Raw genomic sequence first — 55220 nt, 5'->3', positions numbered from 1 at the left:
GAAATGGGCTGGATCGCGGTTGTTGTAGTCGGCAAGGTTCAACTCGGGCTGCTGATGCAGGCGAGAGAACTCCCCTGTAATCAGGTCGTGAGCCGAAATGATGGTGTCCTTTTGGGTCAGCTCGCGCTTGATCCGGCTGGCGACGGCCGCGGCCGTCAGGTCTTGGTGAGTTTGTGGCTCGACCGTCGCGATGACTTCAGGGTCGTCGGACGATGCACGGTTGGGGAAGAACGGTCGGGCGGAGACCTTTACACCCGACTGGTCAGGGTCGTGAGTCTCGGGCAATGGCGCGTTCTCGACCCTCTTCACACGCAGGCGAGCAAGTTCGCACACGCGCGCCAAACTCATGGGTCCCGACAAGCCGGGGTCACCGTTCTCAAGGGTGTCAAGCAAAGCCGAGCCAAATACCGTGTACTCGCTTCCGATTCGGGCAGGATTACGTTTGCTTGCAGCGCACAGCATTGCCACACCTGTGCTGGGCTCTTCGTCGAGCAGCTGATCAATCTTTGCCGATTCGGCTTGCTCCACATCACCGCCTTGAAAGGCTTCCAATGCAGCGGCGGCGAAGCACGAATCAAGCACGAACAGGCGCGCACTGCTTCCGGCGGCGTCTCTTAACGTGCGCTGAAGGTCTCTGACGCGAAGGCTCGTGACTTCGAGCAGGTTCGGGCGGGTGTCGCGTATCAGTAGGCAATACTCGCGGTGCGGGGGCAGGGCGAATACTCCGTGCCCGATGTAGGTGAACAGCACCGCGGCGTTCGCCCCATCTACAGCGCCCATCCGAGTGAACTGGTCTCTCAGAAACCCACCAATTAGCTCTAACTGGTCCGCTGGCGGCCGCTCGTCATCGAACAGGTTGAGAAGGCGATCGTCAGCAAGGCTCAGCCCTGTATCGCTGACAAGATAGCTACATAACCGCCCCGCCGTGGCGGCGAAAGCTGTGCTCGAAGCGAACTGCTCCCCAAGCCGCGGCCACTCGCTCGCGCCACACACCACGGCGAGGGTGCGTTGAGGGTCGAGCGGAGGAGTGGTTGTCGGCATTGCGCGTTCTGTTCGCTACGGACTAATCGTCTTTCAAGAAGTCTTCGATTATCCCCCGCTGGTCCTTACTGACTTGACCGTGAACCTCAACTTCACGCGCGCGACCCTTGCTGTCTTTGCGGCTCAGCTTCAGCCGCGCCTCCGCTCGTGATTGCAACCAATCCGAGAGAACCTTGGCCACGGCGGCGATGCCCGAGGGGCCTAAGACAATCAGCAGAGTCAGCCCCAAATCCTGGGTCGCCGAGTCCCTGACCCGCTCAAAGGTCGCACCCGCCAACTTATCAGCAACGAACTCCTGCAAGTCGCTGATCAGCTCATCGGCGGTCGCGGCGTCGACTCCCTCAACGGTGCATTCGAGAGAAGTGTCTGTCACCCGAAACCCCTAACATCCCAAACCGGCCGCGTAGCTCATCGAATGGATCTATCTAAGCAGCTAGCTGTATAGACCTGCGGTAATCCCCTGGCCTGCACGGAGAGACCCCGCGTTTCCAGCTCCGGCGCGAGAGCATCGGCGTAGGCGGGCCGCCCGATGTGCGTGAAGCGGTGGCGTGCATCCGTCCTACTTCTTGCCTTGGCGTTTACCCGTGGATTTGCGCTGTGCCAAGTCGCTTGCCGCAACGCTCTTTTGCGCCTTTGTCGCGGACTTGTTCCTTAGCTGCTTGGCGGCGAGACTCGCGTCCTTCTTGCTTGTCGCCATCTCTCTTCCCTCCTTCCGAATCGGACTCCATCTCGAAGGTACGCGTAAGACGTGACATCGACGCCTAGCGATCTCGGAGGCGACATGTCACGAGCTCGCGGACGCGCAGTGCTGCCTCGTAGGGGTCTTCGTGTTCCCAGATCCGGAGGCTGACCCAGCCAGCTTCGTTGAGCCGCTGGTCCGTATCGCGAATGGGGCTTTCGTCCAAATGGTCGCTCAGGACTGATCGCGCACAGGACTGCGTTTCCCAGGGAAACAAGCTGGTCGCACAGCGACGTGGTCGGATGCCCCACTTTGGCGTGATCACTATTGAGCCTCGGCCCGCTATGTTGCGCATTCTGGCCGATGGTTCGGGCGCTGTTGACTTCGTGTATCACCTCGACCTGTCTGCTCTCGCTGCCTCCATCGCCGCCGTAGCGGAGCGGAGGAGGAACCCGGCTAGCTGGTCTCCGGGCCAAACGTTCAACCGCTTGATGAGGCAGAAGCGTCTTCGGGACTTCGACGACTTGGTACACGAATTGATGAGAGTTTGCCGAAATAGAGCGACCTGACTGCAACGGCCCAGAGGAGTGCTACGTGTCCCAAACACCCAAGGGCTTCCCAAATCGGCGTTGTGCCAGGTGTGCCAGTTGTGCCATGCCCGCCAAGACGCCTCATTAGCTGAGTTGTAAACATTCTGTATGCACATGTCCCCGAAACGCCCACAACGGCACAAACGAAAAAGCGGTCGAAACACCAGGCCAGAGGGTGTTTCTGCAATCGAGCCAATGCATACCAACGCTGCCAAACCGTCAGTTAAACGGACTTAAAATCCGCCCAGTGTCGGTTCGAGTCCGACTGGGGGCACGGGAGTTCTCTCAGGTAGAGGCGGTTCTCGTCTCGAACGCATGAGCGGTCAGCTTGCGTCGGGGGGTCTGCGTCAGCGCCGCGTCAGCAAGCAGTTGACTTGAACCCGGCAGGCCGTCACCGGAAGAGAGAAGTGTTGGTCAGTTCGAGCAGGGCGGCGCCCAGGGAGTCGTAGTAATCCGCCGCTTCCTCATCGGTCACCTGCGGATCACTGTGAACGATGTGGTTGCGTTGGTTCCGCAAGTCATCTAAGCGTTCGCACAGCCCTATCGTGATGACACCCTTCGCGGTCAGATTCTTGGTGAGCGCGGCGACGGAATCTGGTAACGGCTCATCCGGGTAGGTGCGCGCGAATGACCGCTTGAGCAAACCCTCGAGGTGGTTGAACATCAGCAGGACTGCCGCCTTGGCATCAGCCCCAGCCAGCTCAGGGTATGAGTATCGCTTGCTCACTCGTCCAGGCTAGATCGACGCGGCTCTAGTGGCCGGTGCGTGTCGTCGCGAAAACAGTGGTGAGTTTGTCGGACCGTTGTTGCGATCGTGTAAGGCTGCCCACAGGAAGGGGCCGCACACGATGTGACAGTAAGAGGAAAGGCATGGACGTGCCCACCCCGATTAGTCCAGCCACGATCGTTTGATCGATCGAAGCGTTGTACCCCAGCGCGTTTGGCTACGCCGGTGAATTCCGACTTAGGTCAGTGGTGGACTGTGATGTCGGTTGGCGGGGCCGAGAGCTGTTCGTATCGGTGGAAAGTGACGTCGCCGTCATGATGGGTCAGTCTGTCTGGCTGGCACGCAGACCGTCAACCACGATCTTCATCGTTCGCCGGACGGCGTCGGGGTAGGACTCGTCGGGGCGCGCGTAGATCTGCAGGGTCATCAGGTGGGCGATGTCGCGCGGATCGACGTCGACGCGTAGATCTCCATCGGCCTGCGCTTGTGTGGTAATCGCTATAACCTGCTCGGCGACGCGGCCTCGGATCGCGGTGAGTTGCGGATCGCGGTGGAGTTCGTCGTAGAGCAGGGTGGGCTCGAGGGCGGAAGCTAATGCGCCCAACCGCAATTCGGCGCATTCACCCAGCAAACGGCACAGCGTGGACCAGGCTCGGGTTTCCTCCCGGCGAGCCATCTCGGCCATCTCGGCCAGATCCGACAGATACGCATGCCCCGTCGCGGTGATCAATGTCGTGCGATCGGGAAACCGACGGTACAGGGTGCCCACACCGACACCGGCACGGTCGGCGATCTCCTTCATCGGTGCGTCGACGCCCTGCTCGCGAAAGACGATTTTCGCGGCCGCCAGGATCTGATCACGGTTGCTCCGCGCATCGGATCGCACCTGCTCACCTCGGACATGTGGACGAATCTCTTCCGGTTAGCCTACCGTGGATGCAAGCGGACGACATTCGTCCACTTCATCTGAGGGAGGCGCCATGAGCATGAGTGTGCTGATCTCCGGCGCCGGGGTCGCCGGATCGACCTTGGCGTACTGGCTCACGCGGCACGGATTTCGGGTCACGGTCGTGGAATGGGCGAGCGGGCAGCGATCCAGCGGGAACCCGGTGGACATCAAAGGGTCCGCGGTTGCCGTCGTCGAACAGATGGGGATCATGCCGCAGTTGCGAGCTGTGGCAACTCGGGTGAACCGGCTCGTATTCGTCGACGCCGACGGACACGAGCGAGCCAGTGTGAGCATGAAGGCATTCCAGGGTTCCGCCGGTGACCGAGAGGTGGAGATCGCGCGCGCCGACCTCGCAGCCATCCTGCTGTCGGCCGCCCACGGGTCCGCGGAGATGCGCTGGGGTGATTCGATCACCGGGCTGGCGCAGGACAGGGGCGGAGTGGATGTCACGTTCGACCGGGCCGAGCCCGAACACTTCGATCTGGTGGTGGGGGCCGACGGACTGCATTCGACGGTTCGTCGCCTGACTTTCGGCCCAGAGGCGGGATTCGTCCGGCACATGGGCATGTACGTAGCAGTGGCGCGCTGGAGCGGGGAGAACGCGGCCACCTTGCCCGTCGACCGGACGATCGGCGACGAACAGATCGTGTTCAACACTCCCGGCCGTGTGTTCGCGGTGCGTCCAGGGTCAGGAAAACCCGGGGCGGCGTTCATCTTCCGCCACCGAGGCGTGCCCGGTTTCGACCAACGCGATCTCGACAGTCACAAGCGGCTCGTCACCGAGGCGTACGCCGGCCGGCTGGGCGGTTTCGCTGGATTCCTCGACCGATTACACACTGCCGACGATCTGTACTTCGATTCGGTGAGCCGAGTTCGGTTGCCACACTGGTCGACCGGCCGGGTCACCTTGGTCGGTGATGCAGCATCGTGCCTATCGCTGTTCGGCGACGGCTCCACACTCGCTGTGGCTGGTGCATACACATTGGCCGAGGAACTTGCTCGTACACCCGGCGATCCAGCGGCCGCACTGTGCCGCTACGAGCGGCGGCATCGGCTGATGACAAGACGGCGACAGCGCGGAGTATTCACGGCCTCGGTGTTGCTGCTGGTACCCCGCACACGGGCCGGTATCGCCGTGCGTAATACCGCTGTTCGGTTCATGCGCAGCTAACCGCCGAAGACGATGTTCGGAACTGACGGGCGTGCGTTCCATCGGCCGCTGGCGATCAGCGTGGCCGGGCTCATGCTTGCCGGCGTCGGGCTGGCCGTCACCGCGTTGGTCCTCGCCGCCGCGCACCGCGAGACAGGTCAAGCACTGGCCTATATCTCGGTCGCGGTCGGCTTGACCGGCGTCGCGGTGATGGTGCTGCGCGGCACGCGTTGGGTGATCCGGGTCATCATCGTCGTGCTCGCCGGGCAGGTCGGCGCGATCGCGGGAACTACATGGGAGCTCAGCCACGGTATCGATGCCCGCAAAGCCAGCCAGTTGCACCGACTCGGGTTCGATCCAACAGCGGGCGTGGTCATCAACCTGATCTATTCCAGTATCGCCTTCACACTGTTCTGCTGGTTCGCCACCCGCTGGCTCGCAGCGCGGCGACACCGACCTGCGTCCTCACGTCAGACATAGGCAACCGACGAAACATGCCCCATCGACGAGCCGCTCAACGACCTCGATCCACAGTTCTTGACAATTGCTCGGCCTCGGAGCGCATTACAGCTAACCCAAACGGGACTCCGGCGTCCAACTTAAAATCCGCCCAGTGTCGGTTCGAGTCCGACTGGGGGCACGGGGGCGCGGCTGTCCGAGAAAAGCGGTCACGTAGAGCTTCGGCCGCTCGAACGGCTTGATCATCTAACCCCGTGGAGAACCTTCAGGCGCAGTAAGTTGGTCGCGATCGTTGTCCGTACGCCGTGCGGAGGGAGGCAACGCCGACGTGGTTGAGGATCCGCGTGTTGACTCCGTCTCCCGCCAATACGATCGATGGGAATATCCACCTCCGGTCACCGACCTTGAAGCGTGGACCAAAAACCACTGGGATTGGTTCGACCCGTACTGGGCGCATCGGGTCTTCTGGCCAAACCTGGAGTACAGACCGGACCTCGACATTCTGATCGCGGGTTGCGGCACGTATCAGGCGGCAGTCTTTGCGTTCATGAACCCTGCCGCAAAGGTAGTAGGGATCGATGTCAGCCGGTCTGCACTTGAGCACGAGCGGTATCTGAAAGACAAGCACGGGTTGCAGAACTTGGAACTGCGACTGCTTCCGATCGAAGAGACGTCAGCGCTCGGAAGCGACTTCGATCTCATCGTCTCTAGCGGCGTATTGCACCATATGGCCGATCCCGCGGAAGGACTGAAAGCGCTCGGTGAGTGCCTGCGCACCGACGGAGCGCTCGGCGTCATGCTCTACGCGAAATATGGCCGATTCGGAGTCGAGGCACTCGAATCAGTCTTTCGCGAGTTGGGCCTGGGGCAGGACGAGCCCTCCGTTCAACTGGTTAAAGAGGCGATCGAGTTGCTGCCGGAGGACCACCCGGTCCGGAGCTACTTCAAGCGGGCGAGCGACCTGCTGACCGACGGCGCCCTGGTCGATACGTTCTTGCACAGTCGTCAGCGCAGCTACACCGTCGAGGAGAGTCTTGACCTGGTCAGCGCGGCCGGACTGACATTTCAAGGATGGTTTCATAAGACGCCGTACTATCCGCACGACCTGCTGACGCGGGAAAGCGGATTTACCTTGCTCCTGAACCGACTACCTGAGGTCAAACTCTGGTCCGTGATGGAACGCCTGCAACCGGGAAACGCCACCCACTTCTTCATCGCCTGCCGGCCCGAACGTCCGAAAGTGCATTACACGATCGACTTCTCGACGGTTGAAGCTCTCGACTATGTTCCGCTGTCGCGTACGGCGTGCCTGCTGTCCGGCGACGAGATTCTCAAACCGGGTGGAAAATTGCGGCTCAACTGCGAGCAACTGCCCTTTGTCCGGCACGTCGATGGCGCTCGCACCATTCGAGAGATCGTCGAGTCGGTGGCACAACGCCGCGAGGTCACCCAGACAGACAAAGCGGACCTGCAGGACTTCGGGCTCAACATGTTCCGATCGCTGTGGCGCCTTGACGTTCTGGCGATGGCGCTGAACACGGGCACGGCCGGCGTGTGAAAAATCGGCGCCCGGGTATGCCAACGGCCGTATGACTACTGCACGAACACAACCGGATCAGCGCGAACTGGATGGCGCCCGGCGCATCGTCGACGCTATCGCTGAGGCGTTCGCAGCCAAGATCGTCGGGCAGCGCAACCTGAGGGAGTCGCTCCTGATAGGTCTGCTCGCGGGCGGCCACATCCTGCTCGAAAGCGTGCCCGGGCTGGCTAAGACCACCGCCGCCAAGGTGCTCGCCGAGTCGATTCACGGCCGCTTCCACCGCATCCAGTGCACGCCCGACCTGCTGCCCAGCGACATCATCGGCACGCAGATCTACGACTCGGCGACCAACTCGTTCGTCACCCAGTTGGGTCCGGTGCACGCCAACATCCTGTTGCTCGACGAGATCAACCGGTCAAGTGCGAAGACCCAGAGCGCGATGCTCGAGGCGATGGAGGAGCGGCAGACCACGATAGCCGGGCGAGAGCACCCCATCCCGGATCCGTTTCTGGTCATCGCCACGCAGAACCCTATCGACCAGGAAGGCACCTATCCGCTGTCCGAGGCGCAGACCGATCGCTTCATGCTCAAAGAGATCGTGCGCTACCCCAACCCGGAGGAGGAGGTGGAAGTGATGTCGCGCATCGACGCAGGCGTCTATGACAAGGGGCGACCCACCCCGCCGGTCGTCAGCGTCGACGACGTGCTGCGCCTGCAGGACCTCGTGCGCCACGTCCACATGGATCGCGCGCTGATGCTCTACGCCAGCCAACTGGTCGACGCGACCCGCCGCCCCGCGCAGGCGTTCCCCAAGCAGATCGCGCGTCTGGTCGAATACGGTGCCAGCCCACGCGCGACGATTGCGTTTTGCAAGGCGGCACGGGCGCAGGCGGTGCTCTCTGGGCGTGCACACGTGCTGCCCGAAGACATTGCGAAGCTCGCGCACCGGGTGTTGCGGCACCGGCTCATCCTCGGGTTCGAAGCGGCCAGCGCCGATATCACTCCCGAGGTCGTGGTCGACGCCGCGCTGCGGGCCGTTCGCGTGCCCTGAGGTCATCTTGGGCAAACACCTCAACCGGGCAAAGGCGCACTTCGGCACCGACACTCGCGGCCTGCTCGAGGGCGGTCGCTACGCGCTTTTGCATACGCGCAGCATGGAATTCGACGACCTACGTCCGTACGTTCCCGGCGACGACGTGCGGGACATCGACTGGAAGGCCTCTGCGCGCTCGGGCAGCGTACTGATCAAGCGGTTCGTCTCCGAGAAGCACCACAAAATCCTGCTCGTCGCCGACGCCGGTCGCAACATGTCGGCGCTCGCCCCGAGCGGGGAATGCAAGCGCGACGTCGCGGCGCACGTCATGGGCGCCGTCGGGTTGATCGGCCTACGACGCTCCGATCAGATCGGCATGGTCTACGGCGACCGCCGCGGCTCGGTGAACGTCCCCCAGCGTCGGGGCGAGACGCACATCGAGGGACTACTGCACCGCTGGTACCAGCACACCATGACCGACGCCGGCGCCAGCGACGTCACCACCCAACTCGATTACGTCGCAACGCATTACCGACACACCATGCTGATCATCGTGGTATCCGACGAACCCGACCTGGGTCAGCGCGGGGACGAGCGACTCAGCGCAGTGCTCACCAGACTGAGGGGGCGCCACGACATCATGTGGGCGATGGTGTCGGACATGCCCGCGGTGGGTCCCGACAACACCGACGGGTACGACGTCGCCACCGGTCGTTTCGTCCTGAACGGAGCCGACCTCGGCCCGCGGGTGGTCGCCGCCTACCGCCGAGCCGAGCAGGCCCGCCGCGCTCGCCTTGCTACGTTCCTGACCGGTCACTCGATACCGCACGCGACCATCGCGGGCAGCGATCACATCCGGCGTGAGCTCGTCGGCCTGACGGAGGTGGCCGCCCGTGCCGGATGAACTGCTGCCCCATCTGTTCGGTCCGCAGTCGTACTCATCCTGGTGGCTGGTGTGGGCCGTGCTGTTGTTGGTCGCCCTAACCGTTTGGCATGCAAGCGTTTTCGTGTGGACACTGCCTGCACACCGGCTGCGGCGATTGCCGCTCGTGCGGCGGCTGCACGCCCAACTCATCCGCAACCGCTTCGCCCGCCGCGTGCAGCACATTGCTGACCAGTACCGCGCCGGGCGGATGTCGGCTCCGCAGGCGTGTGCGGCGATCAGCCGGACCCTACGGAGCTTTCTGCATCAGGCGACCGGCGCGCCGGCCCAGTACCTGCACGTCGACGACTTGGCCGGCAACCACCTGGCCGCGGCCGCATCGCTGCTAACCCGGCTCGGCGACGCGCAGTTCAACGCCGAGGCGCGGGCCGACGTCGCCGACGTGAATATCGAAGCGCAGGAGTTGATCCGCTCGTGGACCTGAAGTGGTGGTCGGTAGCGGCCGTCGGATCAGCCTGCTTCGTCGCCACCGTTGCGCTGGCGGCGTTGCTTCCCATGACCGCCGCCCGCCGGCGGCTGCGCCCGCTGGCGAACGTCGCACGGTTGACCCGGTTGCCCGAGTACGCAAAAGCGGCCCGACTGCGTTCACTCTCGATGGCCGTGACACTGGTGGTTCTGACGGTCATGTTCGCCGCCGCCACTTGGGCGGCGGCCCGCCCGACCGGGGCCGACCAGGGTTTCGACGCCGCCCACCCCGAAGACATCATGCTGTGTGTCGGGCAGCCGGTGACCGATACCGCGACAGCGGAACTGCTCGACTTCTTCGCGCGGCAGGCCAGCACGTCCTACACAAGCCAACGCATCGGCCTGACGTCGGTCAACCGGCGGGTGGTACCGCTGACGCGCGACCTGCAGTACGCCGCAGCGCTATTCGGTGAGTACGCCCACGCACAGGTGCCGCGGTCTGCGTCTTTCGCGCCACCGGTGCCTTACAGTGACTACGCCGCCAGCGTGGATGACGTTTTGGCACTGTGCATCTCGGGGTTTCCCGCCTTCGGTGAACGCAGCACGCACCGGCGCTCGGTGATCTACCTCGGTCCGTCAGATCTTCGTGCTGGCGGTGACTGTCGTGACGCACTGTTCACCGACGGTGGTGTGCGGGACTTAGCCGAACGCGCTGGGGCCCAACTCAATGTGGTCGACACGGCCCCGTCACCCGCGAGCGGGTCGCTGATCGCGCTTGCCGGGCAGACCGGCGGGCGGTACCTAGCACCGGGTCCGGGATCATTGGCCCCGGGACTCAACGAGATACGGGCGCACAGCCCACCGGCGCGGCTGGCCGACGGCACCGTCGTGACAGCGGACTCAGGGGATGCGCCGGTGGTACCGCTGGCGATCGCGTTGGTGTCGGCGACGGTGCTGTGTGTGGCCCTGATGGTGTTACGCCGATGACGTTCCAGCCTGTGCTGCCCTGGGCGATTCTCGCCGTCGTTGCCGCCGCGCTGAGCGTGGCGCGTCTGGAGGCGCTGCGCCAGGTGTTCTTGTCGGCGGGGCGCCGCCGCGGCCGCGCGGTGCTGCGATGGAGCGGCGTGACACTCGCGGTGCTACTGCTCATCGCTGCGACAACCCGTCCGGGAATCCGCAACGATGACAATCGTTGGGGGACAATATCGTCGCGGCAGAGCGTAGCGGGCAAAAATCTCAACGTGTTCCTCATCGTCGATCGGTCGGTCGACTCGGGTCTCGAGGACTACGGCATCTCCGGGAACGCTGGCAACCCTGGTACCCCCGCCGCCGGTGAACCACGGATCGCGGGGATCCGCGACGACATCTCAGCCTTGATCAACCAGTACCCCGCGGCACGGTACGCGCTCGTCGCCTTCGCCTCGCAGGCCTCGCTGGACTGGCCGCTGTCCGAGGACGTTTGGAGTCTGCGCCCCACCATCGCGGCTCTCAACTCCTACCAGCCGGGTGCCGACGCCGCATTCGACGTCGACGCCGGCGCGGCGGGAAACGTGTTGCGATACCAGCTGATCCAGGCGGCGCAACAATATCCGGGTTCGCGGAACATTGTGCTGTACTTCGGTTCTGGTGCGCTCGGGTCGCGAGCGCCGAGGCGCGACTTCGACCTCACGCAGGCCTCGGTGGACGGGGGAGCCGTGCTGGGCTACGGCCCCGCCGACGTGATCGACGAAGCAACATTACGAAGAGTCGCAGGACAGCTCGGCGTGCCATACCTACACCGGGATCCCGGTCAGCCGTTCCACCCGGCCCTGCCGGACGCGCCGAACCGCACGGGCGTCGGGGCGGAGGCCGTCGAACGGACCGAGTTGTACTGGCTGCCCGCGCTGCTCGCGGCGGGGCTGCTGCTCACCGAGATCTACCTTTCGGTCCGCGAGTTCCGGCGCGGCCGCATCGCCCGGCGGGACTTGACGTGACGCTCAGGCCGGCACGGCTGCGGCTCCGACGACGGCTGCTGATCTACTCGGCGCCCCTGACCGTCGCCGCGCTGCTGGTCGCCTTCAAACTGATTTCGGTTGTACTGGCGGGGAATTCCGCGGTCTCCGACTTCGCAGGTGGTGACGCGAACGCGGTGCGGGTCGATGCGGCGGTCCTCGGCGTGGCCAACGTGGTGGAACCGGCGAAGGCACTGTTCGCCGCGGGTGCCGCCGCCGTGCTCGAGGGCCGGCTCGAGGATGCCGATAGTCGCTTCACCGCCGCGCTTGCCCACACCGATGCTTCGCACTCCTGCCCGGTGCGGGTCAACCTGGAATTCGTGCGCGAAACTCAGGGCGACCGGGCCGCGGCGGCAGGCGACAAGGCACGCGCGCTTGAGCGTTACGCGAGCGCGCTGTCCGTCGTTGACGACGCGCCGCCGGCCTGTTTCTTGGGCAACAGCGATCCGGACGCGCAGCGGCGGGCCCTTCGCCACGACGCCGCGAACCGGTTGGCAGCCAAGAGAATTGCGTTGAACACCCCGCCGCCCGAGGTGCCACCGCCACCACCGCCGCCACCGCCACCGGCGGCGCCGCCCCCGCCGCCGCCGTCCGCCGCCGTCACGCCCGATGGCCAGGAGATCCCGGAGCGCCGGCTGGACCCGACCGCTGGCGATCCACTCGATAAGTTGCGGCAGGTACTGCAGGACGCGGCTGGCGCGGCTGGTGCGGCGCCGCCGGGGGGCTCCCCGTAAGGGGTGCGCACTGTCGCTTCGTGGCGACGGGTTTTGCTAGGGATCGGCTGGCGCAACGAGTTGCGCCATCAGCGCCGGCAGGTCAGCGTAGATCCAACCACGTCGCGCCTTGCCGTCCTCGAATTCCCACAGGCTCAGCCCGCGTACTCGATGCGCTTGCCCGTCGCTGCAAACCCGAACGAGTCCGCGCTGTGCGTGCCGCGGATGCGCCAGCGGCATACCACGCGGTCGTCCGTAGCGAACTGGTCGTCAACCTCGACCACAAAGTCGGGCATCGCGTGGTACGCGGTCTGCATCATGGCCCGGTAGGCCTCGATATCGACCACGGGTTGCGCGCCGGGGTTGGACCACCTCGATGTCGGCGCGCAGGTAATCCTCGTGATGGGACAGGTCCTGGCGGTTTTCGTCCTCTTGCCAGCGTGTGTGCAGTGCCCGATTCTCTGTCGCGCCCATGATCCATCCTCTCGGTGTCCCACACTGCAGAATCCTTCCGTCGTGCAGCATATTTCGGAAGGACAGCCGGGGAAATGTGGACCTAAAATCTGTTTCAAGTCCGTCGGCCCTACACTGACCCACCGTGGGCATGCTGTTTGGTTTCGCACCGTGGATCGTTTACTGGGTACTCGTCGGCAACGTCCCGTTCGTCACTGCCGTGTTGGTCGCGTTGGCCATCGCCGTGGCGGCGCTGGCGATCGGTCGTGCCCTCGGCAAGCCCGGCCATACGCTTGAAACCGGTTCTGTTGCAATACTTTTAGTGCTGGCGGTGCTGGCATTTACGCTCGGTGATTCGTTCTTGGAGCGGTGGATACAGCCACTGGGCGCGGCCGGCATCTTTGTTGTGGCGCTTGTCGGCGCGCTGACCGGTAAGCCGTTCGTGCGTGAATTCGCCGCCGCGGAGCAGCCGCCCGATGTGGTCAAGACCGAGCTGTTCGGCCGGATGACGGTGGTGCTGACCTGGGTCTGGATCGCCGCGTTCGCAGGCATGGCGGTGTCGTCGGCCATTCCGCCCGTTGTGCAGCGCAACGCGACGCTTCTGGACACCAAGACCCCGCTGTCGTTCGTCTGCTACTGGGTCATCCCATTTGCGTTGCTGGGTGCGGCGGCGCTCGCCTCGCGGTACCTGTCGGACCGGATGCTCGCCGGCATCGAGGACGTCGCGCGGGAAACCTCGTTCGTCGCCTACGACGAGGCCACCATCGACGAGCTGTATTACCTTGCCCAGGAACACGCCAATCGCGAGGTCGGGCCCGGTAAGGAGGCTTATAACGTCAAGGTCGGCGGGATGGGAACCCCGCTGACCGGCGACGAGTCGCGCAAGTCGTGGCCCTCGACCTACAAGGTGCGCGACAAGAAGCACTAGCCCCCGGCGGGCACCAGCGCGACGCCGCAGACGGTACTCGCGGGTGGCAAGCTGACAGGGTGAACGCGATCAGCCGTGCCGCGAATGAAGTTGTCGCGCAGAGGCGGGCACATCGGGTGGTGTGCCCTCGCCGAGCTGGTTGTAGGGATATCTGGGCGGCCCGGGTCAGCGCACCCCTGGCCGCCTATCGGGGTCAGTAGGCGAGGCCGAGCATGAGTGCCGAGCAGGAGTACCCGCAGCTGGCCGCCGCGCGTGGGCGAATCGAGCCCGCACCGCGTCGGGTCCGTGGCTATCTCGGACCCGAGCTGGTTTTCGACACCACCGCCGCGCGCTACGTGTGGGAGTTCCCGTACTACCCGCAGTACTACATTCCGCTGACCGACGTTCGCGCGGAGTTCCTGCGCGACGAGGACCATCCACAGAAAGTGCAGTTGGGCCCGTCGCGGCTGCACTCCCTGGTTGGCGGTGGCCAGACTCACCCGTCGGCCGCGCGGGTATTCGACGCCGACGGTGACGGCCCCGTCGCGGGCACCGTGCGATTCGACTGGGATTCGCTGCGCTGGTTCGAGGAAGACGAGCCGATCTACGGGCACCCACGCAACCCGTATACGCGGGTGGACGCGTTGCGTTCGCACCGCCACGTTCGGGTGGAGCTTGACGGCCTGCCACTGGCCGACGCCCGGTCCGCGGTCCTGTTGTTTGAAACCGGTTTGCCGACGAGGTATTACATCGACCCGACCGATATCGCGTTCGAGCACCTGGAACCCAGCCCCACGCAGTCGCTGTGCCCGTACAAGGGCGTGACGTCGGATTACTGGTCGGTGCGGGTGGGCGACACGGTGCATCAAGACCTGGCGTGGACGTATCACTATCCGCTACCCGCCGTCGCGGCGATCGCCAACCTGATCGCGTTCTACAACGAGAAGGTCGACATCATCATCGACAGCACGCGACTGGACCGGCCGCGCACCAAGTTCAGCTGAGTCATCCGATGGGACGAAAACAACACAAACCAGCTAAGTGTTGCGATTCCTTTGTGCCGCTCGATATGCCTCGCCGAGGCCGCACTGCCGGAGTGTGATATTTCACTCTTTCGTTCGGCGAGTCTAAGAACATTCTTATATGAGCGTCCGCTGAGCGTTGGAGCCGTGGCTTAGCCAGCATGGATTTATTAGCACGTCAAGTGCGACGCCCTGGTTTGCCGGTGAGCGCGTGTCCGCCCACGTGATATTCGCGGACTTTGCGCAGCATCCTTTTATAACGTGACATGGGTAACACGGCTCTAATTAAATTATTTTTGGCCAGAATTCGGGCCGCTAGAATCCTTTGCAAAAGCGTTTCTAAGCCGTCATAACGGCACCTGAATCCGGTGCTTAATTGCGGATTGATCCGGGGCAGCGAGTCTGGCGCGCGGTTGTCGTGTCGCTCGCCGCCCGCGCCGACGAACACAGCAAAGGCAGTGACCAGCATGAGCCTCGAGACAGATGTCCCAGATGCCCTCGTCGAGATTCCGGTGCATAGGGGTCCGATTAGCGGCATCGTCGTCAGCGCCGATGGCAGCCGACTGTTAGTGACCAATTACGGCGACGACAGCGTGGCGGTCATCGACACCGAGACCTGCCGAGTCCTCGAGGTCGTCGCCCAAGTCACCGAGCCGTTCGCGATAGCAATGGGCCCCGACCGCGCGTACGTCAGCACCGTTTCGAACGCATACGACTCCATCGAGGTCATCGACGCCGCGACCAACACGGTCGTCGCTACCCATCCGCTGGCGCTCAGTGTCAGCGACCTGACCGTGAGTTCGGACGGCAAGTACGTCTACGCCGGCCAAAATGGCGTCTGGCGCGCTGACATCGCCGTCCTGGACACGACGACGAACCGGATCGACGTGATCGACGTGGCGGAAACGGCGGGCACCACCATCGAGTGTGTGCGCCTCAGCCCCGACGGGGGGCGGTTGTATGTCGGCACCAACGGGCCGGCCGGCGGTCGGCTGCTCGTCATCGCAACCGGTGCCCAGGCCGATGACGGACGTTCGAGTTGGCGCCGGAAGAAGAGCTCCACCCGCTCCGGTGCGCGCCGCATCCTCGGAACCGTCGACATCGGTTCCGCGATCCGCGACGTCGCGATCAGCCACGACGGCGTCATGGCCTATGTCGCGAGTTGCGGCCCCGACTTCGGTGCGGTGGTCGACTTCGTCGACACCCGCACGACCAAGATCACCGGCACGCGCAAGATCGCCGAGATCGGCGGCCTGGTCACGCAGTTGGCCCTCAGCGGCGACGGCGACCGTGCCTACTTGGTTAGCGAGGACCGCGTCACGGCGTTGTGCACGCTGACCCAGGATGTCGTCGGCATCATGCGGGCCACGCAGCCGTCGTGCGTGGTCGAAAGCCCCGACGGTGCTCACCTATACATCGCCGACTACGCCGGCTCGATCACGCTGACACCTGTCATCTCGGCCGGGCAGTCGGAGCTCGACGATCCGGCCGAGTGGACCATGCCCGAGCTGCTGCAGTACGAGCCCGCACTCGCCTGACGGCCTGCGGTTACGCCCGCTACCCGGGGGAACCCGTTTCGCACTGTCCGCACGGCGATAGCATTCGCCCACTGGACATCACGCGCGCGACCCCAAAGGCGGTACATCGATGTACGGGACGATGCAGGACTTCTCGCTCACGATTGCCGCGATCATGCGGCACGGCTGTGGTGTCCACGGGCGACGAACGGTCACCACCGCGACGGGTGACGGTGGCTATCGGCACACCAATTACCGCGACGTCGGTCGGCAGGCCGCGCAGCTGGCGCACGCCCTGCGGCGCCTCGGCGTGACCGGCGACGAGCGGGTCGCCACGTTCATGTGGAACAACACCGAACACCTGGTGACCTACCTCGCGGTCCCGTCGATGGGAGCGGTGCTGCACACCCTGAACATCCGGCTCTTCCCCGAGCAGATCACCCATGTCGCTAACGAGGCCGAAGACCGGATTGTCCTGGTCGACCTGTCATTGGCCAAACTGCTGGCGCCGGTATTAGCCAATCTCGGCACTGTGCACACCGTGATCGCGGTCGGGCAGGGTGACACCGCGCAACTGGAAGAATCCGGGAAGACCGTGCTGCGCTTCGCCGACGTGCTCGACGGCGAGTCGACAGAATTCGACTGGCCGAACATCGACGAAAACTCAGCCGCCGCAATGTGTTACACCAGCGGCACCACCGGCAACCCCAAAGGCGTTGTCTACAGCCACCGTTCGAGCTATCTGCATACCATGGCGGCGTGTACGGCCAACGGGCTCGACGTCGGGTCCAGCGATCGGGTGCTGCCGATCGTGCCGATGTTTCACGCCAATGCGTGGGGCCTGCCCTACGCGGCGCTGATGGCCGGTGCCGACCTGGTGCTGCCCGATTGTCACCTGGATGCGCAGTCGCTGATCCACCTGGTCGAGACGCAGCGGCCCACGGTGGCCGGCGCCGTTCCGACCATCTGGAACGACGTCATGCATCGCCTGGACGAGGATCCCGGCCATGACATGTCGTCGTTGCGCAGGGTCGCGTGCGGCGGGTCGGCCGTGCCCGAGTCACTGATGCGAACCTTCGAGGACAAGCACAACGTCGAGATCCGGCAATTGTGGGGGATGACGGAGACGTCACCCCTGGCCAGCATGGCGTGGCCGCCGCCAGGGACCCCGGAAGACCAGCATTGGGCGTTCCGGGTGACCCAGGGCCAACCGGTGTGTGGCGTCGAGGCGCGCATTGTCAATGACCACGGCCAGGTGCTGCCCAACGACGGCAAAGCCGTGGGTGAGGTGGAGGTTCGCGGGCCCTGGATCACCGGTTCCTACTACCTGGGGCACGACAGTTCGAAGTTCGACTCGGGCTGGTTGCGCACCGGCGACGTCGGCCGCATCGACGAGCACGGTTTCATCACCCTGACCGACCGCGCCAAGGACGTCATCAAATCCGGCGGGGAATGGATCTCTTCGGTCGAGTTGGAGAACTGCCTGATCGGCCATCCCGACGTCGTCGAGGCGGCGGTCGTCGGGGTTCCTGACGAGCGCTGGCAGGAACGTCCACTGGCCGTCGTCGTGGTGCGGCAAGGAGCCAGCGTCGAAGCTGCCGCTCTGCGAAAGTTCCTCGCGGACAAGGTCGCTCGGTGGTGGTTGCCCGAACGTTGGGCGTTTGCGGACGAAGTTCCGCGCACCAGCGTGGGCAAGTACGACAAGAAGACCATCCGGTCGCGGTACGCGGAGGGTGCATACCAGGTCAGCGAGGTTCACAACTGAAGCAATCACGACTTCGGTAAGTTCTGTAAAGCTTTGCAGCGCAAGCCGTTACGTCAAGTGCCAAAGGTTGTCGTCCCGACACCGCTGGGGCTGTAATCGATGTACACCGGTTCCTGCGCGAACGGCTCGTATCCGGTTTCCATCCTGCCGCCCGAGGTGACCGCTGGCCGCGGCCGGCATGCATCTCGCACCTCCCGCTAAGTCATGGCAGCCGTGCCGGCAACCGCCGCGCGGCCGAACGCTAGGGATGGCACCGGGACATAGAGCCCTGCTCCAACGCGGCCCCCGATGGTGGTCGCAGGCGGCGGTACTCGGGCCCTCTTCACGAGCCGATGGACGCGATCATGACGAGTGCATCGTACGGCCGCCCGGTCGGGATCCGCGGGGTCTGCCCCGGGTTCACCTGGACAACTTCGACCGTGCTTAGCTCCGCGCAACCCGACGGGTCATCGGCACCGATCGAGGAGTAGAACGTGTTCATGAGCCTGCGGGTTGTGCAATGGGCAACGGGTGGGGTTGGCGTGGCGGCGATCAGAGGCGTGCTGGAACATCCCGAGCTGGAACTTGTCGGCTGCTGGGTGCATTCGGAAGCCAAGAGCGGCAAGGACGTTGGCGACATTGTCGGCACGCCACCGTTGGGGGTGACGGCGACCAATAGCGTCGACGACATACTCGCACTGGACGCCGACGCTGTGATCTACGCCCCGTTGATGCCCAACGTCGACGAAGTCGCCGCGCTGCTGCGCTCCGGCAAGAACGTCGTGACTCCCCTCGGCTGGTTCTACCCGAGCGAGAAAGAGGGCGCCCCGCTGGAAGTCGCCGCCCAGGCGGGCAATGCGACGCTGCACGGGGCCGGCATCGGGCCGGGCGCGGCCACCGAGCTGTTTCCGTTGCTGCTGTCGGTGATGTCCACCGGTGTGACTTTCGTTCGCGCCGAGGAGTTTTCGGATCTGCGCACGTACGGTGCGCCCGACGTGCTGCGCTATGTGATGGGCTTTGGGGGAACGCCGGACAGCGCACTGACCGGACCGATGCAAAAGCTGCTCGACGGCGGCTTCATCCAGTCGGTTCGATTGTGTGTCGACCGCCTGGGCTTCGCCGCGGATCCGAAGGTCCGGACCTCGCAGGAGGTGGCCGTGGCGACCGCGCCGATCGACTCGCCGATCGGCGTCATCGAACCCGGCCAGGTCGCCGGACGCCGCTTCACGTGGGAGGCACTGGTCGGTGACACGGCCGTCGTCCAGATCACCGTGAACTGGCTGATGGGGTCCGAAAACCTGCATCCGCCTTGGTCTTTCGAGCCTGCTGGCGAGCGTTACGAGATCGAAGTGCGCGGCAACCCGGACACCTTTGTGACGGTCAAGGGCTGGCAGCCGGAGAGCGTGGCGGCGGGACTGCAGAGCCATCCCGGAATCGTCGCGACGGCGGCGCACTGCGTCAACGCGGTCCCGGCTACCTGCGCCGCCCCGGCGGGCATCCAGAGCTTCTTCGACCTGCCGCTGATCACCGGACGGGCCGCCCCCCGGCTGGCAGCTGGCGCGAGCAGACGCTAAAGGCACCATTTCGGCGCCGAAATAGGTGCCTTTGCGTCTGCTCGCGCCAGAGACTCGCGCGCTAGAGTGCATCTGATGGCCAGGTCCGTCGTCGCCGAGCAGTCCCGAGTCATACCCGTCGCGGTGGAGGATGCGTTCGCCCGCACCCTTCCGATACCGCTGCCAGTGATCTGTTCGCGGTGGTACGGGGTGATGCCGCCGGTCAAGCAGGTTGCCGAGCAGACGGGTGCCTGGGATGCCGCGGGCCAGACCCGCGTCGTCCGAATGGTCGGCGGCGGAAGCGTTTTCGAGGAGCTGACCAATGTCGACCCGCCGCGGTCGTTCGCCTACACGCTGTCCGGCGTCCAGGGCCCGCTGGCACTGCTGGTGCGCCTGGTCGAGGGCAAGTGGAGTTTTGACCCCGCGGGCACCGCAACCAAGGTGACCTGGCAGTGGATCATCCACGCGAAGTCGGGTGCGGCCGCACCGCTGCTGCCGGCATTCGCCCGCATGTGGCAGGGCTACGCGCGCGGGGTGCTGGCGAAGCTGGCCGCCGAACTGGTGGGCTGAGCCGCAAGCGGTCCTTGTCAGGCTTGCTTATTCGCTCTTGCCCGGCGAACCAGCAGAATCGCCTTGACGATCAAGAACGTGACCGCAACACTCATCAGAAGCGTCGACAACGCGTAGGCGCCGTACTGCGCTCCGCGCTGGTACCGGTCGTTTACCAGCAGCGTCAACGTCTGCGACTTCCCAGCGAGGTTGGACGACACCATGATCACTCCGCCGAATTCGCCGAGCGTGCGTGCCGTGGTCAGGACGACGCCGTAGGTCAGGCCCCACCGGATAGACGGCAGCGTGATTCGCCAGAACGTTTGCCACCAGTTGGACCCCAGGGTTGCCGCGGCTTCTTCCTGCTCAGTTCCCACCTCATTGAGGACGGGCGTAACCTCACGGACCACGAATGGCAGGGTGACGAAAATGCTGGCCAGCACCATGCCGGGCAGCCCGAAGATGATCCTGACACCCCAATCGTTTTCGACGAAGCCCAGCGCGCCGGCCGATCCCCACAGCACGATCAGCGCAACGCCCACGATGATGGGCGAGACCGAGAACGGCAGATCCAGGATCGCCTGTAGCACAGCTTTTCCGCGAAATCGCCTGCGCGCCAGGAGCAGCGAGGTGACAACGCCGAAAACCACGTTGAGCGGCACCACGATGACCAAGATGAGTAGTGAGAGGTTCAGCGCCGATCTCGCCGCCGGGGTGCTGACCCAGTCGTAGAACTGGCCGAAGCCGGGTTTGAACGTCCGCCACAGGATCAGCGTCGCCGGAACGATGATCATTACCCCGATGTAGGCCACTGCGACATGTCGGGCCAGATAGCGAACCACTGTCGTCGACGTCATCGGGCGGCCTCCTCCCGCTTGGCTGTACGCCCACCGACGATCCGCAATATGAACAACACCACGAACGAGATCGACAGCAGCACAATCGATATCGCAGCGGCCCCCGTGCGGTCGTCGTTTTCGATCAACGAGCGAATCCACTGCGAGGAGACTTCGGTCCTGCCCGGCACTGCGCCGCCGATCGTCACTACGGAACCGAACTCGCCGATCGCGCGCGAAAACGACATGCCCGCGCCTGATAACAACGCTGGCAACAACGCCGGCAGCACGATCGAGGTGAAGACCTTGAAGCTACTGGCCCCCAAGGCTGCCGCCGCCTCCTCGACTTCCCGATCGAGCGCCAGTAGAACCGGCTGCACGGCCCGCACCACGTACGGCAACGTGACGAAAGCCAGCGCCATCGTCACCCCTGGCGGCGTGTGCTGCAGGTGCAGGCCAACCGGGCTGTTCTTGCCGTACAGAGCCAGCATGACGAGGCTGGTGACGATCGTCGGGAGCGCGAACGGGAGGTCGATCACCGCGTCCAGCAATCCCTTTCCGACGAAGTCATCACGCACCAGCACCCAGGCGGTCAGCAAACCGAACACAACATTGAGCACCGTGACCACAACGGAAATGATCAACGTCACGCGGAACGACTCCAGGGCGGCGTGTGAGGTGACGGCCAGCCAGAAGGCTTGCCAGCCACCGCCGATCGCTTGCCAGGCGATAGCGGCCAGTGGCAACAATACGATCACCGAAAGCCACAGCGTCACCACCCCGATCTGGAGTGAGGCGGTAGCCTGCCGATCCGGTACGCGGACAGTCGCCGGCGCCGGCGGCGTGACGAGCTCGCGCGGATCAGACGATATTGCGGTCGTCATCCGGTGGCCTGCAGGTAGATCTTGGTGATGCTGCCGGTGTTCTTGTCGAACAGGCTCGAATCCACCGTCGGCCAGCCGCCGAGATCTGCGATGGTCCATAGCTTCACCGGCACCGGAAACTGATCCCGGAAGTCGCTGGCAACGGCCGGGTCGACGGGCCGGAAACCCGCCTGTGCCCAAAGCCGTTGCGCTACCGCGGTGTACTGAAAGTTCTTGAACGTGATCGCCGCGTCTAGGTGCGGGCTGGTACTGACCACCGCCACCGGATTCTCGATCTTGAACGTCTGCGTGGGGTTGACGTGCTCAACCGGTTTGCCTTGCCGCTCAGCGGCAATCGCTTCATTCTCGTAGCTGATCAACACATCCCCGCTGCCTTCAACAAAGACATCGGTGGCTAGCCGCCCCGATCCGGGGCGCAGTTTCACGTGTTCACGCACCAGGTTCGCGATGAAATCCACACCCGCTTGACTATCCCGGCCACCGCCGCTCTTGACGGCGTAGGGGGCCAGCAGATTCCACTTGGCCGAACCCGAACTGAGCGGGCTGGGTGTGATGACCTCGACGCCGGGACGCAATAGATCGTCCCAATCCCTGATGTTCTTCGGATTGCCTTTGCGCACCACCAGCGTCACCACCGAGCCGAACGGAATCCCGTTGGTGCCGTCGGTGTCCCAGTCCCCGGAAACCTTTCCGGCCTTGACCAACCGGGTGATGTCGGGCCCGACGGAGAAGTTCACCACGTCCGCAGGTTTTCCCTCGACGACGCCGCGTGATTGGTCGGCAGAGGCTGCATAGGAGGTAACCACCTGGATGCGCTTGCCCTCCTCGGAGGCGTTGAACGCAGGAATCACCTTGCTCCAACCCGGTTCTGGTACTGAATACGCGACCAGCGTGATGATCGTGCCCGCGTTGGTCAGCCCTCCGCCGCCAACGACGTCACTACCCCCACCGCCTTGACACGCAGCAACACCGACAACCAATGCGAGCCCGAAACCTGAGGAAGACAGGCGTCGCCAGCGCAAAGTCCTCATGCGGTGCTTGAACATCGGCGCCCTTCCAGTGCGGGAGTTAGTTGGGTCGTCGTTACGGATAGGCGGTCGCGAATACCGTTGAGCATTCTCGAAGTTCGCGGCAGACCGTGCCACGAATCGGAATCAGCAACAACAGTGCAGGTTTGCCCTGGGGTGCTTTTCGGCCATGCCACCGCCGCTACTGCGCGCGACGCCGCGGCGCGGCAAAGCGATGGCTGCTTCCTGCATGGCGCGAACATTAACAAAAACCGCGGCGGTGTCATCTCCAGCAAGTTCGCACCGCTGATCGGCGTGTCAGCAATCAACGGACGGCCACGGCACCGCGAGCTCAAAGCGTGCCACAACAACCTGTTTTAGTGCCGGTGGGGGTCGACGCCATGATGCTCGGCCTGTTGCCAGCACGCGCGGAGATAAAAGTCAGGGTGAGAGAAAAAGACGCGAACTTTCCGATTCGATCGACTGGTAACAAGCCTGATACAAAGTTCGCAGGCTGGCCAACGTGCTGAAGGACCGAACCGCTACCGTCGACGGCATGTGTCGACTCTTTGGTCTGCATGCCGGGACCGACGTTGTCACCGCGACGTTCTGGTTGCTCGACGCCCCGGACAGCCTGGCCGAGCAAAGCAGGCGAAACCCGGACGGCACCGGCCTGGGCGTCTTCGACGCGCAGGGCCGGCCGCAGCTGCACAAGGAGCCGGTGGCGGCCTGGCAGGACTGCGAATTCGCCACCGAGGCCCACCAGTTGACCGGCACCACCTTCATCGCCCATGTTCGCTATGCCACGACCGGATCGTTAGACGTGCGCAACACCCACCCGTTTCTCCAGGACGGACGGATCTTTGCGCACAACGGTGTGGTCGAGGGACTGGATGCGCTCGATGAAAGGCTTCGCGAGGTCGGCGCCGACGATCTGGTGTTGGGCCAGACGGATTCCGAGCGCGTGTTCGCGTTGATCACCGGCTCGATCCGGGCTAACGGCGGCGACATTACGGCCGGCCTGGTCGAGGCCATGCGCTGGCTGGCGGCGAACGTGCCGATCTATGCGGTCAACGTGCTGCTCGCCACGGCAACCGATATGTGGGCACTGCGTTACCCACAGACCCACGAGCTCTATGTGTTGGACCACCGCAATGTCACCGATCGCGGATTTCATCTGCGCACCAAGCGAATTCGTGCGCAGTCAGCGCATCTGGACACGGCGCCGTGCGTGGTGTTCGCCACCGAACGCATGGATGACGAGCACCGCTGGCGCCTGCTCGAGCCGGGGGAACTGCTCCACGTCGACGCCGCGCTGGAAATCCGTCGAACGCAGGCACTACCCGACCCGCCGGCGCAGCAGTTGCGCCGCGAGGACCTCAGCCCGCGAGCCCAGCAAGCGCAGCACACCGCGGCGACAGCGTCATGACAGCACGACGCGCGCTGGTGCTGGCCGGCGGGGGAATTGCGGGAATCGCCTGGGAGACAGGCATTCTGCGCGGCATCGCGGACCGGTCGCCCGCGACCGCCCGGGCGCTACTGGATTCGGATGTGCTGGTTGGTACGTCCGCGGGTGCGGCGGTGGCGGCACAGATCGGCGCCGGCGGCACCCTCGAGGCGCTGTTCGAGCGGCAGATCGCCGAGACGTCAGCCGAGATCGATTCCGGCGTCGACATCGACACCATCGCCGAACTGTTTCTGGACGCTTTGGGCGAACCTTACGATGGCCCACTGGATCGGACGAGTCAGCAGATCCAGCGCATCGGTGCGGTGGCGCTGACGACAAAAACCGTCCCCGAGCCCGTCCGTCGTGCGGTGATCGCCCAGCGGTTGCCCTCGCACGACTGGCCGGACCGGCCGCTGCGGCTCACCGCGCTCGACATCGCAACCGGCAAACTCGTTGTGTTCGACAAGGATTCGGGCGCTCAGCTGATCGACGCGGTGGCGGCCAGTTGCGCGGTGCCCGGCGCCTGGCCGCCCGTGACGATCGGGGACCGACGGTACATGGACGGCGGAGTCGGCAGCTCGGTCAACCTTGGCGTCGCCGACGACTGCGAGGTGGCCGTGGTCCTGGTTCCCGCCGGTGTGAACGCGCCGTCGCCGTTCGGTGCGGGACCGGCCGCCGAGATCGCCGGGTTCGCCGGCTCGGCATTGGGTGTGTTCGCCGACGACGAATCGTTGGCCGCGTTCGGGCCCAATCCGATCGACCCGCGTTGCCGCATCCCGTCGGCGTGGGCCGGACGCGAGCAGGGCCGCCGCGAGGCCGACGCGGTCACCCGGTTTCTGGGGCTCAGCTCTGCTTAACCCTCGATCGCGGTGGCGGCGGCATCGTCCGCGCCGCTTTCCAGCGCGTCCAGAGCGCGGATGGTCAAGTCGCGACCGGCGGCGATGACCTCCACCGCGCGATGGAATTCCAGGCTGCGACACGTCGTGCGGGGGACCTCGATCAGTAGGTCGGGTGGATAGGCCGCCAGGGTATGGCGGGCCAGCGCCGACTGGGCGATGTCGATCGTCCGATTCATCACCTCAAAGCTGCCGAGCCTGGGGACCTCCGGCCCGGCTTCGGGGTCGTTGAAATCTTCCGCAGCGGGCTGCTCGACACCGGCGTCGTCCGACCAGCTGTCCGGGACGGTCGCGCCAAATCTGCTCAGCACCGCCCGAGCGGTAGGACGGTCGAGCAGGGAACGTGCGGCGTTCACGTCGAAAAGCGCTGTGGTGCTGCGCACCATCCGGTTTAACCACTCGGCCGTCACACCGGGTTCCGCGTCACGAGTGGCCCCGGCCTCGCTGCCGTTGAGACTGACCGCGATGGTCATGTCGGCATTGACCGCGGCGACGGGCGCCATCGGCAGGGGGTCCAGGATGCCGCCGTCGGCGAGTAGGCGTCCGTCGATCTCATGCGGCGCGATCACGCCCGGTATCGCGATGGAGGCGCGGATCGCCTCGTCGAGGGGGCCACGCTGAAACCACACCGACTTGCCGGCCAGCAGATCGGTAGCGACCGCCGTGTAGGGGACATCCAGCTGCTCGATGTTCACCGGGCCGAGGATGTCGCGCACCGCGTCCAGGATCTTTTCGGCCCGCAGCACCCCGGCCGCGCTGATCGCCGGGTCCAGCAGTCGCAGAATCGTCCGCTGCGTCAGTGACTTCGCCCAGTCCGCGAGTTCGTCCAGTCGCCCGGCCGCCTGCACACCGCCGACCAATGCGCCCATCGACGAACCCGCGATCCCGGCGATGTCGTAGCCGCGCTCCTGCAGCGCCTCGATCACCCCGATGTGGGCGTAGCCCCGGGCGCCCCCGCTGCCCAGCACCAGCGCGACCCGGGTCTTAGACATCTCTCCATTTTGCGTGGCTGAGCCGGTCCGCAGCGGGCGGGTCGACAATTAGCTGCACCCGTGATCTGAATTGCCCACCCTCGCTTAGCCGCACTGCTCGGCCGCGGCCGCCTGTGCGGCCGTTATCACCGCCGCCTGGCGTGCCGGCGTCAGGTCCACCCACCGTTTGTTCCAACTGCCCGCGGTGCCCGAGGGCGACGCCTGGACCATCGCCAGGTACGGCTCGAACTGGGACTGCCCCGTCTTGGGCTGGCCGTCCATCCACAGTTTTGCGGCGTGACAGGCCTGAAAGTACTCCTCTTCGGTCGAATCCGCGGGAACGTCGACTCTGGTCGTCACCCCCATGGGGGACACGCCGATGGCGCCCGGCGGCAACGAGACGGCGTTGCTCGAGCCCGCCGATGACGAAGCGGATGAGGTCCCAGACTTGCCGTTGTCGGCCGGGTGCGAGCAGCCCGCGACCCCGACCAATGCTGTCGCGACTATGACCGTGCCCCATCGCAACAGGCCCGGACGACGACAGCGCACACAGACAATCTATGCAACACTTGCGGGCGTGCTGGAGCGGTACGGATTTTGTGAGTGTTGTCGGCCCTGACGAGCCGCCGACTTCCCGATCCGTCCACCCTTATGGAGCTTCTCCGTGGCTGTTCCTGCCGCCGTCGCGCCGCGACCGCTTACCGTCTCGTCTCCATTCGCGGGGCCCACTCGGCTCCGAGTGCCCGACCTACTCCATGCCACCGACCAGGCCGCGGACGACGTGCTCGGCGGGCGCTGCGACCATCTGGTCCCCCCCGGCGGGGTGCCCGACACCGAGCGCTGGTTCACCCGCATCCACGGCGACGACGAACTGGACATCTGGTTGATCAGCTGGGTTCCAGGTCACGCGACCGAGCTGCATGACCACGGCGGCTCGCTCGGCGCGCTGACCGTACTGTCCGGGTCGCTCAATGAATTCCGTTGGGATGGAAGGCGTTTGCGGCGTCGCCGGCTGGAGGCCGGCGATCAGGCCGGGTTCCCGTTGGGTTGGGTGCACGACGTGGTCTGGGCGCCCCGGTCCATCGCGGGGGCAACGCCGGCAACAGAACCTATCCAGCCCACGCTGAGCGTGCACGCGTATTCACCGCCGTTGACCGCGATGTCGTACTACGACGTCACTGAGGTCACCGGCCAAAACAGGTTGCGCCGCCGGCGCACCGAATTGACCGATCGACCGGAAGGTTCGTGATGAGCCGTATCGAGCGGGTCCTGGACCGCGTCCGACGCAGGTATCGGCGTCTGGACGCCGGCCAGCTGCCCGACGCGTTGGCCCGCGGAGCAGTGCTGGTCGACATCAGGCCGCAGGCGCAGCGAGCCCGCGAGGGCGAGGTGCCGGGAGCGCTGGTGATCGAACGCAACGTCCTGGAGTGGCGCTGCGATCCGACCAGTGACGCGCGGCTGCCCCAGGCCGTCGACGACGACGTCGAATGGGTGATCGTTTGCTCGGAGGGCTACACCTCCAGCCTGGCCGCGTCGGCGCTGCTGGATCTCGGCCTGCACCGCGCCACCGACGTGATCGGCGGGTACCACGCGCTGGCCGCCGCCGGTGTGCTCGAGGCACTCGGACCGCTGCACGCGGATGTCGCACTGAGCGGTCGGCGCTGGATGTAGCGCTACCCGGCGCCGGAGCCGTCGGCGTCGGGATGCAGTAGCGGCCGCAGCTTTTCGGTCTTTTCCTGCGACCAGCCCGGCGGCGACAAGACCTGCGCCCAGCCGTTGGCGACGTCGGCAACGTATTTGTGCCCATGCCCGTCCGGCACGTCCACGGCCACCGCCATGTCGGCCGAGACCTGAAGGAACGTCACCACCGGGATCCAACGGGTCTCGGGCAGCACGTCGTAGCCCCGCTTTTCGCGCAGCCAGTCCGGTTTGCTGAACAGCAGGTCGGGCGTCCACCACGCGATCGGGTCGGAAGCGTGTTGCAGGTACACCACCCGCGGTCTGCCCCAATCCCCGGCCGGCCGTTGCAAATTGCCGGGACGGGCGACGAACCGGACGTTACGGCCGTCGTCGTAGATCGGCAGCCACTCCGGTGAACCGGCGTCGCGGGTCGCCGTCAGCTGGGTCCAGATCGTGTTTTGGAAGGTGGGTCCGCTGAACAGGGCGCCGTCGGTGCGGGCCAGCACGTTGTTCAGGCTCATGAACGGAGCCTCGCCGCCGAACGAGCCCAGACTCTCGCCGAACACGACGATCTTGGGGCGCCGGAATTCCGGCATCTGCCGGACCAGTTTGTCGACCGCCTCGAACAACGCCTGACCGGCGCGACGCGCATTCTCCTTGTCCACCAGGAAAGACAGCCAGCTGGGCAGGTACGAATACTGCATGCTGACGATCGCCGTGTTGCCGTTGTACATGTACTCCAGGGCGTCGGCTTCGGCCTCGTTGATCCAGCCGGTTCCCGTGGTCGTGCCGACGGCGACGACAGCGCGATTCAGTCCACCGGTGCGCTCCAGCTCTTCTGCGGCCAGCTCCGCGGTGGCTGCTATGCCCTTCGCGGAGTCCAGGCCCGCGTAGGCCCGGATCGGCTCGACGGCCGGCGCACCATTGAAGGCGGACAGTTGTTCCACTGTGGGGCCGGCCTTGACGAAGATGCGGCCCTGATGACCCAGCGATTCCCAGGACACCAGCGAGTCCGGGCCGCCGGAACGGAGTTTTGTCGGCGGCCGCGAGGTGTTCGGATTCATCTCGTCGTTGACCGAGGCGAAGGTGTTGTTCATCGTGCGCATCGCGAATTTGAGCACTACGCCGTTGAGCACCGTGATGGTCAGCACCACGAGCACCACGACCACGATGGTGGCCGAGAGCCGGAACGGCGCTATCCGGTCGAGCTCCCGTACCAGGAAACTCACGAGTCTGCGGATCAGCTGGCCGATTTCGACGAGCGTGAACAGCACGACCAACGACAGGGCCGTGGCCAGCGGGTAGTCATACCACTGCAGATGCTCGACACCCATCAGGTTGCGCACGTCGTCCTGCCATACGTGGAACCAGATCGCCATCAATACCTGCCCGACCACGCCGAGCCCGACGAGGGGCAACCATGCCCAGCGGGGTGGCGGCGGGCTGGAATCCCGGGAACGCATGTAACGCACCAGCCAGACGGCGAACACGCCGAGGCCGTAGCCGATGGCCCCAGAGCAGCCGCTGACCACGCCCTGGAACAGCGGTCCGCGCGGCAGCAGCGACGGCGTCATCGACAACCACAGGAAGACAAGGCCGACCGCGGTGCCGGTGAAAGTGTAGTGGCGAACCCACCAGGCTTCCCGAAGCGGTTGGTGCGCTGGGGTTTCCGGAGCCTCAGCGTCGTCGGGTGGGGGCTCGGTGGTGGGCGCGGCGGCGGTTTCGCTCATCGATGCGTGAACCGGGCGGGGCGCTTTTCGATGAAGGCCGCCATGCCCTCGGATTGGTCTGCGGTAGCGAATGACGAATGGAAAAGCCGGCGTTCGTAGAGAAGTCCCTCGGACAGCGTGGTTTCGAAAGCCCGGTTGACGGCTTCCTTGGCCATGCGGGACGCCGACCGCGACATCTGCGCAATGGTGGTCGCGACGGCCTTGGCCTCGGTGAGCAGGTCGTCAGCCGGCACCACCCGCGAAACCAGGCCGCTGCGTTCGGCTTCGGCGGCGTCGATGCTGCGTCCGGTCAAGATGAGGTCCATCGCCTTGGCCTTGCCGATGGCCCGAGTCAGACGCTGTGAGCCGCCCATGCCCGGCAGCACGCCCAGTTTGATCTCGGGCTGACCGAATTTTGCTGTGTCCGCAGCGATCAGCAGATCGCACATCATTGCCAACTCGCAACCACCGCCCAGTGCGTGCCCGGCCACCGCGGCGATCGTCGGCGTGCGGACGGCAGCCAGCTTGCCCCAGGGGGCGAAAAAATCGGCGCCGAACGCGTCGGCGAACGTCAAGTCGGCCATTTCCTTGATGTCGGCGCCGGCGGCGAAGGCCTTGGCCGAACCGGTGATGATGATCGCACCGATGCCGGGGTCGTTGTCCAATTCGGCTGCCGCAGTAGTGACTTCGTTCATAACCTGACTGTTGAGCGCGTTGAGCGCGTGGGGCCGGTTCAGCGTGATGATGCCGACTCGCTCTTCGCGCTCGACCAGGATGGTCTCGTAGGTCATGCCTTACCTTTCTCGAAGCTCAAGTCGTCGTCGACCGGTTCGAAATACGCCTCGACGTCGGCTGCGGTGACCTCGGCCAGCGTCGCCGGCGACCACTTCGGATTGCGATCCTTGTCGACCAGCTGCGCGCGAATGCCCTCCACCAGGTCATGTGAACGCAGTGACGCCGACGACACCCGATAGTCCTGGACCAGAACATCTTCCAGTGTTTCCAGCTTGCCGGCCCGGCGCACCGCCTCCAACGTCACCGACAGGGAGATGGGGGAGCGGGTCGCGATCAGGTCGGCGGCGTCGTTGGCGGGACCCGCCCTGTCCGACTGGTGGCCCCGCAGTCGTTCAACGATGTCCTGGACGGTGTCACCCGCATAGCAGTGGTCGATCCAATCCCGTTGCGCAGCAAGCGTACTCGCGGGGGGCTCGACGGCGTGGGCGGCCAATGCGGTCTCTACCCCGTCGGCGACGATCGCCGCAGTGAACGCGGCGAGCTCGCTGTGTGGCACGTAGTGGTCGGCAAATCCCAGGGCGATGGCGTCCGCGCCGGAAAACGGCGCTCCCGTCAACGCGGCATGCAGGCCCAGCAGGCCGGGCGCGCGGGACAGCAGATACGCCCCGCCGACGTCGGGGATGAAGCCGATGCCCACTTCGGGCATCGCGATTTTCGAGGTGTCAGTGACCACGCGGGTGTTCGCGTGTGCACCTACGCCGACGCCACCGCCCATCACGATGCCGTCCATCAGGGACACATAAGGCTTGGGGTAGCGGCCGATGTGCCCGTTGAGCAGATACTCGTCGCGCCAGAAGCGCCGCGCCTGGACGCCGTCCTGGCGGGCGCTGTGGTAGACCGCGACCACGTCGCCCCCCGCGCACAGTCCGCGTTCGCCGGCTCCGGACAGCACCACCGCGCGCACCTCGGCGTCGCGTTCCCATCGGATGAGCACCGTGCGGAGCAGGTCAATCATCGTTTGGTTCAGCGAGTTGATCGCCTTGGGGCGATTAAGCGTCACCAACCCCACGCCACCATCAAGGCGGGTCAGGACCTCGTCGGATTCCCCAGTCACGGCTCCGGAAAAATCTCCCGTCACGCCAAAGTCTCCCCTCACCGGAATCCGCCTCGACTGCACAAGAGTTTGACGAGCAATCTAAATCGTGACTCGCTCAGCGATGCCCGCGGGGCTAAGGTTTATCGTTATCCGGACTACGCATGAGTGAGCAGCTCCGCTGGGAACTCGGGCGGGCTGCTGAATCGTTGAGCAGTAGTTCGTACGGCTCGAGCCACACCACGATGAGAGGATCCGACGGTGCGGGAGACAAGCAACCCGGTATTTCGCTCGCTGCCTAAGCAGCAGGGCGGATACGCGCAATTCGGCACTGGCCCGGCCCAGATGCAGCCATATCAAGCCAGCCCCTACGCCCCCTACCAGGAGGCCAGGGCTTCCCGTCCGCTGACCATCGACGACGTGGTCACCAAGACCGGCATCACGCTGGCCGTGCTGACGGCCTCCGCCGTCGTGTCGTTCTTCCTGGTGGCGTCCAACCCGGCGTTGGCCGCCCTATTCACCTTCGTGGGCGCGTTCGGCGGCCTGGCGATGGTGCTGATCGCGACGTTTGGGCGCAAGCAGGACAGCCCCGCAATCGTGCTGACGTACGCGACCCTGGAGGGCCTGTTCCTCGGGGCCTTCTCGTTCCTGATCACCTACCCGATATCGGTGGGGCACCAGACGACCAGCGCCGGGGCGCTGATCGGCGAAGCCGTCCTCGGCACCTTTGGCGTGTTCTTCGGCATGCTCGTCGTCTACAAGACCGGCGCCATCCGAGTCACGCCCAAGTTCACCCGCATGCTGGTCGCGGCCATGTTCGGCGTCCTCGCCCTGATGATCGGCAATCTCGTCATCGGGTTCTTCAACCATGGTGAAGGCATGGGCCTGCGCAACGGCGGACCGCTCGCGATCGTCTTCTCGCTGGTCTGCATCGGCATCGCGGCCTTCAGTTTCCTGATCGACTTCGACGCGGCCGATCAGATGATCCGCGCCGGAGCGCCGGACAAGGCGGCGTGGGGTATCGCGCTGGGCCTGACAGTGACGCTGGTCTGGCTCTACGTCGAGATTCTGCGGCTGCTCAGTTACTTCCAGAACGACTAGCTACGCGACAGCGGTCTCGCCGTTGACTCTGCGCTGAGGCTGGCGCTCACTCGCACTTTGCCGCCGTAGCCGCAGAGTCAACGGTGCGGTCGACAAGGTGTCGGTAGTCGCCGCCACCATGTCCGCATGGGTCTGGGTAGTCAACCGTTCATCGGCAGTGAGGCGTTCGCCACCGGGAAAGTCACGCGCCATGAGCTGCGCTCGCACTACCGCGCGATCATGCCGAACGTCTACGTCGAAAAATGTGTGCAGCCGTCGCTGCGACAGCGCACCATCGCTGCTTGGCTCTGGTCGCAGCGCCAGGCGGTGATCGCCGGCGCCGCGGCCTCGGCGCTGCACGGAGCCAAGTGGGTCGACGACACGGTGCCGGTCGAAATGATCTGGCGCAACGCCAGAGCGCCGCAAGGCGTGGTTACGCACCACGCGCAGTTGTCCGGTGATGAATTTCAGCGGCTCGACGGCCTCCCCGTGACGACACCGGAACGCACGGCCTTCGACATCGGCCGGCGCGGAACGATCAATTGCGCCGTTGCCAGCCTCGATGCCCTGGCCGCCGCTACCGGCTTCAAGGTCAACGACGTCTTGGAGCTGGCCGGCGGCCATCGCCATACGCGCGGCCTGCGTCAATTGGAGGCCGCGCTGGATCTGGTCGACTCGGGCGCTCAGTCGCCGAAGGAAACCTGGCTGCGGCTGCTCTTAATCAATGCGGGCTTCCCCAGACCGCAGACCCAGATCCCCGTCCTTGGCCCCGACGGCTTTCCCCGATACTTCCTCGACATGGGCTGGGAGCACATCATGTTGGCAGTCGAGTATGACGGCGGACAGCACTGGACCAATCCGATTCAGTACGACCACGACGTCACACGGCAGGAGTATGTGGCCAGAATCGGCTGGACTGTGATCAGGGTGGTCGGTGGGCACCGCGGCCCCGACATCATTCGCCGAGTGCGCCATGGCTGGGACGCTAAGACATCCCACTGACTCTGCGCTCACGGTGGGGCCCACTCGCACTTTGCCGCCCTGGACGCAGAGTCAACGCAGCAGCAACGTCAGTTCAGGCGCTCGATAATCATGGCCATGCCCTGGCCGCCGCCGACGCACATGGTTTCCAGGCCAAAGGTCTTGTCGTAGGTCGTCAGGTTGTTCAGCAGCGTGGTGGCGATGCGGGCGCCCGTCATACCGAACGGGTGGCCCAGGGCGATCGCTCCACCCGACACGTTGAGCTTGTCCTCGTCGATGCCGAGCTCGCGCGCCGAGCCAAGCACCTGCACGGCGAAGGCCTCGTTGATCTCGAACAGGTCGATGTCCTTGACCGCCAAGCCAGCCCTTGCCAGCGCCTTCTTGGAGGCTTCGATCGGGCCCAGTCCCATGATCTCCGGCGAGAGACCGCTGACGCCCGTGGACACAATCCGCGCCAACGGCGTCAGACCCAACTCTTTTGCCTTGGTGTCGCTGGTGATTATCAACGCAGCGGCACCGTCGTTGAGCGGGCACGCGTTGCCGGCGGTCACCGTGCCGTTGGGCCGGAACACGGGCTTGAGCTCGCTGACCTTCTCATAGCTGGTACCGGCGCGCGGACCGTCGTCGGTGGTGGCGGTGGTGCCGTCAGGCAAAGTGACCGGCGTGATCTCGCGCTCGAAAAACCCGCTCTTGATGGCTTCTTCTGCCCGGTTCTGGCTGCGCACGCCCCAGCGGTCCTGGTCCTCGCGGCCGATGCCGGTCATGATGGCGACGTTCTCAGCGGTCTGGCCCATTGCAATGTAGACGTCGGGCAGGTTTCCGTCGGCGCGGGGATCGTGCCACTCGTCGGCGCCCGCCGCCGCCGCGGCCGAGCGTTCTTGCGCCTCGTTGAACAGCGGGTTCTTGGTGTCGGGCCAGGAGTCAGAGTTGCCTTTTGCGAACCGGGACACGGTCTCCACCCCCGCGGAGATGAAGGCATCGCCCTCGCCGGCCTTGATCGCGTGGAAAGCCATCCGGGTGGTCTGCAACGACGATGAGCAATACCGGTTGACTGTGGTGCCCGGCAGGAAGTCGTAGCCCAGTTCAACGGCAACGACGCGGGCCATGTTAAAGCCCTGCTCGCCACCCGGCAGGCCGCAGCCCAGGATCAGGTCGTCAATCTGGTGCGGGTTCAGGGCCGGCACCTTGTCGAGCGCGGCCCGAACCATCTGGGCCGCGAGGTCGTCGGGCCGAATGCTGACCAGCGACCCCTTCATTGCGCGACCGATCGGCGAGCGGGCAGCTGAGACGATGACTGCTTCTGGCATGACGGCTCCGTCCATTGGTGTGGCAAAGCCGAATCTAGCTCGGTGACGATGCGGCCCGCGCGGCGGGCCGAGGAGGAGGCGGGCAATCAGATCCAGCCGGTGACGATGCGGCCCGCGCGGCGGGCCGAGGAGGCGCCCCCGCTACCCGCTGGCGGAAACAGCCGCGTCCGGCGCGGGTACTTGCCGACGCCAGAGCCGCGACACGACGCCCAGACGGGAGTGTGCACTGCCCAGCACCAACGTGCTGGACCGGGAGGACGTGTGAACCGTTGGGCTGTCGACCTTTACGCCCATCGCACCGCACAGCGCGAGCAGCAGCTGCTCGGCCGCCAGTGCATATGCGGTGGGCGATGGGTGGTAACGATCCGCCGAGAACATCACCTCGGGGCTGGAGCGGAACTGCCGGAATTGGGCGGCAAGCAAGCTGGCCAGCGGCACCGGCACGCCGCCGGCTGCCCGGACGGCGGCGGTCTGGGCCCGCGCGAGCTGAGAACCGCGCGCGTGGGCCAACGAACGCAGCGGCTGGGGGATGGCGGTGATGACGCCGAGATCCGGGCAGGTACCAACGACGACCAGTGCACCGCGGGTGCGTAACTTGCGCACCGTCAGTTCCAGCCGTCGCGCGGACTGGCTGATGCCGTTGAGCGCTGTGATGTCGTTGGCGCCCAGCATCATGACCGCCGCGTCCGGCGGTGGCCCGGCCACGAACATGGCATCGACCTGACTACACACGCCCTTTGACGTCGCGCCGACGATCGCCTTGGTACTCAACCGGATGCGCTTGCCGGTCTGCTCGGCCAGCCCCCGTGCGATCAGCACGCCAGGTACCTCTTCGGCGCTGCTGCAGCCATAGCCGGTGGCCGTCGAGTCGCCGAACATCATCACGTGCATGTCGAAGGGGATGCCACGGTGCCAGCGCTGGACGGGCCCGCCCCCGCGCGTGTAGATGCCGTCGGCGCGCGGCGGGGTCTCCCAGGCCCTGGGGATGACGGTGCGCGCCTGCGTCGCCTGGCCCACCAGCAGATTGCGCGCACCCAGATAGGCCGTACCTGTCGAGGCCAGTGCACCGGCTGTGGCCAGAGCGATCGTCGAACGACGCGGCACCCTGATTGTCACGCAACTAGTTTAGGTCGGCTTGGCGTGGGTTGCTGGGAAGTTACGCGATTACGGTGTGGACCAAATGTGGTATCGAAACGGACGCTATGAACGTTGCATTCGGAATAAACTGTCAAGCTAAGTTCGCGGGGCTGACTGAATGCTCGGGAAGAAAGGGTGAACCGAACGCTCAGTTACTTCGTCACATGCTGTATGGACTACAAAGGCGTAGGAAGTGTTGAGCATGACTGCACCGAGTAAGGTATCTGGCTCGCCTCGTGAAGCCATTCGTCCACGCGACGTTCTGAAGGCACGTAAACTTGAAGCACGTAGATTCGCAATCAGCGATGGCGCTCCAGTTGAGGTCGTCGAGTCTGGACCAAGTGTCGCTGCGCGATTAGCCACGCTGGCGTCTCGACTGACGATTCGGCCGGTTTTGGCTGCTGGCAGCTACGTACCAAATCTCCCTTGGCCATGGGGTCTCATCGACCATGCTGCCCGAGTGCTGCTGCCGGTCTCCAGCTCGCTGCGGGCCACCGTGGACCTGCCCAATGCTTCGGCTCAGCTCATTCGCGCACCGGGTGTGCTCCCCGCCGACGGCACCAGGCGGGTCATTCTCTACCTGCACGGCGGTGCGTTCCTTACCTGTGGAGCAAACTCACACGGTCGGCTGATCGACGCGTTGTCGAAATTTGCTGACGCGCCCGTCCTGGTGGTCAATTATCGGCTCTTGCCTAAGCACTCCATCGGCTCGGCGCTCGACGACTGCCGCGACGGCTACCGCTGGCTCAGGCTGCGCGGCTACGACCCGGAGCAGATCGTGCTGGCCGGCGATTCGGCGGGCGGCTACCTCGCGCTGGCCTTGGCGCAAAGGCTGCAGGAGGACGGCGAGGAGCCTGCCGCCTTGGTGGCGATCTCGCCACTGCTGCAGCTGGCAAAGGAACATAAACAGAGTCACCCGAATATCAAGACGGACGCGATGTTTCCCGCGAAGGCGTTCGACGCGCTGGTCGAATTGGTTGCTAGCGCTGCCGCCAAGCGGGTGGTCGACGGCAAGCCCGAAGAGATTTACGAGCCTTTGGAGCGCATCAAACCCGGTTTGCCACGGACGCTGATCCACGTCTCGGGGTCCGAGGTGCTGCTGCACGACGCGCAACTGGCCGCGAGCCGGCTGGCCGCGGTCGGTGTGCCGGCAGAGGTCCGGGTCTGGCCCGGCCAGGTGCACGATTTCCAGCTGGCCGCGCCGATGGTGCCGGAGGCGGTGCGTTCGCTGCGCCAGATCGGGGAGTACATCCGCGAGGCCACTGGCTAGCCCACGCCGGGGTGGGTGCCCCTGCGCGTGCCGAAATCGCCTGAGACGATGAACGCATGCGGATCGCGCAGCACATCAGTGACCTCATCGGCGGCACTCCGCTGGTGCGCTTGAATTCGGTCGTGCCCGACGGCGCCGGCGTGGTGGCGGCCAAGGTCGAATATCTGAACCCGGGGGGCAGTTCAAAGGACCGCATCGCGGTGAAGATGATCGACGCGGCCGAGGCGACCGGCCTGCTCAAGCCGGGCGGCACCATCGTCGAACCCACCTCCGGCAACACCGGCGTGGGCCTCGCCTTGGTTGCCCAGCACCGCGGTTACAAGTGCGTATTTGTCTGCCCCGACAAAGTCAGTGAGGACAAGCGCAACGTGCTGATAGCCTACGGCGCCGAGGTCGTCGTGTGCCCGACCGCAGTGCCCCCCGACCACCCGGACAGCTACTACAGCGTCTCCGACCGGCTGGTCACCGAGATCGACGGGGCCTGGAAACCCGATCAGTACGCCAACCCCGAGGGGCCGGCCAGCCACTACGCGACGACGGGTCCGGAGATCTGGGCCGACACCGACGGCAAGGTCACCCACTTCGTCGCCGGTATCGGCACCGGCGGCACGATCACCGGCGCGGGCCGCTACCTCAAGGAGGTTTCGGAGGGGCGGGTGCGCATCATCGGCGCCGACCCCGAGGGATCCGTGTATTCGGGCGGCACGGGCCGGCCGTATCTGGTCGAGGGCGTTGGCGAGGATTTCTGGCCGGCGGCCTACGACCAGACGGTGCCCGACGAGATCATCGCCGTGTCGGACTCGGACTCTTTCAACATGACCAGAAGGCTGGCCCGCGAAGAAGCGATGCTGGTCGGCGGGTCGTGCGGGATGGCCGTGGTGGCCGCGCTGAAGGTGGCCGACCAGGCCGGCCCCGATTCCCTGGTGGTGGTGTTATTGCCCGACGGCGGTCGCGGTTACATGTCGAAGATCTTCAACGATTCGTGGATGTCGTCGTACGGATTTCTGCGTAGCCGCCTCGACGGGTCTACGTCGGAGCCCACGGTCGGTGATGTGTTGCGCGGCAAGTCCGGGGCGCTCCCAGACCTCGTGCACACCCATCCCTCGGAGACCGTGCGTGATGCCATCGGCATCCTGCGTGAGTACGGAGTTTCGCAGATGCCGGTCGTCGGCGCCGAACCACCGGTGATGGCCGGCGAGGTGGCCGGCAGCGTTTCCGAGCGCGAACTGCTCTCCGCCGTCTTCGAGGGTCGAGCCAAATTGGCCGACGCGGTATCGGAGCATATGAGCCCGCCGCTGCGGATGATCGGTGCCGGTGAGTTGGTCAGCGCGGCGGGTAAGGCGTTGCGGGATTGGGACGCCTTGATGGTCGTTGAGCAAGGCAAACCGGTCGGGGTCATTACCCGATACGACTTGCTGGGCTTTCTGTCCGACGGTCTGCGGCGGCACTGATAGCACGAAATTAGCTGGGCGACAAAAGAATACGACGGCGCAGAAGGTGGGGGGCGGTCTTTCAGGTCGGTCGCGGTGCCGTCGATACATTGTGGTCGGGCGCGAGCGTGACGCGGCTCGCCCGGGCCGTTCCGCGAATCGCGAACTCGGGTACTGTAATGCGGCGTTCAGAACCCTGCGTGGAAGGTTGCCCATGACAGATCAACCGCCGCCCGGTGAGGCCGCCCCGCCACCTCCGTTGCCCGAAGGCGCCTCCTACCCTCCGCCCCCTCCGTCCGCCGGTGGGTATGCGCCGCCACCGCCCGGCCCGGCGGTTCGTGCTCTTCCTACGCAGTCCTATACACCGTGGATCACTCGGGTGCTGGCGTTCCTTATCGACAATGCCCCGCTGGCGGTGGTGTACGGCATCAGTTGGGCGATCGCGCTGGCCACACAGCATTCGTCGTGTGTCACCGACGCCACGCAATACAGCGGTAGCTACTACTGCTCCACCCAGCAATCGTTGGTCGGTCTGTTGGCTCAGGGCGTGGCGTGGCTGGTGGGGGTGGCCTACTGGGTCTGGAACTATGGGTACCGCCAAGGCAGCACCGGATCGAGCCTGGGCAAGTCGGTGACAAAGTTCAAGGTCGTCAGCGAAACCACCGGGCAGCCAGTGGGTTTCGGCAGGTCCGTGCTGCGCCAGATCGCGCACGTGCTCGACTGGATCATCTGCGGTATCGGATTCCTGTTTCCGCTGTGGGATGCCAAACGGCAAACGTTGGCCGACAAGGTCATGACCACGGTGTGCCTGCCGATCTGACCCGGAGTGCGGCTCGTTGCGGCGGGCGTCACTAGGCTGTCGTCGATGAGCAAAGACGGTACGGGGCAACGCGGGTTGGCCACCAAAGCCATCCACGCCGGGTATCGGCCAGACCCGGCGACGGGTGCGGTCAACGCGCCGATCTATGCCTCCAGCACCTTCGCCCAAGACGGGGTCGGCGGCCTGCGCGGCGGCTTCGAATACGCGCGCACCGGCAACCCGACCCGGGCAGCGCTAGAGGCCGCGCTGGCCGCGGTCGAAGAGGGCACCTACGGCCGGGCGTTCGGCTCCGGGATGGCCGCCACCGACTGCGCCCTGCGGGCGATGCTGCGGCCCGGCGACCACGTGGTGATTCCCGACGACGCTTATGGTGGCACTTTCCGGCTGATCGACAAGGTGTTTACCCAGTGGGGCATCCAGTACACACCGGTGGCACTGGCAAATCTGGACGCGGTGCGCGCCGCGATCACCCCGCAGACCCGACTCATTTGGGTGGAAACGCCGACCAATCCATTGCTGTCCATCGCCGACATCGCCGGCATCGCCGAGCTCGGCCAACAGAGTTCGGCAAAAGTGTTGGTGGACAATACCTTTGCCTCTCCCGCGTTGCAGCAACCGTTGACCCTGGGGGCCGATGTCGTGTTGCACTCGACCACCAAGTACATCGGTGGCCACTCCGACGTCGTGGGCGGCGCGTTGGTCACCAACGACGAGGAACTCGACGACTCCTTCGCCTTCCTGCAGAACGGAGCCGGCGCGGTTCCCGGGCCTTTCGACGCCTACCTGACGATGCGTGGCCTCAAGACGCTGGTGCTGCGGATGCAGCGACACAGCGAAAACGGTTCTGCCATAGCGGAATTCCTCGCCGAGCACCAGGCGGTGAGCTCTGTGCTTTACCCTGGCCTGCCGGCCCATCCCGGGCATAAGGTCGCCGCCCGGCAGATGCGCGGCTTCGGCGGGATGGTGTCGGCCAGGATGCGAGGGGGCCGCGATGCGGCCGAGCGGCTGTGCGCCAACACCAGCGTGTTCATTCTCGCCGAGTCGCTAGGCGGGGTGGAGTCGCTGATCGAGCATCCCAGCGCCATGACGCACGCGTCGACGGCCGGATCGCAATTGGAAGTGCCCGACGATCTGGTGCGGCTTTCGGTCGGCATCGAGGACGTCGATGACCTGCTGGCCGATCTCGAGCAGGCGCTCCGGGCCGCCGAGAGTGAATCTGACGACGTGACACGCCGGTGACCCGTCGCCGGATTCACACTGGCGGCGGTACGGCTAGGAGTGGTACGGCTCCGCGCTGACCAGCGTGACCTCGACGGTGTTGCCGTTGGGCACGGTGTAGCTGCGGGTCTCGCCGACCTTGGCGTCGATCAGGGCGCCGCCTAGCGGTGAGTTCGGCGAGTACACTTCGAGCTTGCCGTCGTTGACGCCCTCCTGGCGGGTGGCGATCAGGAACGTCTCGCTGTCGGACTTGTCGCCGTTGTAGTAGACCTTGACCACCGAGCCGGGCAGCGCGACGCCGGACTGCTTGGGCGCCTCGCCGACCTTGGCGTTGTTCAGCAGGTCCTGCAGCTGGCGGATGCGGGCCTCCTGCTGACCCTGCTCCTCGCGGGCGGCATGGTAGCCGCCGTTCTCGCGCAGGTCGCCCTCCTCGCGGCGGTCGTTGATTTCCGCGGCAATAACGGGGCGATTCGCGATCAGCTGGTCGAGTTCGGCCTTGAGTCGGTCATGTGACTCCTGGGTCAACCAGGTCACCTGAGTGTCCGTCATCTCGTCGCGCTCCTCGTATTCGGCATAAGTCTTCAGATCCCGCTGTTCGGGAATGTGGCCGTCCCCCGTTGCTGCGACGGCTCCGTTTCTCCTCACGGCCGTTAATGCAGCAATACACGGTCCCTGCCAGGACCGTGCATTCATCTATGTTACCACTTTGAAAACGGATGATGACCGCATATTGGCTGTTCGGCGTTTGTCGCGCGTCAGGCCGGGCGCAGGTAGCCGGGCACATCGGTGCCGCAGCCGTAGATGTCTGCCATCGCCGGCGGTCTGCTGGATTTTAACGTCGTCGTCACCTGTACGGTCTTGTCCTTTGACGGCGCAACCAGCACCTCCCGTCGACCCGTCTCGCTGCCGTCCTTGGCGCGGACCCGCACGATGCAGTCGACCGGTCGCGACGGGTGTCGCCGGGTGACGCTGATGGTGACCGAAGCCGTTTCGTCATCGATTACTTGGTAGCCGGCCAGTGAACCCGTGACGTCTGCGGTGCCAAGGCGCTGGTAGCCGACGGCCGCGACGACGGTCCCGGCCACCACTACCACCACCGCCAGACCGATGACGACACGGCGCCGCGATCTGCCGGACAGTCGCGAGCGTCCGTAGCGGGCCTCGGGCCGCGCGATGGGGTCTGGGTTCATGGCTGGGCTTGTCGGGGATCGGAGAACTGGAATTATAGGGGCGACTTATAGGCTCAGGAGGCGACCAGCGGACGGACCCACCAAGCAGACAGCAAGGGAGCACGTGAGCGAACTGCGGTTGATGGCGGTGCACGCCCACCCCGACGACGAGTCCAGCAAGGGCGCGGCCACCCTTGCCCGTTACGCAGACGAGGGTCATCGCGTCATGGTCGTCACGCTGACCGGTGGCGAACGCGGCGAGATCCTCAACCCCGCGATGGACCTGCCCGACGTGCATGGACACATTGCCGCTATCCGCCTCGACGAGATGGCCAAAGCCGCCGAAATCCTCGGCGTCGAACACACCTGGCTGGGGTTTGTCGACTCAGGCCTGCCCAAGGGTGACCCGCCGCCACCGCTGCCCGAGGGCTGCTTCGCGCTGGTGCCGTTGGAGCAATCCGCCGCGGCGCTGGTACGGGTGATCCGCGAGTTCCGGCCGCACGTGATGGTCACCTACGACGAGCACGGCGGCTACCCGCATCCGGACCACATCCGGTGTCACCAGGTTTCCGTCGCCGCCTACGAGGCGGCGGGCGACTACCGGCGCTTCCCGGACGCCGGCGAGCCGTGGACGGTGTCCAAGCTTTACTACGTACACGGCTTCCTGCGGGCGCGGATGCAGCTGCTGCAGGACGAGTTCGCCAAGCACGGCCAGGAGGGCCCATTCCGGAAATGGCTGGAACACTGGCTCCCCGACCACGACATCCTCTCCAGGGTGACGACGCGGGTGGAGTGCTCGGAGTATTTCAGCCAGCGCGACGACGCACTGCGCGCGCACGCCACCCAGATCGATCCGAACGCCGAGTTCTTCGCCGCACCGCTCTCGTGGCAGCAGCGACTATGGCCGACAGAGGAATTCGAGCTGGCGCGCTCGCGCGTACCCGTGCGTCTTCCTGAGACCGAGTTGTTCACGGGAATCGAGCTCGAGTGAATCACTTTTTTATCGCTGTAATTGCGGACGGGCAGCCGCACAACCACGGGCCGGATTTCGGCAAGGCCAGTCCGATTGGACTGCTCGTGGTCGTGCTGCTGGTTATCGCGACGTTGTTCCTGCTGCGGTCGATGAACCGGCAATTGCGCAAGGTCCCCAAATCGTTCGATCGTGACCACCCCCAACTCGACCAGGCCGCCGACGAGGGCACCGACGCGGTCGAGGATCCCGGTGCCGGTCGCAGCGATCCCACGCGACCGCCAGGAGCCGGCGATGAGCCCGACTGACGCCTCGCAGACCAATACCCTTTCTGGGGCGGCCAGCCCGTACCTGCGCCAGCACGCGGACAACCCGGTGCACTGGCAGCAGTGGACGCCGGCGGCGCTGGCGGATGCGGCCGAGCGCGACCTGCCGATCCTGTTGTCCATCGGCTACGCCGCATGCCACTGGTGTCACGTCATGGCCCACGAATCGTTCGAGGACGACGAGGTAGCCACCGCGATGAACGCGGGCTTCGTCTGCATCAAGGTCGATCGCGAGGAGCGCCCCGACATCGACGCGGTGTACATGAACGCCACCGTGGCACTGACCGGGCAGGGCGGTTGGCCGATGACATGTTTCCTGACCCCCGACGGCCGGCCGTTCTACTGCGGCACCTACTACCCGAAAGCAGTTTTCCTGCAACTGCTTTCGGCGGTCTCCGAAACCTGGCGGGATCGCCGCGGCGAGGTCGAGGAGGCGTCCGACCGGATCGCCGGCGAATTGCGCGCAATGTCCTCGGGATTGCCGGGCGGGGGACCCGTCGTGGAACCGCAGCTGTGCACGCACGCCGTCGCGCTCGTGCTGCGCGACGAGGACAAGGCCGCGGGCGGTTTCGGCGGGGCGCCCAAATTCCCGCCGTCGGCTCTGCTGGAGGCGCTGCTGCGCGACTACGAGCGCACGGGTTCGCCGGCCGTTCATGATGCCGTCGCGCGCACCGGCAACGCGATGGCCCGCGGAGGCATCTACGACCAGCTTGCCGGGGGCTTCGCCCGCTACAGTGTCGATAACGACTGGGTCGTACCGCATTTCGAGAAGATGTTGTACGACAATGCGCTGCTGTTACGGGCCTACGCGCATTGGGCCCGGCGCACGGATGATCGGCTGGCCCGACGGGTCACCGAGGAGACGGCGCGGTTTCTGCTCGACGAGCTGACCGACGGCGACATGTTCACCTCTTCCCTGGACGCCGACGCCGACGGTCACGAGGGTTCGACGTACGTCTGGACGCTGGCACAGCTGAACGAGGTGCTCGGAGCCGACGACGGCCGTTGGGCGGCAGCGCTTTTCGCGGTCACCGAGTCCGGAACGTTCGAGCATGGGACGTCGGTGTTGCAACTCCCCGCCGACCCGGACGACCCGTCGCGACTGCGGCGGATCCGGGCCGAGTTGCTGGCCGCCCGGCGTGACCGTGTCCAGCCGGGACGCGACGACAAGATCATCACGGCGTGGAACGGGCTGGCGATCACCGCGTTCGCCGAGGCCAGCGTGGCCCTCGGCGAACCCGCATATGCCCAAGCGGCGCGGCGGTGCGCACGGGCGCTGCTGGATCTGCACGTCGTCGACGGCAGGCTGCGGCGCGCCAGCCTGGGCGGCGTGGTCGGCGACAGTGCGGCCCTGCTAGAGGACCATGCGGCGCTGGCCACCGGACTGCTTGCGCTCTATCAGCTTGCGCCCGAAGAGGTCTGGCTGACGACGGCCACCGACCTGCTGGACACCGCGCTGCGGCGCTTCGCCGACCCGCAACAGCCCGGCCGCTGGTTCGACACAGCCGACGATGCCGAACAGCTGATGCTGAGACCCGCCGATCCGCTCGACGGGGCGACGCCGTCGGGGGCGTCGTTGATCACCGAGGCGTTGCTGACGGCGGCACACCTGGTGGACGGTGGCCGCGCCGAGCGCTACCTGCAGGCCGCATCCGAGGCGCTCAGCGCGCATTCGGTGCTGCTGGCGCGCGCGCCGCGATCGTCAGGACACTGGTTGGCCGTCGCCGAGGCGGCGGTGCGCGGGCCGCTGCAGATTGCGGTCGTTTGCGATCCATCGCGGTCGCCGCTGCTGGCGGAGGCCCGCCGGCTCGCGCCCGGCGGGGCCATCGTCGTGGGCGGCGCGCAGGACTCGTCACCGCTGCTGGCCGGGCGCGGCCGCGCGGACGGCCGCGAAGCCGCCTACGTCTGCCGCGGACGGGTCTGCGACCTACCCGTCACCGGGGCGGCCGAACTCGCGGCCGCCCTCGGTGTCCCCGGACAGCACCGCGGGGACTAGCCTTACGTCCCATGCCAAACGCCGACCGGGCCCAAGCAATCACCGACACCGTCAAGGGCTACATCGCGACGGTGGTCAGCGGCAGCGCGGACGATCTCGCCGGCTTTTACGCCGACGACGCGACCCTTGAGGATCCGGTTGGCGGTGAGGTGCACATCGGCAGTCGCGCCATTCGCGGGTTCTATTCCGCGATCGCCGGCGTGGAACGCGAATGTGAGCTGGTATCGCTGCGGGTCTCCGGCAACGAGGCGGCGTTCCAGTCTCGGCTGACCATCACGGCCGGCGACAACAAGATGCGGATCGAGCCCATCGAGACAATGGTTTTCGACGACCGCGGCAAGGTCACTGCGATGAAGGCCTACTGGTCGCCCGCCGACGTCACCCAGCTGTAGCTCTCACCTTCCGCTTTCGCCTCTGCGCGAGCGTGCTCAGAATGTCAGTCGAATCGGCGTGGCGGCGTACAAACACGCCCGCTCGCCGGGGGGGACTAGAAGACCACGAACCACATCGCGATGTAGTGACAGATCGCCGCCACGGCGGTGCATGCGTGGAAGAACTCGTGATAGCCGAACGTCGTCGGCCATGGGTCGGGCCACTTCAGCGCGTAGAGAATGCCGCCGATGCTGTACAACGCGCCCCCGACGAAGAGCAGCACCATGGCCGCAACGCCGGCGTTGTGCAGGATCGTTCCGGTGTACCAGACCGCCACCCAACCCAGCAGGATGTAAAGCGGCACGCCTACCCAGCGCGGCGATGACGGCCAGAGCATCTTGAGCAGGATGCCGGCGAGCGCGCCCCCCCACACGATCCACAACACGACATGCCCGTCACGGCCTGGCAGTGCCAGCAGCGCAAACGGCGTGTAACTGCCGGCGATGAACACGAAGATCATCGAATGGTCCGCCCGCTTCATCCATTTCTGGGCGGTCTCGGATTGCCAATGGACGCGGTGGTAGGTGGCGCTGACGGTGAACATCACGATCGTTGCCGCCGTATACAGCAGCGTCGCCAGCCCGGCCCGGGTGGATCCCACCGCCCACGACACCGCGACCAGCGACGCACCCGCGAACACCGCGATGCCCGCCGAGTAGACGTGGATCCAGCCGCGGAACCTCGGTTTGGCCAGGACACGGACGACGCCCTCAACGATGTGCTGGGTGAGGCCTTCCGATTCGTGCGATTCGGGCTTCGCATTCGTGACCGTGCTCACCTGGCCAGGGTCCTTTCTCCTGCTGCGGGCCGTGCGATTGTCGGTGGCCGTTATCGCTCACCACAGTAGCGCCGATGCCGAGCAGACGCCGTCACGACGTGGCGCGATACGGCGTGAGATCGCCGGCAATACGGGCCGGAAATTGTTGCCGGTCACAGTAATGTGGACTTTCGTGGAAATCATCCCGCCGCGGCTCAAGGAGCCGTTGTACCGGCTGTACGAGCTGCGGCTCCGGCAGGGCCTGGCCGCCCCCACATCCGAACTGCCGCGCCACATCGCCGTCCTGTGCGACGGCAACCGGCGATGGGCACGCGACGCGGGATACGACGACGTCAGCTATGGCTACCGGATGGGCGCGGTCAAGATCGCCGAGATGCTGCGCTGGTGCCAGGCGGCCGGCATCGAGATGACGACGGTCTATCTGCTCTCCACCGAAAACCTGCAACGCGATCCCGACGAGCTCGCCGCCCTCATCGAAATCATCACCGATGTGGTCGAGGAGATTTGTGCGCCCACCAACCGTTGGAGTGTGCGCACTGTCGGGGACCTGGAGCTGCTCGGCGAAGAGCCGGCTCGGCGGCTGCGCGAGGCGGTCGACTCCACGCCGGGCAGCGCCCCGTTTCACGTCAACGTCGCGGTCGGTTACGGCGGACGTCGCGAGATCGTCGATGCGGTGCGCGCGTTGTTGAGCAAGCAACTCGCCAACGGTGCGAGCGCCGAAGAACTCGTCGACGCGGTCTCCGTCGAGGGCATCTCCGAAAACCTGTACACCTCAGGACAACCCGACCCCGACCTGGTCATCCGCACATCCGGCGAGCAGCGGCTGTCCGGGTTTCTGCTGTGGCAGAGCGCCTACTCGGAGATGTGGTTCGCCGAGGCGCACTGGCCGGCATTCCGCCGCGTCGACTTCCTGCGCGCATTGCGCGACTACAGCCTGCGCCATCGCCGGTATGGGCGGTGACGATCGCAAGCGCGGCTGTGACGATCGCAAGCGCGGCGAAGCCGGGCGCAGCGGGTCGGCACGAATAAAGCAAAGCCGGGCGCAGCGGGTCGGCACGAATGAGGCGAAGCCGGGCGCAGCGGGTCGGCACGAATAAAGCGAAGCCCGGCGCAGCGGGTCGGCACCAATATGGCAAGTGACACACTGGATCCATGGCTGCGCTGTCGGCGGTGGTGTTCACGCTGAGCGGTTGGCTCGGCTTGTATCTGCTCGCCCGTGATCCGCGCAAGCCGGTGCTGGTGTTGGCGGCGATCGGGCTGTGCGGTTTCGCGCTGGTCGTGGCGCTGGACGCGGTGCGCACGGTCAGCCCGGCGCACGCCGAGTTGCTCAGCCAGGTAGAGATCTATCTCGTTGCCGTGCCCAGCATCGCCTGGTTCGCGGTGCTGATCGAGCTGTCGCGCCCGGGTGACCACGCTAGGGCTCGCACGGGCGAACTGTTGCTGGTCGGCGGGGTCGGTGCGTTCACCGTGCTAGGCGCGACGGCCGCGGGCAGCGTCGATGGGCCGCTGCGCGCGGGTCACTGGCTGATGTTCGCGGTGATCTCGACGTCCACGCTGGCGGCCATGGTGGTTGCAGCGCGCCGCCCGGCTCAGCCGGTATCCGTCGTGGGAGTGGTGGTTATCGCCACGCTGTTCTTCGCGCTGGCCAACGCCATCCTCATCATCCCGCTAGGGCTGGTGCCCAGCTGGCTGGCGCTGGCGTCGACGGGTTTCGACGTGCTGATGCTTGGCGTAGCGGTGGCTCTGTGGGATGCCTTCGACGAGGGCCAGGCGTTGCGCGCTGACATGCTGAGGTCGTTTGCCGGCTGTTCGGTGGTCGCCGCGCTGTTCGGCGGTCAGGCGTTGATCGGCCTGGGCGTGACGCGTAACGAGGTTGGCGCGCAGACGGCTCTGACGGTGCTGTTGTTCACCAGCCTGGCGATCTCGATCACGGTGCAGGTGCTCGCCGATCCTTTGGCCGGCGTCCTGGACCGGGTGGCGTTCTCCAAGTCGCCGACGCTGCGGGCCGACCGGGCCGCGCTACGCCACACCGGAGCCGCGCTGCCGCTGCGTTCCGACAACCCGCTCGGAGACCTCGACGACGACACCTTCGTCCGGCTCACCCGCCGGGCGCTGGGCCACTACGGAGACTTGACCAGACTCGTTGCCAGCCCGCTGACCGCGTTGCCGGTGATCGACGAGCGACTGGCCGCGCGCGGCGCGCCCGATCACCCGCTGGAACGCGCCAACGAGCTCAAGGCCGTCCTCGCCGATGGCATCGGCCGGCTCAAGCCACGCGACGCCGGCGACTTCGGTACCACCGAGCAATGGCGGTACTACAACTCGCTGTATTTCCCTTATGTCGTCGGCGTGCGCGCCTATGCGCAGAACGCCACCGCCGCCGGGTTGGATCCCACCGCACGGCAGGCCTGGCAGTGGTTGGTCACCGAGGTGCCCCAGCGATCGCTGCACAACTGGCAGAACGCGGCGGCCCGGCTCATCGCGGCCGACTTGCGGGGCCGGGTCGCAATACCTAGCGAATGAGCCGGCCGGCGGACGCTGATGCCGTCGCGCGCCGCAGGGCCGGCTGTCCGCCTTCGTCGATCAGGTGAGCGGTCTAATTCGCGCGGGCGGGAATACCCGAGCGAACTGGCTGGTCATTCCACACGTGGCAGTAACTGGCAGTGCCATGCGTCGATCTGGCAGTGCCCGGACGGCAGGCTCAAACCTGTCCAGTCCTTTTGACACCCCTGCAAAACCTGCCACAGCGAGGAGTTAACCCACATGACCGCCATCTCAGGACCGACAACCCGGGTCCTCTACGACTCGACCGACTCCCTGTTGCGATTCGCCATGCGCGCAGACGCAACCATCACGGGTTTGATGGGGCTGGCCGTTGCCGTTGCCGCAGACCCGATTTCGAGGATCACCGGACTGACGTCCGGCCAGGAATACAGCATGGGCGCTTTCTTCGTGCTCTACGGCCTTGTGGTGTTCAGCCTGGCCGGCTTGCCGAACCTGCGCCGCGCCGGGATCGGCGTGGTTGCGGCCAACATCGTGTACACCGCGGCGGCGGTGGTGGCCGCCGAGTTGGTGCCGATGACCGGCGCCGGGGTGGCCGCAACGCTGGCCAGCGGTGTGTACACGGCATTCTTCGCCGGACTGCAGTACCTGGGAGTGCGCCGCCTCGAGGCGTAGCTCCCCTTCCCGCCGGTGCGGGGCGCCTCCGCCGAATAGCGGTGTGTTGCCCCGCTCCGGCCTTTCGGAACGCCAGCACGACGTGGACGGCCTCGCGGACGCCGGCGAACTACAGCTTGCGCAGCCGCAGCCGGTTGATGGAGTGGTCGGCGTCCTTGCGCAGCACCAGCGTGGCACGGGGACGCGTCGGCAGAATGTTCTCGACGAGGTTGAGCCGGTTGATCGACCGCCAGATTTCACGCGCGGCCGCAACCGCCTTCGGGTCGGACAACGCCGAATAGTGGTGGAAGTGTGATTCCGGGTCAGCGAACGCCGTGCCACGCATCGCCAGAAACCGCGACACGTACCACTGCTCGATATCTTCGATCCGCGCGTCCACGTAGAGCGAGAAGTCGAACAGATCCGACACCATCAACGTCGGGCCCGTCTGCAAAACGTTGAGGCCCTCCAGAATCAGGATGTCGGGATGGCGGACCACGTGCTTGGCGCCCGGGATGATGTCGTACTTCAAGTGTGAATACACCGGCGCGCAGGCGTAGTCCGAGCCCGACTTCACCGAGGTCACGAACCGCAGCAGCGCCCTGCGGTTATAGCTCTCTGGAAAACCCTTGCGGTGCATGAGGTTTCGTCGATCGAGTTCAGCATTCGGGTAGAGGAAGCCGTCGGTTGTCACCAGGTCCACCCTCGGGTGGTGATCCCAGCGGGCCAACAGTGCCTGCAGCACACGGGCGGTGGTCGACTTGCCCACGGCCACGCTGCCGGCCACCCCGATGATGAACGGCACCGGCCGGTTGGGGTTTTGCTGCGGTTCCCCAAGGAATTCCGCGGTGGCGGCGAACAGTCGTTGACGGGCGGCGACCTGAAGGTGAATCAGACGGGACAACGGCAGGTAGACCTCTTCAACTTCGAGCAGGTCGATCTGTTCGCCGAGACCGCGCAGGCCGACCAGTTCCTCCTCGGTCAGGGCCAGTGGCGTCGACATCCGGAGCGCGCGCCATTGCTTTCGGTCGAATTCCACATAGGGACTCGGCTCGCTAGGCCGCGGCATGGGTCTCAGTCTCGCAGGGATCGCCACGTGCTCGACGGCTGGGCCGGCTTAAAACGCCGCGACATCGCGGCTCTGGGCCCCTGGATAGACTGGCGCGCGTGACCGCTGCACCTGACGCCCGTGTTTCCTCTTCTGTCATGTCCGCCCCGCTCGCCGAGGTCGACCCCGATATCGCCGAGCTGCTGGGCAAGGAACTCGGCCGGCAACGGGACACCCTGGAGATGATCGCGTCGGAGAACTTCGTGCCGCGCTCGGTGCTGCAGGCTCAGGGCAGCGTGCTGACCAACAAGTACGCCGAGGGACTCCCCGGACGTCGCTACTACGGCGGCTGCGAGTTCGTCGACGTTGTCGAGAACATCGCACGCGACCGGGCCAAGGCGCTGTTCGGCGCCGACTTCGCGAACGTGCAGCCGCATTCGGGTGCCCAGGCCAACGCCGCGGTGCTGCATGCGTTGATGTCGCCCGGAGAGCGGCTGCTGGGCCTGGACCTGGCCAACGGCGGTCACCTGACTCACGGCATGCGGCTGAACTTTTCCGGCAAGTTGTACGAGAACGGCTTTTATGGCGTCGACGCGACGACGCATTTGGTCGACATGGACGTGGTGCGGGCCCGGGCGCTGGAATTCCGTCCGAAGGTGATCGTCGCCGGCTGGTCGGCGTACCCGCGGATCTTGGACTTCGGCGCTTTTCGGTCGATCGCCGACGAGGTCGACGCCAAGTTGTGGGTCGACATGGCGCATTTCGCCGGCCTGGTCGCCGCTGGGTTGCATCCCTCCCCGGTCCCGCATGCCGACGTCGTCTCTACGACCATCCACAAGACCATCGGCGGCGGCCGCTCCGGGATGATCCTGGGCAAGCAGGAGTACGCCAAGGCAATCAATTCGGCGGTGTTCCCCGGCCAGCAGGGCGGACCGCTGATGCACGTCATCGCGGGTAAGGCCGTCGCCCTGAAGATCGCAGGCACGCCCGAATTCGTGGACCGGCAGCAACGCACACTTTCTGGCGCCCGGATTCTCGCCGACCGACTGTTGGCCTCCGATGTGGCCAAGGCCGGCGTGTCGGTGGTCAGCGGTGGCACCGACGTCCATCTGGTACTGGTCGACCTACGGAACTCCCCGCTAGACGGCCAGGCGGCCGAGGATCTGCTGCACGAGGTCGGCATCACCGTCAACCGCAACGCCGTGCCCAATGACCCCCGCCCGCCGATGGTGACGTCTGGCCTGCGGATCGGCACGCCCGCCTTGGCCACCCGCGGCTTCGGCGACGCGGAGTTCACCGAGGTTGCCGACATCATCGCCGGCGCGCTGGTGGGTGGAAGCTCTGCAGGCGAGGTCGACGTCGCCGGGTTGCGGAACCGGGTGACCGGGCTGGCCAGGGAGTTTCCACTCTACGACGGGCTCGAGGACTGGAGCCTGGTCGGGCGCTAGCCCTCCCGGTCACTGCGCGGTAGCAGCAGGGCCACCGACACGACACGTGCCGGTGGAGTTTGAGAGAACCTGTGTACGCGGGTTACGGTAACCGCATGGCACAGAAACCTGTCGCTAACGCGCTGACCCTTGAGCTCGAACCCGTGGTGGAAGCCAACATGGATCGCCACCTCGGCACCGAGGACATCTGGTTCGCTCACGACTACGTGCCGTTCGACCGGGGCGAGAACTTCGCCTTCCTCGGTGGGCATGACTGGGACCCGTCGCAGGCGACGCTGCCGCGGACCATCACGGACGCGTGCGAGATCCTGGTGCTCCTCAAGGACAACCTGGCGGCCCACCACCGCGAACTCGTCGACCACTTCATTCTCGAGGATTGGTGGGGCCGCTGGCTCGGCCGGTGGACCGCCGAGGAACACCTGCACGCCATCGCCATACGCGAGTACCTGGTGGTCACCCGCGAAGTCGACCCAACCGCCAACGAGGAGGCCCGCGTCCAATACGTGATGAAGGGCTACCGGGCCGACACGTACACGCAGCTCGAAACCCTGGCGTACATGGCGTTCTACGAGCGCTCGCTCGCCACCTTCGCCCACAATCTGGCCGCCCAGATCGAGGAGCCCATTCTCGCCGGGCTCATCGACCGCATCGCCAGGGACGAAGTGCGGCACGAGCAGTTCTTCGCCAACCTGGTCGAGCACTGCCTCGGATATACCCGCGACGAAACGATCGCGGCGATCGCAGCCCGCGCGGCCGACCTGGGCGTCGTCGGCGCCGACATCGATGCCTACCAGGACAAGCTGCAAAACGTCGCCGAGGCCGGCATTTTCGGCCAGGCGGACTTGGCCCAGGTGATCTCGGAACGCATCACCGCGTGGGGTCTGGCCGACGAGCCGCGGCTCAAGCAATTCGTCTCTAACTGAGTCGCCCAACCACTTTCGGGCTTCCTCTCAGGCAACTGTCGGCGCGCCTGCTCTGCGCGGGTGCGGCGACGGGAGTAGCGTCGCATCCGATGGCCAGCGAATTGCTCTGCTGCCAGGGCGGCACTCCCGGTTTCTGCACGGGTCACTACCAAGGCAGGACCGGCCCCGGTCCTGGTGCTGCGGCCCCCTTCGAAGTGCCTGTGTGGGTCCGCGCGGGCGTAATCTGCTCGAGGAGCGCTCCGTGACCGATATCCGGACGTACGTGCTCGACACCTCCGTGCTGCTGTCCGATCCCTGGGCGTGCAGCAGGTTCGCCGAACACGAGGTCGTGGTTCCGCTGGTGGTGATCAGCGAGTTAGAGGCCAAACGCCACCACCATGAGCTGGGCTGGTTCGCCCGGCAGTCGTTGCGCCTGTTCGACGACCTACGGTTGGAACACGGACGGCTGGATCAGCCCATTCCCGTTGGTACACAAGGGGGTTCGCTTCACGTCGAACTCAACCACACCGACCCGTCGGTGTTGCCTGCTGGCTTTCGTACCGACAGCAACGACTCACGGATCCTGAGTTGTGCCGCCAACCTGGCCGCAGAGGGCAAGCGAGTCACGTTGGTCAGCAAGGACATTCCGCTGCGAGTCAAGGCCGCCGCGGTTGGTCTGGCCGCCGACGAATACCACGCGCAGGACGTCGTGGCCTCCGGATGGTCCGGCATGCACGAAATCGAGACGGCTGCTGAGGACATCGACGCGTTGTTCGCCGACGGCGAGGTGGACCTGGCCGAAGCTCGAGACCTGCCCTGCCACACCGGGATTCGGCTGTTGGGTGGAAGTTCGCATGCACTGGGCCGGGTCACCGCGAACAAACGCGTCCAGCTGGTCCGGGGTGACCGCGAGGTGTTCGGGTTGCGGGGCCGGTCCGCCGAACAGCGCGTGGCGTTGGACCTCTTGCTCGACGAGTCGGTGGGCATCGTCTCGTTGGGTGGCAAGGCCGGCACGGGCAAGTCGGCGCTGGCGCTGTGCGCGGGCCTGGAGGCCGTCCTGGAGCGACGGACACAGCGCAAGGTGGTGGTTTTCCGCCCACTGTACGCCGTGGGCGGCCAGGAACTGGGTTATCTGCCGGGTAGCGAGAGCGACAAGATGGGGCCGTGGGCGCAGGCGGTCTTCGACACGCTGGAAGGGTTGGCCAGCCCCGCGGTGCTCGACGAAGTCCTCTCCCGCGGCATGCTCGAAGTGCTGCCGTTGACCCACATCCGGGGGCGCTCGCTGCACGACTCGTTTGTCATCGTCGATGAGGCGCAGTCACTCGAGCGCAATGTGCTGCTGACCGTGCTGTCCCGGTTGGGAACGGGTTCGCGGGTGGTCCTGACGCACGACATCGCGCAGCGCGACAACCTACGCGTCGGGCGCCACGACGGCGTCGCGGCAGTGATCGAGAAGCTCAAAGGCCACCCGCTGTTCGCCCACATCACGCTGCTGCGCAGTGAGCGGAGCCCGATCGCCGCGCTGGTCACCGAGATGCTCGAAGAGATCGCCGGGCCGCACTGAGCACCCGTTTCGGTAGGCTCTGAGCGTGCCGAAACGACCCGACAACCAGGCCTGGCGCTACTGGCGCACGGTCTTGGGTGTCGTCGCCGCGGGCGCGGTGCTGGTGATCGGCGGCCTCACCGGCCACGTGACGCGCGCCGACAACCTGAGTTGCTCGGTGGTCAAGTGCGTTGCGCTGACCTTTGACGACGGACCCGGTCCGTTTGACGAGCGGCTGCTGCAGATCCTCAAGGACAACGACGCCAAAGCGACATTCTTTTTGATCGGCAACAAGGTGGCGGCCAACCCGGCGGGCGCCAAGCGCATTGCGGACGCTGGCATGGAGATCGGCAGCCACACCTGGGAACACCCCAACATGACGACGATTCCCCCGGAGGACATTGCCGGTCAGTTCTCCCGGGCCAACGACGCGATCAACGCCGCGACCGGGCGGACGCCGACGCTGTACCGGCCGGCCGGCGGGCTGTCCAACGACGCGGTGCGGCAGATCGCCGCGAAGTATGGGTTGGCCGAAATCCTCTGGGATGTCATCCCTTTCGACTGGGCCAACGACTCGAACACGGCCGCGACACGCAACCTGCTGATGAGCCAGATCAAACCGGGCTCGGTGGTGTTGTTCCACGACACCTACTCGAGCACCGTCGACCTGATGTATCAGTTCATCCCGGTGCTCAAATCCAACGGTTATCGCCTGGTGACGGTCAGTGAGCTGCTCGGTCCGCGCGCTCCGGGCAGCAGTTACGGCAGCCGGGAGAACGGCCCACCGGTCAACGGGCTTCAAGACATCCCGGCCAACCAGATTCCCGCACTGCCCAACACCCCGTCGCCCACGCCGATGCCCAATTTCCCGATCACCGACATCCCGGGAGCGAACTCGGGCGGGCCAAACAACGGTGCGTAAGCCAGTCCGCCGAACCGGTGTGCGGCATCCAAAAACGTTCCGCGGCTATGTGATTCAATATGCG

Annotated in this window: 60 protein-coding genes; 38 read left to right on the top strand and 22 right to left on the bottom strand. The window is 65.6% G+C overall.

What is annotated here, in order from left to right:
• Together JO236_RS15215 and JO236_RS15210 are read right to left on the bottom strand one after the other, a co-directional pair.
• A partial coding sequence (locus JO236_RS15215) for a hypothetical protein (RefSeq protein WP_293331669.1) occupies positions 1-1041 on the bottom strand: 1041 nt, incomplete at its 3' end.
• Between the two features lie 22 nt (positions 1042-1063).
• Positions 1064-1414: a hypothetical protein gene (locus tag JO236_RS15210; protein ID WP_293331667.1), complete on the bottom strand. Its 351-nt coding sequence runs from the start codon at positions 1412-1414 to the stop codon at positions 1064-1066.
• Between the two features lie 515 nt (positions 1415-1929).
• Between JO236_RS15210 and JO236_RS22535 the strand changes: the two genes are divergently transcribed.
• Positions 1930-2289 (top strand): NgoMIV family type II restriction endonuclease, encoded by a 360-nt coding sequence (locus tag JO236_RS22535; protein WP_416362250.1) that lies wholly within the window; start codon positions 1930-1932, stop codon positions 2287-2289.
• Positions 2290-2701: 412 nt separating this feature from the next.
• Here JO236_RS22535 and JO236_RS15200 read toward each other — a convergent pair whose 3' ends face one another.
• On the bottom strand, positions 2702-3037 hold the full coding sequence (locus JO236_RS15200; protein WP_293331665.1) for a hypothetical protein: 336 nt from the start codon (positions 3035-3037) through the stop codon (positions 2702-2704).
• A gap of 322 nt (positions 3038-3359) precedes the next feature.
• Positions 3360-3923 (bottom strand): TetR/AcrR family transcriptional regulator, encoded by a 564-nt coding sequence (locus JO236_RS15195; RefSeq protein ID WP_293331663.1) that lies wholly within the window; start codon positions 3921-3923, stop codon positions 3360-3362.
• Between the two features lie 94 nt (positions 3924-4017).
• On the opposite strand from JO236_RS15195, the gene JO236_RS15190 reads away from it, so the two are divergent.
• The 9 genes from JO236_RS15190 to JO236_RS15150 all read left to right on the top strand — a co-directional run bounded on the left by JO236_RS15190 (position 4018) and on the right by JO236_RS15150 (position 12241).
• Positions 4018-5157 carry an FAD-dependent monooxygenase gene (locus tag JO236_RS15190; RefSeq protein ID WP_293331661.1) on the top strand — a complete coding sequence of 380 codons (1140 nt, stop codon included), beginning with the start codon at positions 4018-4020 and terminating at the stop codon, positions 5155-5157.
• A 72-nt stretch (positions 5158-5229) separates the two neighbouring features.
• Positions 5230-5616: a hypothetical protein gene (locus JO236_RS15185; RefSeq protein WP_293331659.1), complete on the top strand. Its 387-nt coding sequence runs from the start codon at positions 5230-5232 to the stop codon at positions 5614-5616.
• 307 nt (positions 5617-5923) lie between these two features.
• Positions 5924-7153 (top strand): class I SAM-dependent methyltransferase, encoded by a 1230-nt coding sequence (locus JO236_RS15180; protein ID WP_293331657.1) that lies wholly within the window; start codon positions 5924-5926, stop codon positions 7151-7153.
• A gap of 31 nt (positions 7154-7184) precedes the next feature.
• Positions 7185-8186, top strand: coding sequence for an AAA family ATPase (locus JO236_RS15175; RefSeq protein ID WP_293331656.1), 1002 nt, complete (start codon positions 7185-7187; stop codon positions 8184-8186).
• Between the two features lie 7 nt (positions 8187-8193).
• Entirely contained in the window at positions 8194-9072 is an 879-nt protein-coding gene (locus JO236_RS15170) for a DUF58 domain-containing protein (RefSeq protein ID WP_293331655.1), read from the top strand.
• Positions 9062-9535 carry a hypothetical protein gene (locus JO236_RS15165; RefSeq protein WP_293331654.1) on the top strand — a complete coding sequence of 158 codons (474 nt, stop codon included), beginning with the start codon at positions 9062-9064 and terminating at the stop codon, positions 9533-9535. Before JO236_RS15170 ends, JO236_RS15165 begins: the two co-directional genes overlap by 11 nt.
• Positions 9526-10503, top strand: a complete 978-nt coding sequence (locus JO236_RS15160) for a hypothetical protein (protein ID WP_293331653.1) — start codon at positions 9526-9528, stop codon at positions 10501-10503. The genes JO236_RS15165 and JO236_RS15160 overlap by 10 nt, the downstream gene beginning before the upstream one ends.
• Positions 10500-11489: a hypothetical protein gene (locus JO236_RS15155; RefSeq protein WP_293331652.1), complete on the top strand. Its 990-nt coding sequence runs from the start codon at positions 10500-10502 to the stop codon at positions 11487-11489. Before JO236_RS15160 ends, JO236_RS15155 begins: the two co-directional genes overlap by 4 nt.
• Positions 11486-12241, top strand: a complete 756-nt coding sequence (locus JO236_RS15150) for a hypothetical protein (RefSeq protein WP_293331651.1) — start codon at positions 11486-11488, stop codon at positions 12239-12241. Before JO236_RS15155 ends, JO236_RS15150 begins: the two co-directional genes overlap by 4 nt.
• 134 nt (positions 12242-12375) lie before the next feature.
• On the opposite strand, the gene JO236_RS15145 is transcribed toward JO236_RS15150, so the two are convergent.
• Complete coding sequence (locus JO236_RS15145) at positions 12376-12717, bottom strand: ester cyclase (protein WP_293331650.1); 342 nt, start codon at positions 12715-12717, stop codon at positions 12376-12378.
• A 101-nt stretch (positions 12718-12818) separates the two neighbouring features.
• On the opposite strand from JO236_RS15145, the gene JO236_RS15140 reads away from it, so the two are divergent.
• Both JO236_RS15140 and JO236_RS15135 read left to right on the top strand, forming a co-directional pair.
• Positions 12819-13601, top strand: a complete 783-nt coding sequence (locus tag JO236_RS15140; RefSeq protein WP_293331649.1) for a hypothetical protein — start codon at positions 12819-12821, stop codon at positions 13599-13601.
• A 212-nt stretch (positions 13602-13813) separates the two neighbouring features.
• The gene (locus JO236_RS15135) at positions 13814-14584 is read left to right on the top strand and encodes a DUF427 domain-containing protein (RefSeq protein ID WP_293331648.1); all 771 of its coding nucleotides are present in this window, start codon (positions 13814-13816) and stop codon (positions 14582-14584) included.
• 196 nt (positions 14585-14780) lie between these two features.
• On the opposite strand, the gene JO236_RS15130 is transcribed toward JO236_RS15135, so the two are convergent.
• A complete protein-coding gene (locus tag JO236_RS15130; protein ID WP_293331647.1) occupies positions 14781-15071 on the bottom strand; it encodes a hypothetical protein in 291 nt (96 codons plus the stop codon).
• On the opposite strand from JO236_RS15130, the gene JO236_RS15125 reads away from it, so the two are divergent.
• Both JO236_RS15125 and JO236_RS15120 read left to right on the top strand, forming a co-directional pair.
• Positions 15070-16140, top strand: a complete 1071-nt coding sequence (locus JO236_RS15125) for a YncE family protein (RefSeq protein WP_293331646.1) — start codon at positions 15070-15072, stop codon at positions 16138-16140. The genes JO236_RS15130 and JO236_RS15125 overlap by 2 nt on opposite strands.
• Before the next feature lie 109 nt (positions 16141-16249).
• Positions 16250-17884 (top strand): long-chain fatty acid--CoA ligase, encoded by a 1635-nt coding sequence (locus tag JO236_RS15120; protein WP_293331644.1) that lies wholly within the window; start codon positions 16250-16252, stop codon positions 17882-17884.
• A gap of 53 nt (positions 17885-17937) precedes the next feature.
• Here JO236_RS15120 and JO236_RS15115 read toward each other — a convergent pair whose 3' ends face one another.
• Both JO236_RS15115 and JO236_RS15110 read right to left on the bottom strand, forming a co-directional pair.
• Positions 17938-18075, bottom strand: coding sequence for a hypothetical protein (locus JO236_RS15115; protein WP_416362249.1), 138 nt, complete (start codon positions 18073-18075; stop codon positions 17938-17940).
• Between the two features lie 131 nt (positions 18076-18206).
• On the bottom strand, positions 18207-18365 hold the full coding sequence (locus JO236_RS15110; protein WP_293331642.1) for a hypothetical protein: 159 nt from the start codon (positions 18363-18365) through the stop codon (positions 18207-18209).
• On the opposite strand from JO236_RS15110, the gene JO236_RS15105 reads away from it, so the two are divergent.
• Together JO236_RS15105 and JO236_RS15100 are read left to right on the top strand one after the other, a co-directional pair.
• On the top strand, positions 18358-19437 hold the full coding sequence (locus JO236_RS15105) for a dihydrodipicolinate reductase (protein ID WP_293331640.1): 1080 nt from the start codon (positions 18358-18360) through the stop codon (positions 19435-19437). The genes JO236_RS15110 and JO236_RS15105 overlap by 8 nt on opposite strands.
• Before the next feature lie 75 nt (positions 19438-19512).
• Positions 19513-19986, top strand: a complete 474-nt coding sequence (locus tag JO236_RS15100; RefSeq protein WP_293331638.1) for an SRPBCC family protein — start codon at positions 19513-19515, stop codon at positions 19984-19986.
• Between the two features lie 17 nt (positions 19987-20003).
• Here the strand turns inward: JO236_RS15100 and cysW are convergent, their stop codons facing one another.
• From cysW to JO236_RS15085, 3 genes are read right to left on the bottom strand one after another with little or no spacing between them, the layout of a single operon-like run.
• Positions 20004-20822 (bottom strand): sulfate ABC transporter permease subunit CysW, encoded by an 819-nt coding sequence (gene cysW, locus JO236_RS15095; RefSeq protein ID WP_293331636.1) that lies wholly within the window; start codon positions 20820-20822, stop codon positions 20004-20006.
• Positions 20819-21685 (bottom strand): sulfate ABC transporter permease subunit CysT, encoded by an 867-nt coding sequence (gene cysT / locus JO236_RS15090; RefSeq protein WP_293331633.1) that lies wholly within the window; start codon positions 21683-21685, stop codon positions 20819-20821. Before cysT ends, cysW begins: the two co-directional genes overlap by 4 nt.
• Complete coding sequence (locus JO236_RS15085; protein WP_416362248.1) at positions 21682-22716, bottom strand: sulfate ABC transporter substrate-binding protein; 1035 nt, start codon at positions 22714-22716, stop codon at positions 21682-21684. The genes cysT and JO236_RS15085 overlap by 4 nt, the downstream gene beginning before the upstream one ends.
• Positions 22717-22794: 78 nt before the next feature.
• Here JO236_RS15085 and JO236_RS15080 point away from each other — a divergent pair, with 78 nt between their 5' ends.
• The 3 genes from JO236_RS15080 (at position 22795) to JO236_RS15070 (ending at position 24996) form a co-directional block, all read left to right on the top strand.
• A complete protein-coding gene (locus tag JO236_RS15080) occupies positions 22795-23073 on the top strand; it encodes a hypothetical protein (RefSeq protein WP_293331627.1) in 279 nt (92 codons plus the stop codon).
• 175 nt (positions 23074-23248) lie between these two features.
• On the top strand, positions 23249-24121 hold the full coding sequence (locus JO236_RS15075; protein ID WP_293331723.1) for a class II glutamine amidotransferase: 873 nt from the start codon (positions 23249-23251) through the stop codon (positions 24119-24121).
• Positions 24118-24996 carry a patatin-like phospholipase family protein gene (locus JO236_RS15070; protein WP_293331624.1) on the top strand — a complete coding sequence of 293 codons (879 nt, stop codon included), beginning with the start codon at positions 24118-24120 and terminating at the stop codon, positions 24994-24996. The genes JO236_RS15075 and JO236_RS15070 overlap by 4 nt, the downstream gene beginning before the upstream one ends.
• Here JO236_RS15070 and JO236_RS15065 read toward each other — a convergent pair.
• Together JO236_RS15065 and JO236_RS15060 are read right to left on the bottom strand one after the other, a co-directional pair.
• Positions 24993-26027 (bottom strand): patatin-like phospholipase family protein, encoded by a 1035-nt coding sequence (locus tag JO236_RS15065; protein ID WP_293331621.1) that lies wholly within the window; start codon positions 26025-26027, stop codon positions 24993-24995. The two genes, JO236_RS15070 and JO236_RS15065, sit on opposite strands and share 4 nt — an antisense overlap.
• Positions 26028-26111: 84 nt before the next feature.
• Positions 26112-26555: a lipoprotein LpqV gene (locus JO236_RS15060; RefSeq protein WP_416362247.1), complete on the bottom strand. Its 444-nt coding sequence runs from the start codon at positions 26553-26555 to the stop codon at positions 26112-26114.
• A gap of 115 nt (positions 26556-26670) precedes the next feature.
• Between JO236_RS15060 and JO236_RS15055 the strand changes: the two genes are divergently transcribed.
• Entirely contained in the window at positions 26671-27255 is a 585-nt protein-coding gene (locus JO236_RS15055; protein ID WP_293331618.1) for a cysteine dioxygenase, read from the top strand.
• Positions 27255-27677, top strand: coding sequence for a rhodanese-like domain-containing protein (locus tag JO236_RS15050; protein ID WP_293331615.1), 423 nt, complete (start codon positions 27255-27257; stop codon positions 27675-27677). Before JO236_RS15055 ends, JO236_RS15050 begins: the two co-directional genes overlap by 1 nt.
• A 2-nt stretch (positions 27678-27679) precedes the next feature.
• Here the strand turns inward: JO236_RS15050 and JO236_RS15045 are convergent, their stop codons facing one another.
• From JO236_RS15045 to JO236_RS15035, 3 genes are read right to left on the bottom strand one after another with little or no spacing between them, the layout of a single operon-like run.
• Entirely contained in the window at positions 27680-29416 is a 1737-nt protein-coding gene (locus tag JO236_RS15045) for an alpha/beta hydrolase (RefSeq protein ID WP_293331612.1), read from the bottom strand.
• On the bottom strand, positions 29413-30186 hold the full coding sequence (locus tag JO236_RS15040) for an enoyl-CoA hydratase (RefSeq protein WP_293331609.1): 774 nt from the start codon (positions 30184-30186) through the stop codon (positions 29413-29415). The genes JO236_RS15045 and JO236_RS15040 overlap by 4 nt, the downstream gene beginning before the upstream one ends.
• The gene (locus JO236_RS15035) at positions 30183-31244 is read right to left on the bottom strand and encodes an enoyl-CoA hydratase/isomerase family protein (RefSeq protein ID WP_293331717.1); all 1062 of its coding nucleotides are present in this window, start codon (positions 31242-31244) and stop codon (positions 30183-30185) included. Before JO236_RS15035 ends, JO236_RS15040 begins: the two co-directional genes overlap by 4 nt.
• 240 nt (positions 31245-31484) lie before the next feature.
• Between JO236_RS15035 and JO236_RS15030 the strand changes: the two genes are divergently transcribed.
• Together JO236_RS15030 and JO236_RS15025 are read left to right on the top strand one after the other, a co-directional pair.
• On the top strand, positions 31485-32324 hold the full coding sequence (locus JO236_RS15030; RefSeq protein ID WP_293331606.1) for a Bax inhibitor-1/YccA family protein: 840 nt from the start codon (positions 31485-31487) through the stop codon (positions 32322-32324).
• 126 nt (positions 32325-32450) lie between these two features.
• Positions 32451-33305 carry an endonuclease domain-containing protein gene (locus JO236_RS15025; RefSeq protein ID WP_293331603.1) on the top strand — a complete coding sequence of 285 codons (855 nt, stop codon included), beginning with the start codon at positions 32451-32453 and terminating at the stop codon, positions 33303-33305.
• Positions 33306-33373: 68 nt separating this feature from the next.
• Here JO236_RS15025 and JO236_RS15020 read toward each other — a convergent pair whose 3' ends face one another.
• Together JO236_RS15020 and JO236_RS15015 are read right to left on the bottom strand one after the other, a co-directional pair.
• Entirely contained in the window at positions 33374-34591 is a 1218-nt protein-coding gene (locus JO236_RS15020) for an acetyl-CoA C-acetyltransferase (RefSeq protein ID WP_293331600.1), read from the bottom strand.
• 141 nt (positions 34592-34732) lie between these two features.
• Positions 34733-35695 carry an SGNH/GDSL hydrolase family protein gene (locus tag JO236_RS15015; RefSeq protein WP_293331714.1) on the bottom strand — a complete coding sequence of 321 codons (963 nt, stop codon included), beginning with the start codon at positions 35693-35695 and terminating at the stop codon, positions 34733-34735.
• Positions 35696-35930: 235 nt separating this feature from the next.
• Here JO236_RS15015 and JO236_RS15010 point away from each other — a divergent pair, with 235 nt between their 5' ends.
• The 4 genes from JO236_RS15010 to JO236_RS14995 all read left to right on the top strand — a co-directional run bounded on the left by JO236_RS15010 (position 35931) and on the right by JO236_RS14995 (position 40487).
• On the top strand, positions 35931-36998 hold the full coding sequence (locus JO236_RS15010) for an alpha/beta hydrolase (protein ID WP_293331597.1): 1068 nt from the start codon (positions 35931-35933) through the stop codon (positions 36996-36998).
• 56 nt (positions 36999-37054) lie between these two features.
• Positions 37055-38449 carry a cystathionine beta-synthase gene (locus JO236_RS15005; RefSeq protein WP_293331594.1) on the top strand — a complete coding sequence of 465 codons (1395 nt, stop codon included), beginning with the start codon at positions 37055-37057 and terminating at the stop codon, positions 38447-38449.
• 193 nt (positions 38450-38642) lie between these two features.
• Positions 38643-39248 carry an RDD family protein gene (locus JO236_RS15000; RefSeq protein WP_293331591.1) on the top strand — a complete coding sequence of 202 codons (606 nt, stop codon included), beginning with the start codon at positions 38643-38645 and terminating at the stop codon, positions 39246-39248.
• Between the two features lie 45 nt (positions 39249-39293).
• Positions 39294-40487, top strand: coding sequence for a cystathionine gamma-synthase (locus tag JO236_RS14995; RefSeq protein ID WP_293331588.1), 1194 nt, complete (start codon positions 39294-39296; stop codon positions 40485-40487).
• Positions 40488-40520: 33 nt separating this feature from the next.
• Here JO236_RS14995 and greA read toward each other — a convergent pair whose 3' ends face one another.
• Both greA and JO236_RS14985 read right to left on the bottom strand, forming a co-directional pair.
• On the bottom strand, positions 40521-41015 hold the full coding sequence (greA, locus tag JO236_RS14990) for a transcription elongation factor GreA (protein WP_067011431.1): 495 nt from the start codon (positions 41013-41015) through the stop codon (positions 40521-40523).
• Positions 41016-41221: 206 nt separating this feature from the next.
• Positions 41222-41656 carry a DUF4307 domain-containing protein gene (locus JO236_RS14985; RefSeq protein WP_293331585.1) on the bottom strand — a complete coding sequence of 145 codons (435 nt, stop codon included), beginning with the start codon at positions 41654-41656 and terminating at the stop codon, positions 41222-41224.
• A 103-nt stretch (positions 41657-41759) separates the two neighbouring features.
• Between JO236_RS14985 and mca the strand changes: the two genes are divergently transcribed.
• The 4 genes from mca to JO236_RS14965 are packed head-to-tail and all read left to right on the top strand — an operon-like array spanning position 41760 to position 45319.
• On the top strand, positions 41760-42626 hold the full coding sequence (gene mca, locus JO236_RS14980) for a mycothiol conjugate amidase Mca (RefSeq protein WP_293331582.1): 867 nt from the start codon (positions 41760-41762) through the stop codon (positions 42624-42626).
• Positions 42623-42913 carry a hypothetical protein gene (locus tag JO236_RS14975; protein WP_293331579.1) on the top strand — a complete coding sequence of 97 codons (291 nt, stop codon included), beginning with the start codon at positions 42623-42625 and terminating at the stop codon, positions 42911-42913. Before mca ends, JO236_RS14975 begins: the two co-directional genes overlap by 4 nt.
• The gene (locus JO236_RS14970; RefSeq protein ID WP_293331576.1) at positions 42900-44927 is read left to right on the top strand and encodes a thioredoxin domain-containing protein; all 2028 of its coding nucleotides are present in this window, start codon (positions 42900-42902) and stop codon (positions 44925-44927) included. Before JO236_RS14975 ends, JO236_RS14970 begins: the two co-directional genes overlap by 14 nt.
• 11 nt (positions 44928-44938) lie before the next feature.
• Complete coding sequence (locus JO236_RS14965) at positions 44939-45319, top strand: nuclear transport factor 2 family protein (protein WP_293331573.1); 381 nt, start codon at positions 44939-44941, stop codon at positions 45317-45319.
• Positions 45320-45414: 95 nt separating this feature from the next.
• Here JO236_RS14965 and trhA read toward each other — a convergent pair whose 3' ends face one another.
• On the bottom strand, positions 45415-46191 hold the full coding sequence (gene trhA / locus JO236_RS14960; protein ID WP_416362251.1) for a PAQR family membrane homeostasis protein TrhA: 777 nt from the start codon (positions 46189-46191) through the stop codon (positions 45415-45417).
• A 118-nt stretch (positions 46192-46309) separates the two neighbouring features.
• On the opposite strand from trhA, the gene JO236_RS14955 reads away from it, so the two are divergent.
• From JO236_RS14955 to JO236_RS14945, 3 genes are all read left to right on the top strand, one after another.
• Entirely contained in the window at positions 46310-47098 is a 789-nt protein-coding gene (locus JO236_RS14955) for a (2Z,6E)-farnesyl diphosphate synthase (protein ID WP_293331567.1), read from the top strand.
• A 191-nt stretch (positions 47099-47289) separates the two neighbouring features.
• Positions 47290-48660: a hypothetical protein gene (locus tag JO236_RS14950; protein ID WP_293331564.1), complete on the top strand. Its 1371-nt coding sequence runs from the start codon at positions 47290-47292 to the stop codon at positions 48658-48660.
• A 240-nt stretch (positions 48661-48900) separates the two neighbouring features.
• Entirely contained in the window at positions 48901-49314 is a 414-nt protein-coding gene (locus tag JO236_RS14945; protein ID WP_293331562.1) for a hypothetical protein, read from the top strand.
• A 109-nt stretch (positions 49315-49423) separates the two neighbouring features.
• Here JO236_RS14945 and coaA read toward each other — a convergent pair whose 3' ends face one another.
• Positions 49424-50362, bottom strand: coding sequence for a type I pantothenate kinase (gene coaA, locus JO236_RS14940; protein WP_293331559.1), 939 nt, complete (start codon positions 50360-50362; stop codon positions 49424-49426).
• Between the two features lie 137 nt (positions 50363-50499).
• Here coaA and glyA point away from each other — a divergent pair, with 137 nt between their 5' ends.
• From glyA to JO236_RS14920, 4 genes are all read left to right on the top strand, one after another.
• Positions 50500-51789 carry a serine hydroxymethyltransferase gene (glyA, locus tag JO236_RS14935; RefSeq protein ID WP_293331556.1) on the top strand — a complete coding sequence of 430 codons (1290 nt, stop codon included), beginning with the start codon at positions 50500-50502 and terminating at the stop codon, positions 51787-51789.
• A gap of 95 nt (positions 51790-51884) precedes the next feature.
• Complete coding sequence (locus tag JO236_RS14930) at positions 51885-52712, top strand: acyl-ACP desaturase (RefSeq protein ID WP_293331553.1); 828 nt, start codon at positions 51885-51887, stop codon at positions 52710-52712.
• Positions 52713-52953: 241 nt separating this feature from the next.
• Entirely contained in the window at positions 52954-54255 is a 1302-nt protein-coding gene (locus JO236_RS14925; RefSeq protein WP_293331550.1) for a PhoH family protein, read from the top strand.
• Positions 54256-54280: 25 nt separating this feature from the next.
• Positions 54281-55156, top strand: a complete 876-nt coding sequence (locus tag JO236_RS14920) for a polysaccharide deacetylase family protein (RefSeq protein ID WP_293331547.1) — start codon at positions 54281-54283, stop codon at positions 55154-55156.
• Positions 55157-55220: the final 64 nt, after the last annotated feature.

The sequence above is a fragment of the Mycobacterium sp. genome (assembly GCF_019247635.1).
GTDB lineage: Bacteria > Actinomycetota > Actinomycetes > Mycobacteriales > Mycobacteriaceae > Mycobacterium.
Note: the sequence above shows the minus strand (reverse complement) of the source record. Positions and strands in the feature narration are given on the sequence as shown.

Excerpts from the sequence above, each read along its gene's own strand:
- JO236_RS22535 (WP_416362250.1), top strand. The coding sequence starts at position 1,930 with ATGGGGCTTTCGTCCAAATGGTCGCTCAGGACTGATCGCGCACAGGAC.
- JO236_RS15190 (WP_293331661.1), top strand. The coding sequence starts at position 4,018 with ATGAGCATGAGTGTGCTGATCTCCGGCGCCGGGGTCGCCGGATCGACC.
- JO236_RS15185 (WP_293331659.1), top strand. The coding sequence starts at position 5,230 with ATGCTTGCCGGCGTCGGGCTGGCCGTCACCGCGTTGGTCCTCGCCGCC.
- JO236_RS15175 (WP_293331656.1), top strand. The coding sequence starts at position 7,185 with ATGACTACTGCACGAACACAACCGGATCAGCGCGAACTGGATGGCGCC.
- JO236_RS15155 (WP_293331652.1), top strand. The coding sequence starts at position 10,500 with ATGACGTTCCAGCCTGTGCTGCCCTGGGCGATTCTCGCCGTCGTTGCC.
- JO236_RS15135 (WP_293331648.1), top strand. The coding sequence starts at position 13,814 with ATGAGTGCCGAGCAGGAGTACCCGCAGCTGGCCGCCGCGCGTGGGCGA.
- JO236_RS15125 (WP_293331646.1), top strand. The coding sequence starts at position 15,070 with ATGAGCCTCGAGACAGATGTCCCAGATGCCCTCGTCGAGATTCCGGTG.
- JO236_RS15130 (WP_293331647.1), bottom strand. The coding sequence starts at position 15,071 with ATGCTGGTCACTGCCTTTGCTGTGTTCGTCGGCGCGGGCGGCGAGCGA.
- JO236_RS15120 (WP_293331644.1), top strand. The coding sequence starts at position 16,250 with ATGTACGGGACGATGCAGGACTTCTCGCTCACGATTGCCGCGATCATG.
- JO236_RS15110 (WP_293331642.1), bottom strand. The coding sequence starts at position 18,365 with ATGAACACGTTCTACTCCTCGATCGGTGCCGATGACCCGTCGGGTTGC.
- JO236_RS15100 (WP_293331638.1), top strand. The coding sequence starts at position 19,513 with ATGGCCAGGTCCGTCGTCGCCGAGCAGTCCCGAGTCATACCCGTCGCG.
- cysW (WP_293331636.1), bottom strand. The coding sequence starts at position 20,822 with ATGACGTCGACGACAGTGGTTCGCTATCTGGCCCGACATGTCGCAGTG.
- cysT (WP_293331633.1), bottom strand. The coding sequence starts at position 21,685 with ATGACGACCGCAATATCGTCTGATCCGCGCGAGCTCGTCACGCCGCCG.
- JO236_RS15085 (WP_416362248.1), bottom strand. The coding sequence starts at position 22,716 with ATGAGGACTTTGCGCTGGCGACGCCTGTCTTCCTCAGGTTTCGGGCTC.
- JO236_RS15075 (WP_293331723.1), top strand. The coding sequence starts at position 23,249 with ATGTGTCGACTCTTTGGTCTGCATGCCGGGACCGACGTTGTCACCGCG.
- JO236_RS15070 (WP_293331624.1), top strand. The coding sequence starts at position 24,118 with ATGACAGCACGACGCGCGCTGGTGCTGGCCGGCGGGGGAATTGCGGGA.
- JO236_RS15065 (WP_293331621.1), bottom strand. The coding sequence starts at position 26,027 with ATGTCTAAGACCCGGGTCGCGCTGGTGCTGGGCAGCGGGGGCGCCCGG.
- JO236_RS15050 (WP_293331615.1), top strand. The coding sequence starts at position 27,255 with ATGAGCCGTATCGAGCGGGTCCTGGACCGCGTCCGACGCAGGTATCGG.
- JO236_RS15045 (WP_293331612.1), bottom strand. The coding sequence starts at position 29,416 with ATGAGCGAAACCGCCGCCGCGCCCACCACCGAGCCCCCACCCGACGAC.
- JO236_RS15040 (WP_293331609.1), bottom strand. The coding sequence starts at position 30,186 with ATGACCTACGAGACCATCCTGGTCGAGCGCGAAGAGCGAGTCGGCATC.
- JO236_RS15025 (WP_293331603.1), top strand. The coding sequence starts at position 32,451 with ATGGGTCTGGGTAGTCAACCGTTCATCGGCAGTGAGGCGTTCGCCACC.
- JO236_RS15020 (WP_293331600.1), bottom strand. The coding sequence starts at position 34,591 with ATGCCAGAAGCAGTCATCGTCTCAGCTGCCCGCTCGCCGATCGGTCGC.
- JO236_RS15010 (WP_293331597.1), top strand. The coding sequence starts at position 35,931 with ATGACTGCACCGAGTAAGGTATCTGGCTCGCCTCGTGAAGCCATTCGT.
- JO236_RS15005 (WP_293331594.1), top strand. The coding sequence starts at position 37,055 with ATGCGGATCGCGCAGCACATCAGTGACCTCATCGGCGGCACTCCGCTG.
- JO236_RS15000 (WP_293331591.1), top strand. The coding sequence starts at position 38,643 with ATGACAGATCAACCGCCGCCCGGTGAGGCCGCCCCGCCACCTCCGTTG.
- JO236_RS14995 (WP_293331588.1), top strand. The coding sequence starts at position 39,294 with ATGAGCAAAGACGGTACGGGGCAACGCGGGTTGGCCACCAAAGCCATC.
- greA (WP_067011431.1), bottom strand. The coding sequence starts at position 41,015 with ATGACGGACACTCAGGTGACCTGGTTGACCCAGGAGTCACATGACCGA.
- JO236_RS14985 (WP_293331585.1), bottom strand. The coding sequence starts at position 41,656 with ATGAACCCAGACCCCATCGCGCGGCCCGAGGCCCGCTACGGACGCTCG.
- JO236_RS14970 (WP_293331576.1), top strand. The coding sequence starts at position 42,900 with ATGAGCCCGACTGACGCCTCGCAGACCAATACCCTTTCTGGGGCGGCC.
- JO236_RS14965 (WP_293331573.1), top strand. The coding sequence starts at position 44,939 with ATGCCAAACGCCGACCGGGCCCAAGCAATCACCGACACCGTCAAGGGC.
- JO236_RS14950 (WP_293331564.1), top strand. The coding sequence starts at position 47,290 with ATGGCTGCGCTGTCGGCGGTGGTGTTCACGCTGAGCGGTTGGCTCGGC.
- JO236_RS14945 (WP_293331562.1), top strand. The coding sequence starts at position 48,901 with ATGACCGCCATCTCAGGACCGACAACCCGGGTCCTCTACGACTCGACC.
- coaA (WP_293331559.1), bottom strand. The coding sequence starts at position 50,362 with ATGCCGCGGCCTAGCGAGCCGAGTCCCTATGTGGAATTCGACCGAAAG.
- glyA (WP_293331556.1), top strand. The coding sequence starts at position 50,500 with ATGTCCGCCCCGCTCGCCGAGGTCGACCCCGATATCGCCGAGCTGCTG.
- JO236_RS14930 (WP_293331553.1), top strand. The coding sequence starts at position 51,885 with ATGGCACAGAAACCTGTCGCTAACGCGCTGACCCTTGAGCTCGAACCC.